Here is a 57,671-nt window from a genome sequence, read left to right as displayed (position 1 = left end):
GCCGGACTGCTGGGCGAGCGGCCGGCCCGGCTGCGGGTGGTCGGGCTGGTGGTGGCGTTCGCCGGGATCGCGCTGGCCGCCGTCGACCGGGGCGCGGGCGGCCCGGTGGGGGCGTTCGCGCTGGTGATCGGCGCGGCGGTGGCCTGGGGCCTGGCCAACGTGCTGACCCGCCGGGCCGCCCCGCCGGACGCGCTGCGCTGGATGGTGTGGGTCTCCGCGGTGCCGCCGCTGCCGCTGCTGGGGCTGTCACTGCTGGTCGAGGGCCCGGACGCGGACCTGGCCGCGCTGCGCGGGATCAGCTGGTCGGGCGTCGGGGTGGTGCTGTACGTCGGCCTGGTGTCCACGCTGTTCGCGTTCGTCGCCTGGAGCCACCTGCTGCGCCGCTACGACGCCTCGGTGGTGGCCCCGTACTCGCTGCTGGTGCCGGTGTTCGGGATGTCCTCGGCGGCGCTGCTGCTCGGCGAGCGGTTCGGCCTGCCGGCCGGGGCGGCGACGGTGCTGGTGATCGCCGGGATCGGGCTGGGGGCGGTTCCCGCTACGGGGTGGGACCGGCTTCGTAGGCTTCCTCGGCGTGCCGCAGCGCCCGCAGCAGGGCGTCCTGCTCGGCAGGGCTGACCGGGCCGAAGTACTCCTGGGCGACCTCGTGCCGGACCCGGGAGATCCGCTCCAGCGCGCCGTGCCCGTCCTCGGTGAGCACCAGCCGCACCGCGCGGCGGTCGGCCGGGTCGGGGGTGCGGGCGACCAGGCCGGCCTCCTCCAGGGCGTCGACCACGGTGGTGGCGGAGCGCGGGGCGATGTGCAGCCGCTCGGCGAGTTCGCTCAGCCGCATGGTCTCGGCGCTCTCGCAGCCGGGCGCGTGGGCGAGGGTGCGCAGGGCCCGGCCCTGGGCGGGGGTGATGCCGTACGGCTCCAGCCGCTGCATGGTCCGCCGGCGGATCCGCTTCATCGCCCGGGTGAGCGCGTCGGCGAGTTCCGCTGCGGTGTCGGCGGGGCCGGGGGAGGTCATGGGCACAGGGTAGCGGGCGGGTCGGGGCCGGTACGGAGGGTGACCGATCTCGCCTCGATAACATGTTGAGCTTGGCTCAGCAATCGAGTAGCTTAGGGCAGCCTAAGTCATCCGAGTCGTCCGAGTCATTCGTGTCCGCAGTTCGCAAGGAGTCCGTCATGGCCCGCTCCACCGCCCGCGTCAGCACCGACCGCCCCGCCCGCTACGCCAAGCAGCTCGCCGCCCACATGGGCCGCAAGGTCCCCGCCGAGTGGTCGGAGGAGACCGGCCGCGGCTCGCTCGCCTTCGGTGCCGGTCGGGCCGAGCTCACCGCCGAGGAGGGCGCGCTGCTGCTCGCCGTCGAGGGCGCCGAGGAGAGCCTCGACCAGCTGGAGGACGTGGTCGGCCGCCACCTGGTCCGCTTCGGCACCCGCGACGAGCTGGTCGTCGCCTGGCAGCGCGAGAGCGGCGCGGCCGGCACCGTCCAGCGCCTCACCGCCGAGGAGGGCTGACCGGCCCCGGCCGTGGGAGTCCTGGCGGGGCGTCAGGTGCGCGGGCGTCAGGTGCGCGGGCGTTCGGGGAGCAGGCGCGGCAGCAGCAGGTGCAGCCCGAGCAGCAGCAGACCGGCCAGGCACCAGCTGGCCAGCACGTCCAGCAGCCAGTGGAAGTCGCTCCACACCAGGCCCGCCCCCACGCCCAGGCAGACCAGCGAGGCCAGCGCGCCCACCCGCCGCCCGGCCGCCACCGACAGCACCCGGGCCAGCAGCAGCGCCGCCGTCCCGTACGCGATCGACGAGGTCGCGGTGTGCCCCGACGGGTACCAGCCCCACTGGGACCCGGCCAGCGGCACCCCGTACGGGCCCGGGCGGGCGAACCAGACCTTCGCGGGCACCACCAGCAGCGGGATCAGCACCGCGGCCGCCACCGCCACCGGCACCGGCACCCACCAGCGCGGACGCCCGCCGCGCCGGGCCAGCCAGGCCGCCAGGCCCGCGCACCCCAGCAGCACCGGGACCGCGACCGTCCCGCCGCCCAGGTCGGACAGCGCCACGCCCAGGTGGTTCAGCAGCGGCGAGCCGATCGCCCGGCGGACGTGCCGCACCCCGTCGCGCACCGCCGTGTCGACCCCCAGCAGCGGCCCGTCCACCGCTACCTGCCAGGAGACCGCGGCCAGCAGCACCGCCAGCGCCGCCGCCAGGACGGCGAAAATCGGCCGCCCCGGAGCAGGGGGGAGAGCTCCGGGGCGGCCAAGGTGATCGCCGCGCCGTGCGGCCCGGGGGGTGTGGGCGGGACGGCCGGTCGATCGTTCATGGGCGTCCGCCTCAGCGGCGGACGGGGTTGTGGGCAGTGCGTGCGGTTCGCTGTCCATCTGTGATGACAGTACGTCAAAGCCGGGTCCCGGAAGGGCGGACCGGCCAGCATCCACAGCATCTTCACCACCGGTGGAGCAACCTCCACCCGTGCGGCGGAACCCGCCGGGGCCGGCCCCGGCGGGTTCCGCGAACGACCGGGGTCAGGCGTCGGCGAAGGCCGACTCCAGGATGTCCAGGCCCTCGGTCAGCAGGTGCTCCGGGATCACCAGCGGCGGCAGGAAGCGCAGCACGTTGCCGTAGGTGCCGGCGGTCAGCACCACCAGGCCCTCCGCGTGGCACGCCTTCGCGATCGCCGCGGTCACCTCCGGGTTCGGCTCCTTGCCGCCCGGCTTCACCAGCTCCACCGCGACCATCGCGCCGCGGCCGCGGACCTCGCCGATCACGTCGTACTTCTCCTGCATGGCCCGCAGCCGGCCCAGCATGACCTCGCCGATCCGGCGCGCCTTGCCGTTCAGGTCCTCGGACTTCATGGTCTCGATCGCGCCCAGCGCGGCCGCGCAGGCCACCGGGTTGCCGCCGTAGGTGCCGCCCAGGCCGCCCGAGTGCGCCGCGTCCATGATCTCGGCCCGGCCGGTCACCGCCGCCAGCGGCAGGCCGCCGGCGATGCCCTTCGCGGTGGTGATCAGGTCCGGGACGATGCCCTCGTCCTCGCACGCGAACCACTCGCCGGTGCGGCAGAAACCGGTCTGGATCTCGTCCGCCACGAACACGATCCCGTTCGCCTTCGCGAACTCCACGATCGCCGGCAGGAAGCCCTTGGCCGGCTCGATGAAGCCGCCCTCGCCCTGGATCGGCTCGATGATGATCGCCGCGACGTTCTCCGCGCCGATCTGCTTGGTGATGACCTCGATCGCCTGCGCGGCGGCCTCGGCGGCGCAGTTCTCCGCGCCGGTCAGCCAGCGGTACGGGTACGCCACCGGGACGCGGTGGATCTCCGGCGCGAACGGGCCGAAGCCCTGCTTGTACGGCATGTTCTTCGCGGTCAGGCCCATGGTCAGGTTGGTCCGGCCGTGGTAGCCGTGGTCGAACACCACCACGGCGGTCCGCTTGGTGTAGGCGCGGGCGATCTTCACCGCGTTCTCCACCGCCTCGGCGCCCGAGTTGAACAGCGCGGTGCGCTTGTCGTGGTCGCCCGGGGTCAGCTCGTTCAGCTGCTCCGCCACCGCCACGTAGCCCTCGTACGGGGTCACCATGAAACAGGTGTGCGTGAACGCGGCCAGCTGCTCGGTCGCCCGCGCCACCACCGCGGCGGCGCTGTTGCCCACGTTCGTCACGGCGATGCCCGAACCGAAGTCGATCAGGCTGTTGCCGTCCACGTCCTCCAGCACGCCGCCGCCGGCCCGCGACACGTACACCGGCAGCGTGGTGCCCACGCCCGCCGGCACCGCGCCGAGCTTGCGCGACTGCAGCTCCTGCGACTTCGGGCCGGGGATCGCGGTGACCAGGCGGCGCTCCTGCGGGAGCGGAGTTGCAGCGCTCATCTGTCTTCTCCAAGTTCTTGACGCGGTACCCGCAGGCTACGACCGGCCCCGCGGCCCGGGCATGCGCCACTCGGTACTGCTGGGCCGCCCGAATTGTCCGACGCGGCCAGTGGCCGAAGATCGGCTGCGCGCCCGCGCACTCCACTACATTGGCCCCCGGGTGTGTCGGTGGGACGGCGATGCGGGTATGGCACCGCCGGCAACGTAGGAGGGGCCCGAAGTGGAACTGAACGACGCGAGAACCCGACACACCCATCCCCATCTCCCCCCGCCCCGCGCCCCCTTCCACCTCCCCACCTGGGCCACCGCCCCCCGCCCCGAGGCCGCCCCCGGCATCTACCGGCAGCACCACACCCCGCACGACCCGAAGGCCGCCGAACAGGCGGGGACCCCGGCGGGGCCGCTGCTGCTGCGGGCGGCGCTGAACCTGCTGGTGGCCCTCGTCCTGTGGCCGTACACGGTCGAGGCCGAGGTGTTCCTGATCCAGACGTTCGGCCTGGACACCCGCCTCCCCAGCGTGCTCATCAACTCGCTCGCCCTGGTGCTGGGGACGATCGCCGCGGTCCCGCTGATCTGGATCTTCGGTCGGATGGGCCATTGGACCGAGGTGTGGCGCCGCTGGATCGCCCCCGTGCTCTCCCGCACCGTCACCGAGGTCCCCACCGAGCCCGAGGAGGCCGCCCCCGCCGTCGACGTCTGGGCCGAGCTGCGGCCGGCCGGGGACGCGGTGCGCCGGCTGGAGGGGGAGCCGGTCGGGGACGTGGACTACGTGCGGCTGCACCAGGCGTGGCGGACGGTGGGCGGGGACCCGGTCGCGTGGCGGGAGTTCGCCGCGCAGGTGGCGGCCCGGGGCGCGGCGGCGTGCGCGCACCCGTCCGAGCAGCGGGACCTGCCGGGCGGGCGGACGGCGCGGCACGACCTGCTGGTGCGCCAGGTGCGGCTGGGCACGGCGCAGGACGTGCCGAAGAATCCGGTGACGCACCGGAACGCCGGCTTCGCGCTGGACCCGCGGGTGCTGGGCACCTCGCTGCTGGCGGTCGGCCCGGCCGGCACCGGCAAGACCGCCTCGCTGGCCCGCCCGGTCGCCGAGGCGCTGTGCCTGCAGGCGCTGGCGGGCGCGGCCTGCGCGGTGGTGGTCGGCGCGGCCGACGCGGACCTCGGGCCGGACGACTGGTACGACGTGGTGATCGCCCCCGGAGACCCGGACGCCCCGTACGGCCTGGACCTGTACGGTGCGGCGCCGCACTCGGACGAGGCGGCGGCCCGGCTGGCCGACGCGCTGCTGCCGGACGAGCTGGCGCCGCGCGCGGAGAGCGCCCGGGCCGCGATGCAGCAGGTAGTCGGGCCGTACCGGGCGGCGTGCGGCGGCTACCCGGGGGTGCGGGCGCTGCGGGCGCTGCTGGCGGGGGACGCGGAGGGCTGGGCGGAGCTCGCCGAGCGGCTGCGGAAGTCGGGGCGGTGGCCGGAGTTCGAGGCGGACCTGCAGCAGCGCGAGCGGATGCACGGCCGGGCCGACGACCCGGGCGCGCTGCTGGCGGACCGGCTCGCGCTGCTGGACCGGCCCGCGCTGGCGGCCGGGTTCTCCGGCGGCCCGGACGCCAAGCCGGCGTTCGCGATGCGCGCCCTGGAGCACCCGCTGCGGGTGCGGGTGAAGCTGCCCGAGCGCAGCCACCCGGAGGCCGCCCGGATCCTGTCGCGGCTGCTGCTGGGCCAGTTCACCCAGGCCGCCGCCGACCGCCGGGACCGCGAGCTGTTCGCCGGGATGGTGCTGGACGACGCCACCGCCGCCGTCGACGCGCAGGCGATCCGCGGCGTCCAGCGGCTGCGCGGGGCCAACGCCGGGGTGCTGCTGCTGCTGCGCACGCTGTCCGACCTGCCGGAGGCGCTGCGCGCGCCGCTGTTCGGCGCGGTCGGCAACCGGATGGCGTTCCCCGGCATCGCGCCCTGGGACGGCCGGCTGTTCTCCGAGGCGTGGGGCACCCACCTGGTCCGGGAGACCGCCGTCACGCACGTCCCGGACACCTCGGGAGGAACGGTTCGCCGGGCCGGCCGGCTGCTGCGCAAGGCGCTGTCCGGCACCACCGCGCAGACCGAGTCGGTCACCACCCGGGACGTCGAGCGGCACCGCTGGTCGCCGTCCGACCTGGCGCACGCGCTGCCGTCCGGGCACGCGGTGATCTCGCTGACCTCGGTGACGGGGGAGCAGGTGCCGCCGCTGCTGGTCGACCTGCGGCACTGAGCCCGGCCGGCCGGCCGGCCAGCCGGCCACGAGAGCATTTGGGTCACGAAAGCTACGGACCGGCGGATTCCGGCGCCCCGGCTTGTCCGGAGCGTCCATAATGGGAGGAGAACCCTCACTCGCCCGGCCGCAACGGCGCGGCCAGGTCGAACCACCGAAGGTGCCATGCCCCCCACTCTCGCCTCCGTCGTCCGGACCTCCGCGCTCCACCTGACGGTGCTGGCCGGCGCGGACCACCTGGAGCGACCCGTCCGCTGGGTCCACACCAGCGAGTTGGACGACCCCACCCCGTTCCTCGAGGGCGGCGAGCTGCTCCTCACCACCGGCATCAAGCTGGGCAGGAGCGCCGCCAAGCTGCAGGCGTACGTGCACCGGCTGGCCGACGCGGGCGTGGTCGGCCTCGGGCTGGGCGTGGGCCTCTCGCACAGCGAGGTGCCGCAGGCCCTGGTGGAGGCCGCCGCCCAGCGCGGGCTGCCGCTGCTGCGGGTGCCCGAGGCGACGCCGTTCATCGCGATCTCCAAGACCGTCTCGGCCGCGCTGGCCGCCGAGCAGTACGAGGCCGTCACCACCAGCTTCGAGGCGCAGGAGGAGCTGACCCGGGCCGCGCTCGGCAAGGACGGCACCACCGCGATCGTGCGCCGCCTGGCGGCCCGGCTGGGCGGCTGGGCCGCGCTGTACGACGGCTCCGGCGCGCTGTCCGCGGTCGCCCCGGACTGGGCCGCCCGCCGGGCCGGTCGGCTGGCCGCCGAGGTGGACCGGCTGCGCCGCCGCCCCGCCCCGTCCAGCGCCGCCCTGCAGGGCCGGGCCGGGACGATCGACACCGCCGACGAGGACTACGTGGTGGTCCAGTCGCTGGGCGCCGACCGCCGCCCGCGCGGCTTCCTCGCGGTCGGCACCGAGGACCGGATCACCCCGACCGAGCGGTACGTGCTGAACGCCGCCGTCGCGCTGCTCACCCTCACCCTGGAGCGCTCGCGCGAGCTGCGGCAGGCCGAGGAGAAGATGGGCGCCGCGCTGCTGCGGATGGTGCTGGCCGGAGAGGTCGGCACCGCCCGGCAGGTCGCCACCGGGCTGTTCGGCGGCCTGCCCGAGGGCACCGTCCGGGTGCTGGTGGCCGCCGCCGGGCCCGGCCCGGAGGCGGCGGAGGCGCTCGGCGAGCTGGGCGACCGGGCCGAGAACGCGGGCGGCAAGGTCGGCGAGAAGCTGCTGGTGGCCCGCGAGGACGGCGCGCACGGGCCGCGGCTGACGGTGCTCGCGCTGGACAACGGCTCGGCGCACCGGGCCTGCCTGGGCGCCGTCGAGGAGCACGAGGGCCTGGCGCTGGGCGTCTCCGCCCCCGCCGCGCTGGAGGACGCCGGCACCGCGCACGCCCAGGCCGAACGGGCCCTGGCGGTCGCCCAGCGCGGCGGCCGCCGCACCGTCGACCACGAGGAGGTCGGCGCCGGCTCGCTGCTGCCGCTGCTCGGCGAGGAGGCCGTCACCGCCTTCGCCGAGGGCCTGCTGCGCCCGCTGCGCGAGCACGACCGCACCGCCCGCGGCGACCTGGTCGCCTCGCTGCGCGCCTGGCTCTCCCGGCACGGCCAGTGGGACGCCGCCGCGGCCGACCTGGGCGTGCACCGGCACACGCTGCGCTACCGGATGCGGCGGGTCGAGGAGCTGCTCGGGCGCTCGCTGGACGACACCGACGTCCGGATGGAGCTGTGGCTGGCGCTGCGCTCCGGCGAGGACTGACCGGGGGCGGGCGAGGGGCGGGCGGAGCGCGGACGGGGGCGGGCGCGCACCCGGACGGCCGTGTCCGCGGCGTACTAATCGGACCTGACTTTTCGTCCCGTCCGTCCAATCGGAAACCCGCTTCCCTCCCCCTACCGTGAAGGCGACAAGTCTTCGAGGGAAGGGGCCGGTGCGACCGTGACCACCACTCATGAGTTCTGGCTGGCCGGGCGGCGGGCGAGCGGCGAGGCGGAGTTCGAGGTCCGCCACCCGCACGACGACAGTCTGGTGGCGAAGGTCAGCGTGCCGACCGACGCGCAGGTGGAGGAGGCCGTCGCGGCCGCCGCCGCCGCGGTACCGGTGTTCGCCGCGACCCCGGCGCACCAGCGGGCGGGCGCGCTGGACCACGTCGCCAAGCGGCTGGCCGAGCGCACCGAGGAGATCGCCCGCCTGATCACCGCCGAGAACGGCAAGCCGATCAAGTGGGCGCGCGGCGAGGTCGGCCGCGCGGTGTCGGTGTTCCGCTGGGCCGCCGAGGAGGCCCGCCGGACCAACGGCGAGACCCTGCGGCTGGACACCGACCCGGGCGGCACCGGCCGGTACGCGATCGTGCGGCGCTTCCCGCGCGGCGCGGTGCTCGGCATCGCCCCGTTCAACTTCCCGCTGAACCTGGTGGCGCACAAGGTCGCCCCGGCGATCGCGGTGGGCGCCCCGATCGTCCTCAAGCCCGCCCCGGCCACCCCGCTCTCCGCCCTGGTGCTGGGCGAGATCCTGGCCGAGACCGACCTGCCGGCCGGCTCCTGGAGCGTGCTGCCGGTGGAGAACGCCAAGATGCCGGCCCTGGTGCAGGACACCCGCCTGCCGGTGATCTCGTTCACCGGTTCGGACAAGGTCGGCTACCAGATCATGGACTCGGTGCCGCGCAAGCACGTCACCCTGGAGCTCGGCGGCAACGCCGCGGCCGTGGTGCTGGCCGACTGGAACTCCGAGGCGGACCTCGACTGGGCGGCGAGCCGGATCGCGCTGTTCGCCAACTACCAGGGCGGCCAGTCCTGCATCTCGGTGCAGCGGGTGATCGCCGACGCGAGCGTCTACGACCGCCTGGTGGAGAAGGTCGTCGCCAAGGTGGGCGCCCAGGTCACCGGCGACCCGTCCGACGAGGCCACCGACGTCGGCCCGCTGGTGGACCGGAAGGCCGCCGAGCGCGTCGAGTCCTGGGTGGAGGACGCGGTCGCCAAGGGCGCCAAGGTGCTCACCGGCGGCAGCCGGGACGGCGCGGCGTACGCGCCGACCGTGCTGGCGGAGCTGCCCGCGGACGCGATCCTGGCCACCGCCGAGGTGTTCGGCCCGGTGCTGTCGCTGCACCGGGTGGAGGGCACCGAGGAGGCGTTCGCCGCGGTCAACGACTCGGCGTTCGGCCTCCAGGCGGGCGTGTTCACGCACGACGTGCAGACCGCGTTCCGGGCCCACCGGGAGCTGGAGGTCGGCGGCGTGATCATCGGCGACGCGCCGTCCTACCGGGCCGACCAGATGCCGTACGGCGGCGTGAAGGACTCCGGCGTGGGCCGCGAGGGCGTGCGCTACGCGATGGACGACTTCACCTTCGAGAAGGTGCTGGTCCTCACCGGCCTCGACCTCTGAGCGGCCCCCGCGAGACCCGCCGAGCGCTCCTGCGCCCTTCCCGGGCGTCCCGACGCCCCGCCCCGCCGCCTCCCCGCGGCCCGGCGGGGCGTCCGGCCGTCCTGCCGCCGACCCGGCCCCGTCCCGGGCCGGGGCAGGGCCGGCGGCAGGACACAATGGGGGGCATGAACTCGCTCGCCCATCCGCAGTCGCGCTTCACTCCGGCCGTGCAGGACCCGGACGGCCCCCGGGAGTTGGTCATCCTGGGCTCGACCGGTTCGATCGGCACCCAGGCCATCGACGTGGTGCTCCGCAACCCCGACCGGTTCAGGGTGGTGGCCCTGTCGGCGGCCGGCGGCCGGGTCGAGCTGCTCGCCGAGCAGGCCGTCGCGCTGGGCGTGCGCACCGTGGCGGTGGCCGACCCGGCCGCCGCCGGGCCGCTGCGCGCCGCGCTGGCCGCGCGGGCCGGCGGCGCCCCGCTGCCCGAGGTGCTGGCGGGCCCGGACGCGGCGACCGAACTGGCCGCGACGGAGTGCCACTCGGTGCTGAACGGCATCACCGGCTCGATCGGCCTGGCGCCGACGCTGGCCGCGCTGCGGGCCGGCCGGGTGCTGGTGCTGGCCAACAAGGAGTCGCTGATCGTCGGCGGCCCGCTGGTGAAGGCGGTCGCCAGGCCCGGCCAGATCGTGCCGGTGGACTCCGAGCACGCCGCGCTGTTCCAGGCGCTGGCCGGCGGCACCCGCGCCGAGGTCCGCAAGCTGGTGGTGACCGCCAGCGGCGGCCCGTTCCGCGACCGCACCCGCGAGCAACTGGCGGGCGTCACCCCGGCCGAGGCGCTGGCCCACCCGACCTGGGCGATGGGCCCGGTGGTGACGATCAACTCGGCGACCCTGGTGAACAAGGGCCTGGAGGTGATCGAGGCCCACCTGCTGTACGACGTGCCCTTCGACCGGATCGAGGTGGTGGTCCATCCGCAGTCGGTCGTTCATTCGATGGTGGAGTTCACGGACGGCTCCACGCTCGCCCAGGCCAGCCCGCCGGACATGCGGATGCCGATCGCGCTGGGCCTCGGCTGGCCCGACCGGGTGCCCGACGCCGCGCCCGGCTGCGACTGGACCAAGGCCGCGACCTGGGAGTTCTTCCCGCTGGACGACGCGGCCTTCCCGGCGGTCGAGCTGGCCCGCGAGGTGGGTACGCTCGGCGGGACGGCCCCCGCGGTCTTCAACGCCGCGAACGAGGAATGTGTGGACGCTTTTCTGAACGGCGCGCTGCCCTTCACCGGAATCGTGGACACTGTGGCGAAGGTGGTCGCCGAACACGGCACCCCGGCGGCGGGAACTTCGCTCACGGTGGAGGACGTACTCCAGGCTGAGCACTGGGCCCGCGCCCGGGCCCGGGAACTGGCGGCAGGTTAGGTATGACGGAGGCGACGCGGTGGACAAGCTGATGTGGGTGCTGGGCGTCCTGATCTTCGTGGTCGGGCTGCTCTTCTCGATCGCCTGGCACGAGTTCGGCCACCTGTCCACCGCGAAGCTGTTCGGCATCCGGGTGCCGCAGTACATGGTCGGCTTCGGCCGGACCATCTGGTCGACCAGGCGCGGTGAGACGGAGTACGGCCTCAAGGCGATCCCGTTCGGCGGCTACATCCGGATGATCGGCATGTTCCCGCCCGGCGCGGACGGCCGGATAGCGAAACGCTCCTCCTCGCCCTGGCGGAGCATGATCGAGGACGCCCGGGAGGCCTCCTACGAGGAGCTCCAGCCCGGCGACGAGACCCGGCTGTTCTACACCCGCAAGCCGTGGAAGCGCGTCATCGTGATGTTCGCCGGCCCGGGCATGAACCTGATCCTGTCGCTCGGCCTGTTCCTCGCGCTCTTCATGGGCATCGGCGTGCAGCAGGCCGTGCCGACCGTGCAGGAGGTCAGCGAGTGCGTCGTCCCGGTCAGCGCCAAGACCGACGACTGCGGGCAGGGCGCCGAGAAGTCCCCGGCCAACCTGGCGGGCCTGCGGGCCGGTGACACCGTGCTCGGCTTCGGCGGCGTGCCGATCCACGACTACCCGCAGCTGCAGAACCTGATCCGGGACTCCGCGGGCAAGCAGGTCGACATCCTGGTCCGGCACCGCGACGGCGGCGAGCAGACGCTGTCCGCCGCGATCAAGACCAACACCCTGCAGGCGTACGACAAGGACAACAACCCGGTCAAGGGCCAGACCGTCACCGCCGGCTTCCTCGGCATCACCCCCGCCACCGGCGTGCACCACATGTCGCTCGGCGAGAGCACCGAGCAGATGGCGACGATGGCCCGGCACAGCGTCGAGTCGCTCACCCAGCTGCCCGGCAAGATCCCCGGCCTGTGGCACGCCGTGGTCGACGGCACCCCGCGCGACGCCGACTCGCCGATCGGCATGGTCGGCGCCGCCCGGCTCGGCGGCGACGTGTTCTCGATGGACCTGCCCGCCACCCAGCGGCTCGCCTTCTCGGTGCAGCTGCTGGCCGGCATCAACCTGATGCTGTTCCTGTTCAACATGCTCCCGCTGCTGCCGCTGGACGGCGGCCACATCGCCGGCGCGCTCTGGGAGTCGCTGCGCCGCAACCTCGCCAAGCTGCTGCGCCGCCCCGACCCCGGCCCGTTCGACGTGGCCCGGCTGATGCCGCTGGCCTACGTGGTCGCCGGCGTCTTCATCTGCTTCACCGGCCTCGTGATGGCCGCCGACATCGTCAACCCGGTGCGCATCAACTAGCGCCGCGCGCCATCCACGGCCGGGTGTGCCCCGCCACCCGGCCGTGCCGTACCGTTGGACGCCGGGCGCCCCCGCCACCGCGGTGCGCCCCGGCTCACCGACCTCTCCAGAGGAAAAACTGCGCACATGACCGCGATCTCGCTCGGTATCCCCTCCCTGCCGCTCAAGCCGCTGGCCCAGCGCCGCCACTCGCGTCAGATCATGGTCGGCAACGTGCCGGTCGGCGGCGACGCGCCGGTCTCGGTGCAGTCGATGACCACCACGCTCACCTCCGACGTCAACGCGACCCTCCAGCAGATCGCCCAGCTGACCGCCTCGGGCTGCCAGATCGTCCGGGTCGCCGTCCCCTCGCAGGACGACGCCGACGCGCTGCCGATCATCGCGAGGAAGTCGCAGATCCCGGTGATCGCCGACATCCACTTCCAGCCGAAGTACGTGTTCGCCGCGATCGACGCCGGCTGCGCCGCCGTCCGCGTCAACCCCGGCAACATCAAGGCGTTCGACGACAAGGTCGGCGAGATCGCCAAGGCCGCCAAGGACGCCGGCGTGCCGATCCGGATCGGCGTCAACGCCGGTTCGCTCGACAAGCGCCTGCTGGAGAAGTACGGCCGGGCCACCCCCGAGGCGCTGGTGGAGTCCGCGCTCTGGGAGTGCTCGCTGTTCGAGGAGCACGACTTCCGCGACATCAAGATCTCGGTCAAGCACAACGACCCGGTCGTGATGATCAACGCCTACCGGCAGCTCGCCGCCGCCTGCGACTACCCGCTGCACCTGGGCGTCACCGAGGCCGGCCCCGCCTTCCAGGGCACCATCAAGTCCGCGGTGGCGTTCGGCGCGCTGCTGGCCGAGGGCATCGGCGACACCATCCGGGTCTCGCTCTCCGCCCCGCCGGCCGAGGAGATCAAGGTCGGCATCCAGATCCTGGAGTCGCTGAACCTCCGTCAGCGCGGCCTGGAGATCGTCTCCTGCCCGTCCTGCGGCCGCGCCCAGGTCGACGTCTACAAGCTCGCCGAGGAGGTCACCGCCGGCCTGGAGGGCATGGAGGTGCCGCTGCGGGTCGCCGTCATGGGCTGCGTCGTCAACGGCCCCGGCGAGGCCCGCGAGGCCGACCTCGGCGTCGCCTCCGGCAACGGCAAGGGCCAGATCTTCGTCAAGGGCGAGGTGATCAAGACCGTCCCCGAGTCGAAGATCGTCGAGACCCTGATCGAGGAGGCCATGAAGCTGGCCGAGCAGATGCAGGAGGAGGGCGTGGAATCCGGCGCCCCCGTCGTCGTGGCCGCCGAGTGACGGTCTGAAGCCCCCCGGCGGGGCCGCCCGGCAGGGGCGGTCCCGCCCGTTCGAGAGGTGCCACCCGTGCTCGACCGAGGTGTGATGCTGCCCGGCCCGTTCCAGGCCGCCCGGGCGCTCGCCGCCACCCGCGTGCTGGAGGCCCCCGACCTCGACGAGGCGCTGGAGATCCTGCACCGCGACCCCGTCGCCAACGCCTTCGTCGCCACCCGGGTGGAGGCCGTCGGCCTCGACCCCTGGCGGCTCGGCGGCGAGATGTGGGGCTGGCACGACGCCGACGGCCGGCTCGACGCGCTCTGCTACGCCGGTGCCAACCTCGTCCCGGTCAGCGCCGGGCCCGAGGCCGTCCGGGCCTTCGCCGAACGGGCCCGCCGGCAGGGCCGCCGCTGCTCCTCCATCGTCGGCCCCGCCGAGGCCACCGCGACCCTCTGGGCGCTGCTGGAGCGCTCCTGGGGCCCGGCCCGCGACGTCCGCGCCCACCAGCCGCTGATGGCCACCTCCACGCCCGTCACCGAGGTCGAACCCGACCCGCTGGTGCGCCGGGTCGAACGCGCCGAGATCGAGGCGCTGATGCCCGCCTGCGTGGCCATGTTCACCGAGGAGGTCGGCATCTCCCCGCTGGCCGGCGACGGCGGGCTGCTCTACCAGGCCCGGGTCGCCGAACTGGTCTCCACCGGACGCTCGTTCGCCCGGTTCGACCAGGACGGCAAGGTGGTCTTCAAGGCCGAGATCGGCGCCGTCACCCTCGGCGCCTGCCAGATCCAGGGCGTCTGGGTGGCCCCCGAGCACCGCGGCAGGCGGCTCTCCGAGACCGGCATGGCCGCCGTCGTCAACACCGCCCTCGCCGAGGTCGCCCCCGTCGTCTCGCTGTACGTCAACGACTTCAACATCCGCGCCCGCGCCGCCTACCGCCGGGTCGGCTTCCGCGAGGTCGGCGCGTTCATGAGCGTGCTGTTCTGACCCGGCCGGGCCGGCCGGCCCGCGGTCAGGGGCGCGCCGGGTCGCGCAGCGGCAGGTGCGCGCCCATCACCGCGTACGGGCGGACGGTGTTCGGGAAGCGCACCGCCGGCGCCAAGTCCCGGTAGCCCAGCGAGCGGTAGAGCCGGCGCGCCGGGGTCTCCGCGTCGATCGCCGACAGGATCGACCGGTCCAGCCCCGAGTGCCCGCACAGCGTGCGGATCAGCCGGGTGCCCAGGCCCAGCCCCTGGAACTCCGGCAGCACGTGCAGCTCCGTCACCGCGAACACCCCGTCCAGCCAGTCCTCGTGGCCGCGCGCCGCCAGGTACGGCTCGATCACCGTCGACCACCAGTGCTCGCGCCGGTTCGGCATCCCGTACCCGAACCCGACCAGCCGCCCCCGCGCCATCGCCCCCAGCGCCACCACCCCCGGCTGCAGCGCGTGCCGCCCCACGATCGGCAGCCGGACCGCGACCTCGTGCGGCCCGAGCCCGAACGCGACCGCCTGGACCTCCAGCACGGCAGGCGCCCACGCCGCCAGGTCGATGGCCTCGATCGTCACCCCGGTGAGCTGCTCCATGAAGCGGGACGTTACTACCTGCCGTCCCGGGCGGCGCCACGCCCCGGCCTCAGAGCCAGGACGCGAACTCCAGATGGAGTTCGGCCGCCGCGGTGTCGTCCGCGGCCAGCGCCTCCAGGGCGGTGTCCGCCGCCCGCAGCAGGGTCCAGGCCCGGACCCGGTCGGCGGGGAGCTCCACCGCCTCCGCGAGCCGGGCGAGCCGGCGGCGGGCCGCGCCGCGCGGGCCCGGGGAGGCGGCCAGGGTGTCCAGCCGCTCCAGCACCAGGCCCGCCAGGTCGTAGGCCCGGTCGCCGACCAGGGGGCGCGGGGCCACGGCCAGCCACGGGGCGCGGTCCGCGGCCAGCACCCGGCCGTGCTGGAACTCCCCGTGCAGCAGCCACCCTTCGGCGTCCGCCGCCAGCGCGACCGCCTCCAGGGCCTCGTCCAGCAGCGGTCCGGCGTCCGCGGCGAGCGGCAGCGCGCGCCGGGCGGCGACGCGCTCGGCGAGCCCTCGCGCGTGCTCCGCCAGGGTCGGGAAGCCGTGGCCGGCCGCGGCCGGCACCCACAGGCGGCGCAGCAGGCTGGTGGCCTCCAGCATCGCCTGGGCCTCGGCGAGCGAGCGCAGCGGGATCTCCCCGTGCAGCCGTTCCAGCAGCAGGGCGCCGTCCGCCTCGGCCAGCAGCAGCACCGCGCCCCGCCCGGCCCACGCCCGCAGCGCGGCGGCCTCGCCGGGCGACCGGGAGACCTTCACCGCCACCGGCGCCAGGTCGCCGGCCCGGTGCGCGTACAGCACCACGCTGCCCCGGCCGCCCGGCTCCACCACCCGCTCGGGCACCAGGTCCCAGTCCGCCAGCCGCCGCGCGAGCAGCCCGGGCAGCTCCGCCAGCCACGTCCGGGCCGCGGGGCTCCCCTCCGCCCGCACCGACTCGACCAGACGCTCGGGGACGCTGAACCGCGCAGCTTGTGCCATGGGAGCGATTATCCGGGGCGGGGCCGGCGCCCGGGGTCAGGCCGCTTCCGCCAGGCCCGGGAGGGCGGGCAGGTCGGCGCCCCAGTGGGCGGCGCGCAGGGCGCACTCGCGCAGGGCGGCGGCGGCCCGCTCGCGCAGGGCGGCGGTGGCGGCGAGGTCGGCGTAGGCGGCGGTCAGCTGGGTCTCCAGGTAGGCGGCCAACCGGGCGGCGGTGGCGGCGTCCTTGACCTGGAAGGGCAGGCGGTAGCCGGGGGCGGCGGCGGTGGGGGAGGCGCCGCCGGCGGTGAGGACGCGCTGCCAGGTGTCGCGGCGGGCCTGGTGCGCGCCGTACGTGGTGCGGGCGTCCTCGCGCTGGGGCCCGGCCGGGAGGAACGCGCCGACCACGCCGTAGCCGTAGACGGCGGCGTGCTCGGCGGCGAGGGCCGCCTGCAGGGCGGCGGCGTCGGCGGCCGGGAGCGCGACGGGGGAGGCGGAGGCGGAGGCGGCGGGGGAGCCGGAGGGCGCGGGAGCGGCGGCGGGGGCGGCGGGGTCGCCGAGGGCGGCCGCGTGGGCCGCGTCGGAGGCGGCGACCGAGGCGAGGGTCCGGGCCAGCTCCGGGGAGGCGGCGGCCAGGTCGGCCAGGCGCAGCGCGGCGGTCCGCTGCTCGGCGGCGGCCAGGTCGGCGGAGGTCCGGGCGGTCGCGCTCGCGCTCGCGGCGGGGGAACCGGCGGGGGAACCGGCGGGCGAGGCGGCGGAGGAGACCGGGCCCGAGGGGGAGGGGGAGGCGGGGGCCGAGGGCAGCGGTCCGGCCAGCGCCTCGCGGTGCCGGGTGAGGTCCTCGCGCAGGTCGGCGAGCCGGTCGGCGTCGGCCGGTCCGGTGGCGAGGACGGCGTCGTAGTCGGCCAGCAGGGCGTCGGTGGCGGCGAGTTGGCGCAGCCGCAGCGGCCGGTCCGGGTCCGCGGCGGCGGGCTTCGGCGGGGCCGGGCGGTCGCCGGTGCAGCCGCAGAGCAACTGGAGCCCGCCGAGCGCCCCGAGGGCCAGCAGGGTCCGCCGTGTGGGTGCGGGCATCGGTGCTCCAGCCGGGTCGGTGGGGGCCCTGTGCCCCCCGTCGGGAGAATCTTTACCGGAGCCGCACCGGCCCCGTACGGAGCTTGGACGGTATCCGACCGCTGTGAGCTTGCTCGCAGGGGGTGCGGGCCGTCCGGGTCGGAATCGGCGGTTCGGGGGTTGACCCGATAGGCTTCGCGATGAGTTAGCACCTTCGACAACAGCAGACGCGGCCGAGGAGTCACCCGGATGAGCACCACCCCCACTGACCGGCTGCGCGCGTTGTTGGAGCCGCTGGCGGCCGAGGCCGGGTTGGACCTGGAAGAGGTCAGGGTGACCCAGGCCGGCAGCCGCCGCCAGGTGCAGGTCGACGTGGACGCCGACGGCGGCGTCGACCTCGACGCGATCGCCGAGTTCTCCCGCCTGGTGAGCCAGGCGCTGGACGCCTCCGACCTGATGGGCGAGGCCCCGTACCTGCTGGAGGTCGGTTCGCCGGGCGCCGAGCGCCCGCTGGACGCGCCGCGGCACTGGCGCCGGGCGACCGGCCGGCTGGCCGCGGTCAAGCTGGTGGACGGCGCGGAGCTGACCGCGCGGGTGCTGGAGAGCGACGAGGACGGCGCGCTGGTCGAGGTGCAGCCGGTCAAGGGGCGCGGCCGCCCCAAGGAGCGCCGACTGGAGTTCGCGGAGATCGCGCGGGCCCGGGTGCAGGTCGAGTTCAACCGCAAGGACGAGGAACTGCTCGACGCCGCCGCCGACATCGCGGACGTGGACGAAGAGGAAGAGGAGGCGTAGTCGTGGACATCGACATGAGTGCCCTGCGCGGGCTGGTCACCGAGAAGGGCGTGCCGTTCGACCTGCTGGTCGAGTCGATCGAGTCGGCCCTCCTCATCGCGTACCACCGCACCGAGGGCTCGCGCCGCCGGGCGCGGGTGGAGCTGAACCGCAAGACCGGCCACGTGACGGTCTGGGCGCTGGAGGACGCGTCCGAGCTGGAGGAGGGCGTCGAGCCGAAGGAGTTCGACGACACCCCGTCGGGCTTCGGCCGGATCGCCGCGTCCACCGCCAAGCAGGTCATCCTGCAGCGGCTGCGGGACGCCGCCGACGACCAGACCTTCGGCGAGTACGCGGGCAAGGAGGGCGACATCGTCACCGGTGTCGTCCAGCAGGGCAACGACCCGAAGAGCGTGCTGGTCGACATCGGCAAGCTGGAGGCCATCCTGCCGCCGCAGGAGCAGGTCCCGGGCGAGGACTACCGGCACGGCACCCGGCTGAAGTGCTACGTGGTGGGCGTGCGGCGCGGTGTCCGCGGCCCGTCGGTGACGCTCTCGCGCACCCACCCGAACCTGGTGAAGCGGCTGTTCGCGCTGGAGGTCCCGGAGATCGCGGACGGCTCGGTGGAGATCGCCGCGATCGCCCGCGAGGCCGGCCACCGCACCAAGATCGCGGTCTGGTCGCGCCGGCAGGGCCTGAACGCCAAGGGCGCCTGCATCGGCCCGAACGGCATGCGGGTGCGCACCGTGATGTCCGAGCTGCACGGCGAGAAGATCGACATCGTCGACTGGTCGGAGGACCCGGCGGAGATGGTCGCCGCCGCGCTGTCGCCCGCGCGGGTGACGAAGGTGGAGATCGTCGACCTGGCCCAGCGCTCCGCCCGGGTGATCGTGCCGGACTACCAGCTGTCGCTGGCGATCGGCAAGGAGGGGCAGAACGCCCGGCTGGCCGCCCGTCTCACCGGCTGGCGGATCGACATCCGTCCGGACACCGAGGCCCCCGCCGGGGAATCGGCAGCCCGCTAACAACGTTGTCAGGTGCCTCCGGAGATCTACTCGGCGGCGGTGAGTCCCTTCGGAGGGGTAGACTTGAACGTGTCTGGCCGGACGCATGTCCGGGCATGCCCTGAGCGCACCTGCGTGGGCTGCCGCAAGCGCGCGGCCAAGCACGAGCTGCTGCGTGTCGTGGCGGGCGAGGGCGACTGCGTCCCCGATCCCCGCGGCACACTGCCGGGCCGGGGTGCGTATCTGCACCCCGACCCGAACTGCCTCGACCTCGCGGTCCGCCGCCGGGCGTTCCCCAGGGCCCTCCGGGTCCAGGGCGCGCTCGACCCCGGCGCCCTGCGGGAGCACGTCGGGGCGGAAGCCAGTCCGGCCGATCGGCAGTCGGCCCACTGACGGGCCCCGCGCCCGGCAACACGCACCAGCGCACGGCACGTGGCACGTCGCCGTGCACCCCAGTCAGGTACCTCGCGAGATGGAAGTAGGTCGAGATTGCGATGAGCACTCGATGAGTACGCGATGAGTACGCCCATGAAGTAACAGCAGTCCGGCGGACGAATACCCCGGACGCATAGACAGGAGCGAAGTGGCTAAGGTCCGGGTATACGAACTCGCCAAGGAGCTTGGCTTGGAGAGCAAGGCCGTCATGGCCAAGCTCACCGAGCTGGGCGAGTTCGTGCGTTCGGCGTCCTCGACGATCGAGGCGCCGGTCGTGCGTAAGCTGACTGACGCTTTGGGAGCGACCCCGCCGTCCGGCGGCGCGTCCTCCGCGAAGCCTGGCCCGCGGAAGCCCGCGGCGCCCCAACCGACCGGCAGCGCCGGTTCCGCGGCACCCAAGCCGGGTGGCGCCCCCACCCCCGGCCCGCGTCCCACCGTGACGCCGGGCCCCCGTCCCACCCCCGCGACCCCCGCGCCCGCGGCGGGTCCGTCCGCGCCGAAGCCGGCCGGGGCCCCCGCCCCGGGTCCGCGCCCGGCGACGCCCGCCCCGGCCGCTCCGGCGCCGGCGGCGGAGTTCTCCTCCCCGGCCCCGGCCGGCGAGGCTCCGGCGCGTCCGGCCGCCCCGCGGCCGGCCCCGGCGAACCCCGCGGCCCGTCCGGGTCCGCGGCCGTCCGGCCCGCGGCCGGGCAACAACCCCTTCACCTCGGGCGGCGCGTCGGGCATGGCCCGTCCGGCCGCTCCGCGTCCGGGCGGTGCGCCGTCCGGTGAGCGCGGCCCCCGTCCCGGTGGCGAGCGCGGTCCCCGTCCGGCCGGTGCGCCGGGTGGCGAGCGCGGTCCCCGTCCCGGTGGCGAGCGCGGTCCCCGTCCGGGCGGTGCCCCGGGTGCCGGCGCTCCGCGTCCGGGCGGTGCGCCGTCCGGTGAGCGCGGTCCCCGTCCCGGTGGCGCCCCGCGTCCCGGTGGCCCGGGTGCCGGTGCCCCCCGTCCCGACGGCATGCCGCGTCCGGCCGCTCCGCGTCCGGGCGGTGCGCCCAGCCCGTCCGGGATGCCCCGTCCGAACCCCGGCATGATGCCGCAGCGTCCGGGCCCGCGCCCGGGTCCGGGTGCCGGTGCGCGTCCGGGTGGCCCCGGTGCGCGTCCGGGTGCTCCGGGCGGTGCCCGTCCCGGCTTCCAGGGCCGTCCGGCCGGTCCGGGCTCGCGTCCGGCCGGTGGCGGCTTCGGCGGCCCCCGTCCGGGTGGCGGCGCCGGTGGCGGCGGCGGCTTCGGTGGCGGCGGTGCCCGTCCCGGCGGCTTCGGCGGTCGTCCCGGTGGCCCGGGTGCCCGCGGTGGCACGCAGGGCGCGTTCGGTCGCGGCCCCGGTGGCCGTCCGGCCCGCGGCCGGAAGTCGAAGCGCGCGAAGCGCCAGGAGTACGAGGCCATGCAGGCCCCGTCCGTCGGCGGCGTGATGCTGCCGCGCGGCAACGGCTCGACCGTTCGCCTCTCGCGCGGCGCTTCGCTGACGGACTTCGCGGAGAAGATCAACGCCAACCCGGCGGCGCTCGTCTCGGTGATGTTCAACCTCGGTGAGATGGTCACCGCCACCCAGTCGGTCTCCGACGCCACGCTGCAGCTGCTGGCCGACGAGATGGGCTTCGTGCTGGAGATCGTCAGCCGGGACGACGAGGACCGCGAGCTGCTGGAGTCGTTCGACATCGACTTCGGCGTCGACGAGGGCGACGAGGAGCAGCTGGCTCCGCGTCCGCCGGTGGTCACCGTCATGGGTCACGTCGACCACGGCAAGACCCGCCTGCTCGACGCGATCCGCAAGACCAACGTGGTCGCGGGCGAGGCCGGCGGCATCACCCAGCACATCGGTGCCTACCAGGTGGCGACCGAGGTGAACGGCGAGGAGCGCCGGATCACCTTCCTCGACACCCCGGGTCACGAGGCGTTCTCCGCCATGCGTGCCCGTGGTGCCAAGTCCACCGACATCGCGATCCTGGTGGTCGCGGCCAACGACGGCGTCATGCCGCAGACGGTCGAGGCGTTGAACCACGCCAAGGCCGCCGGCGTACCGATCGTGGTCGCGGTCAACAAGATCGACGTCGAGGGCGCGGACCCGACCAAGGTCCGCGGCCAGCTCACCGAGTTCGGCCTGGTGGCCGAGGAGTACGGCGGCGACACCATGTTCGTCGACATCTCCGCCCGCCAGGGCCTCAACATCGAGGAGCTGCTGGAGGCCGTGGTCCTGACCGCGGACGCCTCCCTCGACCTGCGCGCCAACCCGGAGCAGGACGCCCAGGGCATCGCGATCGAGGCCCACCTGGACAAGGGCCGCGGCGCCATGGCGACGCTGCTCATCCAGCGCGGCACCCTGCGGGTCGGCGACTCGATCGTGGTCGGCGACTCCTACGGCCGCGTCCGCGCGATGCTGGACGAGAACGGCAACAGCCTCTCCGAGGCCGGCCCGTCCCGTCCGGTCATGCTGCTCGGTCTGACCTCGGTGCCCCGCGCCGGCGACAGCTTCATCGTCGTCGACGAGGACCGCACCGCCCGCCAGATCGCCGAGAAGCGCTCCGCCCGCGACCGCAACGCCTCGATGGCCCAGCGCCGCGTCCGCGTCTCGCTGGAGGGCTTCGAGGCCGCGCTGGCCGCCGGCAACATCGAGAAGCTCAACCTCATCATCAAGGGTGACGTCTCCGGTTCCGTCGAAGCCCTCGAGGACGCGCTCGTCAAGCTGGACGTGGGCGAGGAGGTCGAGCTCCGGATCCTGCACCGCGGTGTGGGTGCCATCACCGAGTCCGACGTGGACCTGGCGATGGGCTCGGACGCCATCATCATCGGCTTCAACGTGCGCGCCGAGGGGCGTGCCCGTACCGCGGCCGAGCGCGAGGGCGTCGACATCCGGTACTACTCGGTCATCTACCAGGCGATCGAGGAGATCGAGGCCGCGCTCAAGGGCCTGCTCAAGCCCGAGTACGAGGAGGTGCGCCTCGGCTCCGCGGAGATCCGCGAGGTGTTCCGCTCCTCCAAGTTCGGCAACATCGCCGGTGTCCTCGTCCGCGAGGGCATCATCCGCCGCAACACCAAGGCGCGCCTGCTGCGCGACGGCAAGGTCGTGGCGGAGAACCTCAACATCGAGGGCCTGCGCCGCTTCAAGGACGACGCGACCGAGGTCCGCGAGGGCTTCGAGGCCGGTGTCACCCTGGGCTCGTTCAACGACATCAAGATCGAGGATGTCATCGAGACCTACGAGATGCGGGAGAAGCCGCGCTCGTAACGGGTACCGGGCCGGGGTCGGCCGGCGGGTGCGTTAACCCGTCGACCGGCCCCGGCCGTGCTTGTTAGGGTCGGGCTGTCGGAACTCCTTCGAGGCTCCCAGGCCGGCCCAGGCCTGTCCCCCATGTTCGTAGGAACACTCACCTTCGACCTGCTCCTCGGCGACGTGCACTCGCTCAAGGAGAAGCGGTCGATCGTGCGGCCCATCGTGGCCGAACTGCGGCGCAAGTACAGCGTGTGCGCCGCGGAGGTAGGAGACCAGGACCTGCACCGCAGGGCCGAGATCGGCTGTGCGGTGGTGTCCGGCGACGCCGGGTACGTCAGCGAGGTCCTGGACAGCTGTGAGCGGCTCGTCGCCGGCCGCCCCGAGGTGGTGCTGCTCTCCGTGCGGAGGCGCCACCACCACGACGACGACGAATGACCTGCGGGCGTCACCACCGTCACACCCGCACAGGACCGAGAGCGCCCACAAGGCTGGGCGCGGGCGGGTACGTTGGGGAGAGGGCCCCACCGGGTGAGGTCATGACCCGGGGTACGCGCCTACTGCACGAGGAGGCAACGTGACCGACACCGCTAGGGCGCGCAAGCTCGCCGACCGCATCCAGGTGGTCGTGGCGGAGACCCTGCAGCGCCGGATCAAGGATCCGCGCCTGGGGTACGTCACCATCACCGACGCCCGGGTCACCGGGGACCTGCGCGAGGCCACCGTCTTCTACACCGTCTACGGTGACGAGGCCGAGCGGGAGTCCAGCGCGGCCGCGCTGGAGAGCGCCAAGGGCATCCTGCGCTCCGAGGTCGGCAAGCAGACCGGGGTGCGGTTCACCCCGACCCTGACCTTCGTCGCCGACGCCCTGCCCGACAACGCGCGCAACATCGACGACCTGCTGGACAAGGCCCGGCTCTCCGACGCCGCCGTCCGCACCGCCGCCGCCGGAGCCGTGTACGCGGGCGAGGCCGACCCCTACAAGTCGGCCCGCGACGACGACGAGGACGAGTGACCATGGCCGGGAAGCCGGCCGAGTCCGGCACCGCGAGGGCGGTCTCCACCACACAGGTGGAGACCGCCCTCGCGGTGCTTCCGGGCCCTCGCAGCGAGTCATCGTCCGAATCCGGGGCGGAGACGGCCCCGGCCGCCGCCGACGGCCGGTTCGAGGCGCAGTGGCAGCGGGCCCTGGAACTGATCGCGGACAGCGACGAGATCGACCTGGTCTGCCACATCTGCCCGGACGGCGACGCGCTGGGCTCGGCGCTGGCCGCCGCGCTGGCGCTGCGCGGCCTGGGCAAGCGGGTGCGGGTCTCGTTCGGCGACGACCCGCAGGTCATCCCGGAGTCGCTGTCCTTCCTGCCCGGGCAGGAGCTGATCGTCCCCGCCGCCGCGGTGCCCGCCGCGCCCGCGCTGGTGCTGGCCTTCGACGCCGCCTCCGAGGAGCGGCTCGGCCTGCTGCGCGAGAAGGCGTTCGCGGCGGGCGCGCTGGTGGTGTTCGACCACCACGCCTCCAACCCCGGCTTCGGCACCGTCCGGCTGATCGACCCGGCCGCGGCCGCCACCGCCGTCCTGGTGGACGAGCTGCTGCGGCGGCTGCGGGTGCCGCTCGACCAATCCATCGCGACCTGCCTGTACACCGGCATCGCCACCGACACCGGCTCGTTCAAGTACCGGGCCACCACGCCCGCCACCCACGAGATGGCCGGGCGGATGCTGGCCACCGGCATCCGGCAGGACCTGATCTCCCGCCAGCTCTGGGACACCACCTCCTTCGGGTACCTCAAGGTGCTCGCCGGGGCGCTGGAGCGGGCCGCGTTCGAGCCCGAGGAGGCCGGCGGGCACGGGCTGGTGTGGACCTGGGTGCCGTACCAGGACCTGGCGCTGTTCGGCGTCACCGTGGAGGAGATCGAGGGCCTGATCGACGTGCTGCGCAAGCCCGCCGAGGCGGACGTCGCGCTGGTGCTCAAGCAGGACCCGGACGGCACGCTGCGCGGCTCCTGCCGCTCCCGGGGCGCGGTCGACGTGGCGGCGGTGTGCGCCCGGCTGGGCGGCGGCGGGCACGTGTACGCGGCCGGGTTCAGCGCGCGGGAGGCCGTGGAGGTCGTCGTGGAGCGGTTCCGGGCGGCGCTGGCCCAGGTGGCGGCGGAGCCGGGGCCGGCCGCGGCGCCGTAGCCGGGACGTTCTCGTCCGGGCGTCCAGACCCGGGTGCCCCGACCCGGGCGTCCGGCCTGCGGGCGGCGTCCGGGGGCTCCGGCGCGCGTTAGGCTCGTGCGGTTCGGTGCTCGGGCCGGGCGGGCCGCGGGAGCGGTCGCGCCGGAATGCGCGCAGGGATGCGGGCCGGATTTCGAAATGATGATGAAGCGATGAAGCGTAAAGGCACGGGCCCCGACGGGCTGGTGATCGTCGACAAGCCGGAGGGCATCACCTCGCACGGCGTGGTCGCCAAGCTGCGGTGGCTGGCCGGGACCCGCAAGGTCGGGCACGCGGGCACCCTCGACCCGATGGCCACCGGCGTGCTGGTGATCGGCGTGGAGCGGGCCACCCGGCTGCTCGGGCACCTGATGCTCACCGCCAAGACCTACGAGGCCACGATCCGGCTCGGGCAGACCACGGTCACCGACGACCGGGAGGGCGAGGTCACCGCGTCCGCCGCCGCGGACGGCGTCACCCGCGAGGCGGTCGACGCCGAGGTCGCGAAGCTCACCGGCGAGATCATGCAGGTCCCGTCCAAGGTCAGCGCGATCAAGATCGACGGGAAGCGCTCGTACGCCCGGGTCCGCGAGGGCGAGGACTTCGAGCTCGCCGCCCGCCCCACCACGGTGCACGCCTTCACGGTGCACGAGGCGCGCGCCGCCGTCGCCGAGGACGGCACGCCGGTGCTCGACCTCGACGTCACGGTCGACTGCTCCTCCGGGACGTACATCCGGGCGCTGGCCCGGGACCTGGGCGCGGCGCTCGGCGTCGGCGGACACCTGACCGCGCTGCGGCGCACCAGGGTCGGGCCGTACGCGGTCGAGTCGGCGCGCACCCTGGAGCAGCTGGAGGAGAAGCTGGAGGTGCTGCCGATCGCCGAGGCCGCGGCCGCCGCCTTCCCGCGCTGGGACGTGGACGCCGAGCAGGCCCGGCTGCTCTCCAACGGCATGCGGCTGGACGCCCCCGGGCTGGGCGCGGCCGGGCCGGTCGCGGTCTTCGACCCGGACGGGCGGTTCCTGGCGCTGATCGAGGAGAGCGGCGGCAAGGCCAAGCCGGTGGCGGTGTTCGTCGGCTGAGCGGCACGCTCCGGCAGCGGCCCCGGCGGGACGCGTCCCGCCGGGGCCGCCGCCGTTCTCAGCGCAGCGGCAGGCGCCAGTCGTTGCTGCGCAGGAAGCGGCCCGAGCCCCGCGGGTACTCGAAGGCGCACGGGCCGGCGCAGGTGAGGCCCAGCCGGGCGCAGAGCGCGTTGGACGGGGCGTTGTCGACGGCCGGGAAGGCGTGCAGCACACCCGGGGCGGCCGGGTCGGCGGCGACCAGCGCGCGCAGCGCGCCGAGCAGCGTGCGGCCGGCCGCGCGCGCGATGCCGCGCCCCTGGAACTCGGGCAGCACGTTCCAGCCGGCCTCGTGCACCTCGGCGCCCTGCCAGTCGCGCCGGTGGCGGGCGATCGAGCCGGCCGGGGCGCCGTCGGCCAGCACGGCGTACATCAGGCCGCCCCGGGACGGCAGTTCGAGGTAGCGGCGGTGGCGCAGGAGCAGCTGCTCCTCGTCCTCCGGGCCGCCGACGTGGCGGCGCATCTGCGGGGTGTTGACGCGGCGCAGCAGGTCGAGGTCGGAGTCGGACCAGGGGGTCAGGCGGACGTCCATGCCGGGCAGGGTGGCTCCCGGGGCGGGCGGGGCGCCAGCGGTTTTCCGGTTGCGGGGTCCGAAACGCGATGAGTGGCGCGGGCAAGTGGGCGGCGGGAGTCGGCAGTTGGCGGCGGGTGGGAGCGGGCCGGGTGGTCCGGGGCGGGGTGCGCGCCGGGCGGGGCGGTGGGGGGCGCGCGGAGTGAAGCGGTGTGGTGAGAGGGGCGTGCGGGGTGCCGTGGGGCTGGTGGGGGGCAGGCTCACCCGCGGTGTGCACGGCGGCCGGGCCCCGGCTCCGTGCGGGGCCGGGCGCGGCCCGGCCCGGAGGACCGGCGGGAGGACTGGCGGGATGGGCGAGGGTGCGGGCGCCGGCTTCGCGGGGGATCCGGCACGGGCGCTGCTGCGGATCAGGGACCAGCAGGGCCGGCTGTGCGGCCTCGGCTTCGTCGCCGACCGGCACGGCACCGTGGTCACCGCGCACGAGGCGGTGGCCGGAGTGCCCCGGCTGGTGCTGCACACCCCCGGCGGGCAGTCCCGGGTGCTCGGCCCGGAGAGCGTCGACCTGCTGCCCGGCCACGGCCTGGCCCTGCTGCGCACCGCCGCGGTCGGCGGCCTGCCCGGCCCCGCGCTGCCGATCGGCCGCACCGCCGTCACCGGCCCCGTCGCGGTGCCGCACCAGCGCTGGGAGGACGGCGCGCCCGCGCTGGCCCGCGGCGGCCCGATCGGCCGGGAGAGCGGCCGCTGCGGCGACGGCGGGCTGGTGCGCACCGTCCCCGGCGTGCTGGTGCTCGACCTCCCGGTCACCCCGCCCGCCGGGTCGCCGGTGCTCGACCCGGAGACCGGCGCGGTGCTCGCCGTGGTCGCCCCCCGGGTGCGCGCCGTCGCCGGGCCCGGCGTGGCGGCCGTCCCGCTGGCGGCCGGCCCCGGCCCCGAGGACTCCCCGCTCGGCCGACTGCTGGCCCGCAACGGCGCCGACGCCCCCGCCTTCGGCCGGGCGCTCAACCTGGGCGGGGCGCTGCGCCTGACCGAGGCCCAGCTGGAGGCCGCCGCCGCCGGGCCCGGGCGGATCGCCGAACTCGCCGCCGACCGGGTCGACCGCCCCGACGGCCTCAGCGGCGAGGAACCGCAGGACGTCCTCACCGTGCTGCTCGGCGAGAGCGGCAGCGGCCGCAGCACCGAACTGGCGGCACTGGCGGTGCGCCGGGCCGGCGCCGCGCAGCCGCTGCCCACGCTCTGGCTGCGCGGCGCCGACCTGGCCGCCGGGGACCGCACCCTCGGCGACCCGCTGCGCCGCCGACTCGCTCTGGCCGCAAGGGAGTTCGGCGTACCGGAGGTCGACCCGGGGGAGCTGGCCGCGCTGTGCGCCGACGCCGGACGGCCGCTGCTGGTGGTGCTCGACGGCCCCGAGGAGGCACCGCTCGCCCTCTCCGCGCGCTGGCTGACGGCCGGGCTGGAGTGGCTGCGCGCGCACCGCGCCCGGGCCCTGGTCGCCTGCCGGCCCGACGGCTGGGAACAGCTCGGCCCCTGGCGCTCCACCGCCCGGGCGCTGTGGCTCGGCCCGCTCACCGACGACGCCGCGTCCCGGGCCGGCCGCCGCTACGGCCTGCCCGGGACGTTCCTCGCCCCGGCCGAGCGCGGCCACCCGCTGGCCCTGCGGCTGGCCGGCGAACTGCGCGGCGCGGGCGTGCACGGCCCGGTCGGCAGCCGGGCCGAACTCTTCGACGGCTGGCTCGACCTGGCCTGCCTCGCCGTCGCCCGCCGGGTCGCCCGCACCCCCGGCGGCCCGCGCCGCCACCGGCGCGGCAGCCCGGCCGCACCCGGCGAGGACGCCCGGCAGGTCCGGCGGCTCGCGGCCGTCGCGGCCGGACGGCTGCACGAGGCCGCCCGCCTGATGCTCGGCGCGGGGGACGGGGCGCTGCCCGCCGCGGACTTCGCCCGGCTGTTCCCGGACGCGGGCGGATGGGCCCGGGCCGTCCGCGAGGAGCGGCTGCTGGTGCCCGCGGGCGCGGGCTACCGGGCGGGCCACGAGGAGTGGGGGGAGTGGCTCCAGAGCCTGCACCTCGACCTGGACGCGGCGCTGCGGCTGCTGCTGGAGGAGCCGGAGGAGCGGGACGGGCCGGAGGAGGGGGACGCGGCCGGGGCCGGGGCCGGGGCCGGGGTGGACGGTGCCGACCTCGACGCCGGGGGCGCTGGCGGCGGCGGGGGCGGCGGGGGCGGCGGGGGCGGCGCGGGGCGGGCACCGGGCAGCGGTGGGACGCTTCGCGCGCCCGCCGTCGGGGCCTCCGGCGGCGGCGAGCAGCGGGCCCGGGCGGACGCCGTGCCCACGCCCGCCGCCCCTACCTCCGCCGCCCCTACCTCCGCCGTCCTCGCGTCCGCCGTCCCCCGGGCCGTCGGCGAGGTCCGGGGCGGGGTGGGCCGGGGCCGGGTCGGGGTGGTGGCGGGAGCGCTGCGCCGGGTGGGGCAGGTGCGGGGCGCGGCGGTGCTGGACGGGTGGCTGCGCCGGGTGCGGGCGGCGCTGGAGCGGGCGGAGCGGGGCGGGGAGGCGGACTGGTGGGCGGCCCGGCTGCTGGTGGCGGGGATCGCGGCGAGCCCGGAGCCGTCCGCGCACCGGGAGTTGCTGGAGCTGCTGGCCGAACGGGCCGGCCGGGACGAGCGGTTCGGCTCCGCGTTCTGGACCGGGCTGCCGCTGTCGGTGGTCGAACGGGTCGCGCTGCTGGGCCGGCTGGCCGGGGACCCGGGCCGGGCGGAGGTGGCCCGGACGGCCGCCGCCGAGCTGCTGACGGCCGATCCGCGCGGCGTGCTGCCGCTGCTGTGCGCCTGGTACGGGCGGACCTCCAGGGGCGCCGAGCGCACCGAGCGCACCGGGGAGGTTGAACGCACCGAACGCACCGGGGAGGCCGAACGCACCGAACGCACCGAACGCGCCGCCGCGCTGGCCGACGAGCTGCTGTACGAGCACCGGGCGCTGGCGCTGGACGAGTTGACCGAGGCCCTGGTGGCCACCGCGCACCCGCGGGCGGACGCGCTGCTGGGCCGACTGGCCGAGCGGGAGCCGTCCGCGCTGTGCCGGGCGGTCGACCGCTGGAGCCACGACCCGCGCCCCGAGCGGCACGTCGCGGCGGCCGTGCACGCGCTGCGCACCGCCCCGCACGCGGGCGGCTCGGGCGCGCAGCTGCTGCGGCTGGCGGCCCGGACGCTGCTCGCCCGGGAGGACGAACCCGCCCTGCACGGCGCGGCGTTGGCGCTGCTGGTGCGCGACCCGGCGCATCGGGCCGAGCACCTGCCGGCCGTGCTGGCCGGGTACCGGGCGGGCGATCCGTTCCTGACCGCGGAGGTGCTGGCCGGGCTGCTGGCGGAGCACCCGGCGCCGGTGCTGGCGGCGGTGCGCGAGCGGCTGCGGGTGCCGGGCGCCCGGGCGGGGGAGGGCCTGCGGGTGCTGGCCGGGGCGGCCGACCCGGCGGTGGCGCGCTCCGGCCTGCTGCTGGCCGCCGAGTTGCTGCGGGAGGACCCGGAGCGGGCCGAGGAGGTCGCCCGGCACCTGGACGCGGCCCTGGACGCCGGGTGGGACGGCCGTCCGCTGCTGGACGCGGTGCTGGCGGCCGGTCCGGCGGTGCGGGCCCGGTTCGCGCCGGTGCTGGCGGCGCCCGGCGGCGGGCGGGAGGAGCTGCTGGACGCCCTGCTGGCCGTCGAGCGGGACGGGCGGGTGCTGGCGGCGGTGGTGGAGGCGCTGGCGGCCCGGCACGCCGGGCACCCGGAGCGGCGGGTGCGCGAGCTGCTGCTGCTGGTCGCCGAGCGGTGGCCGGGCGCGGACGCCGCCCTGGTGCGCTGTGCGGGCCGCTGGGCGGGTTTCGCGCGGCTGCTGGCGTCCTGGCCCGAGGACGCCCCGCCGCCGCCCCTGGGGCCCCGGCTGGCCCGGCTGCGGGCCCTCGCCGCGTCCGGCCGGGACCCGCAGTACGCCGCCGCCGAGGCCGAGCGGCAGGTCGACCGCCCCGGCGGTCGTCTGACCGGTCACACCAAGGGCCTTCCGGTACCTGGGCAGGGCCGGGCGCATGGCACGCTATAGGGGTTCGGTTTCGGTCTTTCGCGTGCACGGCCCGTGCACCCCGTAGGAACAAGGAGCGGTCAGGTGCAGCGCTGGCACGGCCTGGAGGAGATCCCCGGGGACTGGGGGCGCAGCGTCGTCACCATCGGATCGTTCGACGGGGTCCACCGCGGACACCAGTTGATCATCAACCGGGTGGTGGAGCTGGCCGGCGAGCTGGGCGCGCGGTCGGTCGTGGTCACCTTCGACCCGCACCCCAGCGAGGTGGTCCGCCCCGGCACCCACCCGCCGCTGCTGGCGCCGCAGCCGCGCCGGGCCGAGCTGGTCGAGCAGTTGGGCGTGGACGCCGTCCTGGTGCTGCCGTTCACCGCCGAGTTCTCCCAGGAGTCCCCGGAGTACTTCGTGCGGTCGGTGCTGGTCGAGGCGCTGCACGCGAAGGCGGTCGTCGAGGGCCCCAACTTCCGCTTCGGGCACCGCGCGGCGGGGAACGTCGAGCTGCTGGCCGAGCTCGGCCGGGCCGACGACTTCACCGTCGAGGTGGTCGACCTCCAGGTGCGCGGCGCGGCGGGCGACGGCGAGCCGTTCTCGTCCAGCCTCTGCCGCCGGCTGGTCGCGGCCGGCGACATGACCGGCGTCGCCGAGATCCTCGGCCGCCCGCACCGGGTCGAGGGCGAGGTGGTCCGCGGCGCCCAGCGCGGGCGCGAACTCGGCTACCCCACCGCCAACGTGGACACCGTCCCGCACTCGGCGATCCCCGCCGACGGCGTGTACGCGGGCTGGCTGACCGCCGACGGCGAGACCATGCCCGCCGCGATCTCGGTCGGCACCAACCCGACCTTCGACGGCACCGCCCGCACCGTCGAGGCGTACGCCATCGACCGGGTCGGCCTCGACCTGTACGGGCAGCACGTGGCCGTCGACTTCCTGGCCTGGCTGCGCGGCATGGAGAAGTTCGACTCCGTCGACGCCCTGCTGGAGCGGATGGCCGAGGACGTCAAGCGGGCCCGCGAGCTCACCGAGCGCCCCTGAGCGGACGTCAGGAGCCCCCGCGGACGGGTCGTCCGCGGGGGCTCCGGCGCGTGCGGGCCCGGCCCGGGTGCGCGGGCGGGCTCAGCCCTGGTGGGGCGGCGGGTAGCCGTACCCGTGCGGCGGCGGGTAGCCGTAGCCGGGCTGCGGGGGCTGCTGCTGCGGCTGGCCCTGCGGCGGGTAGCCGCCCTGCTGCGGGTAGGGCTGGCCGGGCGGCTGCTGCCACGGCTGGCCCTGCTGCGGGTAGCCCCCCTGCTGCGGGTACGGCTGGGGGTAGGGCTGCTGCTGCGGGTAGCCGCCCTGCGGCGGGTACTGCTGCTGGCCCTGCCAGCCCGCCTGCTGCTGGGAGCGGGCGATGTCCTCGCCGACCAGCGCCGCCAGCTCGAAGTAGGCGTCCCGGACCTTGGGCCGCATCATCTGCAGGTTGACCTCGGCGCCGGCCGCCAGGCTCTCGTCGAACGGCACCACCACGACGCCGCGGCAGCGGGTCTGGAAGTGCGCCACGATGTCCTCGACCTTGATCATCTTGCTGGTCTCGCGCACCCCGGAGACCACCGTGATCGAGCGCTGCACCAGGTCCGCGTAGCCGTGCGCGGACAGCCAGTCCAGTGTGGTCGAGGCGCTGGAGGCGCCGTCCACGCTGGGCGTGGCCACCACGATCAGCTGGTCCGCCAGGTCCAGCACGCCGCGCATCGCCGAGTACAGCAGGCCGGTGCCGGAGTCGGTCAGGATGATCGGGTAGTGCTGCCCGAGCACCTGGATCACCTGGCGGTAGTCCGAGTCGTCGAAGGTGGTGGAGACCGCCGGGTCCACGTCGTTGGCGACGATCTCCAGGCCCGAGTTCGGGTCCTGCGAGGTGTACTGGCGGATGTCCATGTAGCTGCGGATGTTCGGGATCGCCGTCACCAGGTCGCGGATGGTCGCCCCGGTCTGCCGCTTGATGCGGCGGCCCAGGGTGCCCGCGTCCGGGTTGGCGTCGATCGCGATGACCTTGTCCTGCCGCTCGCTGGCCAGGGTCGCGCCCAGCGAGGTGGTGGTCGTGGTCTTGCCGACACCGCCCTTGAGGCTGATCACCGCGATCCGGTAGCAGGTCATCACCGGGTGCCGGATCAGCTCCAGCTTCTGCTGCTTGCCGGCCTGCGCCGACTTGCCGCCGAACTGGAACCGGGACTGCTTCTGCACCTTCGGCTGGCCGCGCAGCAGCCGGTCCGAGGACAGCTCCACCGCCGCCGTGTACCCGAGCGCCGCACCGTGCGCCGCGGCCTGCCCGCCTCCCTGCTGGAACTGCGCCGGAGCCGGCGGCGCGACCCCCGGACCCTGCTGCGGGTACGGCTGCGGCCCGCCCTGCCCCGCCTGCGGCCAGCCACCCGCCCGCGGGTCGACCGGCGGCTGCTGCTGCCACGGCTGGCCCTGCTGCGGGTACGGCGGCTGCTGCGCCTGCGGCGGCTGCGGCTGGGGCCACGGCTGGCCCTGCTGGGGGTAGGGCTGCTGCGGCTGCTGCACCTGCGGCGGGTACGGCTGCTGCTGCTGGACGGGCGGCTGCTGGACGGGCGGCGGCTGCGGCGCCGGCTGCTGCTGCACCGGCGGCTGCGGCTGCTCCGGCTGCGCCGCCACCGGCGGAGCCGCGTCCGGCACCGGGGCCGGCGCGGCCTGGGCGTGCGGACCGGCCTCCGGCTGCGCCGCGACCTGCACCTGCGGGTCCGGCTGGGGAGCCGGCTGCGGCGCCGGCTGCTGCTGCACCGGCGGCTGCGGCTGCTCCGGCTGCGCCGCCACCGGCGGCTGGACGGCCTGCTGCTGGACGGGCGGCTGCGGGGCCGGCTGCGGCTGCACCGGCGCCGGGCCGGGCACCTGCGGCGGCGGGTCCTGCTGCTGCACCGGTGGTGGCTGGACCAGCGGCGGCTGGGCCGCTGGCGGCACCTGCTGCTGGACGGGCGGCTGCTGGGCGGGCTGCGGCTGCGGCGCCGCGGTCGGAGCACCCGGCGCGGCGCTCTGGGTGTACCAGGACGGAGCGGTGTAGTCCGGGGCGTCGGACCAGTCATCGTCGTCCTCGGCCGCGTTGTCGCCGACGTAGACGCCGTCCCGATCGCTGCTCACTGGGGCTCCCTCGTTCTCGCCGAAGCTGCTTCGGCGGTTGCCGTCGGGCAACAAGACTAGGCCGTGCACGGGGCCGCTTTGAAGGCGGTGCCCGACCTGACGGCGGATCCGCCCGGCCCGGCCGGCCGGCCCGCCCCGGGGCCGCGGGAGCCGCCCCGGAGCGCGCCGACCGGCCGGTGGGCGGTCAGTCCATGCGGCGGGGACCGCCCAGCACCTGGGTCTCGGCCTCGCCCTGGTTGGTCATCACGTACTGGCGCCGCATCCGGGTCGCCCACAGCGTCACGTTGTCCGGCAGCGTCGGCAGCGCGCTGACGTCACCGGGGGCCAGCGACAGCAGCCGGCCCAGCAGATCGGCCTCCTGCGGCGAGACCCGCTGCAGGCCGACCAGGTCGGCGGCGTTCAGCACCCGGCTCGCGTTCGGGCCCAGGTACGGCAGCACGGTCAGCGTGGTCTGCCAGGGCGTCGCCGACAGCCGGCTCCGGTTGGGCCGCGCGCCCAGGTCGCGGACCACCAGAACGGGGGACGCCACCGACGCGCCCTGCGCGCCCAGCCGGCCCACCTGGTGGATCGTCACGCACGGCTGCCCGCCGCCCGCCGCCTGCGCCATCGGCGCCCACGCCTGCGGACGGCCGGTCTCCACCGCGATCCGGGCCCCGGTCGCGGCCGCCCGCAGCGCGATCAGCTGCGCCGTCCACATGCCGCCGACCAGCACCACGTCGAACGCGGACGGGCGGAACAGCCCGATCACCGCGGGCTGCTGCTGGTGGTCCAGGCCGATCACCACGCCGTCGTCACCGACCGGGAAGGCCACCGCCGCCAGGTCCTCGACCGTCAGCACGTGCTTCTCCCGGCGCGGGCCGCGCAGGCCGTAACCGGGGCGCACCCGCACCGGCCGCTGCTCGACCGGCTGCGGGGCCTGGCCGGAGTAGGTCTGGTAGGCCATCAGGACGTCCCTCCCAGGGGCAGCGTGGCGAGCAGGCCGGGGGCGTGCTCCAGGTCGAGGCGGGTCAGCGAGGCGCCGTTGTGCTGCGCCCGGGACTCCGCCTGGCGGCCCATCTGGTCGAGCCTGGCCTCGTTGTGCTCGGTCAGCCGCAGGTGGCCGCTGAGCGCCACCGCACCGCCCATCGCGCGGGTCGCGGTGACCGAGAAGGTCGAGGCGAACGCGGGGGTGCTGGTCAGCTGGTTGATCAGGTCGGGGGCGGTCACCCGGCCGCCGCCGATGCCCGGGCGGGACAGCACCGGCCACTTGGAGATCCAGTACGTGGCGTGCCAGCGGTCGTCGATCCGGCAGTACTTCGACGACTCCTGGGCCCGGCGCACGCCGACCCCGCCGCCGCCGGAGCCCTGCCGGCCCGCCACCGCCACCGGGTTGGCGCACACCGAGATGGCCAGCGCGGCGATCAGCTCCCGCTCGTCCAGCACGGTCGCGATGAACCCGGCGCTGTTCAGCCGCCCGGCCAGCTGGTCGGTGACGCGCTGCAGCGTCTTGCGGGCGCCCTCCTCGCCGCCGCCCCGGGCCAGCACGGCGGTGGCCGCGCGCTCCGGGTCGAGCTTGAGCGCGACCCAGGTCAGGCGCAGCGCCGGGGTGCTGACCCCGCCGGGGGTCTGCTGGTAGGCGCGGGCGGCCAGCGAGTGCTCGGGCAGGTGCGGCGCGGGGGCGGGCTGGGTGTGCTGGACCAACTGCACCGACTCCAGGCCGATGTCGTCGACCTGGAGGATCGAGCAGATCAGGTCCAGCGGCACCGAGGAGGTGGCCCGGCCGGGGCGCAGCGGCTGGTCCTTGGACTGCACCAGCAGCACCGAGGTGAAGAACGTGCCGTCGCCGACCATGCCGGTCTCGCGGCGCAGCGGACGGCCGTCGCCGAGGTCGGTCTCGATCGCGTGGGTGCAGGTCTTGAGCGCCGGGTCGAGCTCCATCACCGGGGCGATCGCCGGGTCGGTGCCGGGCGGCGGGACGTTGTACTTCGCCTCCTTGCGGCGGGCGTTGTACGCCGAGCGGACGCTCACCGCCTCACCGGTGGTCCGGCCGCGCAGCCGCAGCAGCGCGATCGCGACCAGGACCAGCGCGGGCACCGCGAAGATCCCGGCCATCATCGTGTTGATCGACCAGCCGACCGCCACCAGGGCGGCGGCGACCTCCAGTTGGACGATCTGCTTGAGTTCCAGCCGGCGGCCCAGCAGCCCGGGCCTGGGCAGCAGCCGCAGGCCCACCGGGCCGACCGCGGCCGGGGCGGGCGGTGCGTTGCGGGCCCGGCGTCCGCCCGGGGCGTCCGGCCGCCGGTCCTGCGGAGTGGAGCGTCGTCGTGCTGGAGCGGACTGGCTTGGCATCCCCCGAATTGCCCTCTCTGCTTCAGATGTCCCGTCAGATCCCCCTGCGGGCCCGGACGAGTCTCGGGCGGGGGCCGGGTCGGCGGCCCGGATGGCGGACCGTCGGAGCCTACCCGTTACCGTACTCACCGTCTGCTGCCGCATCGTAGAGGAGTGGCCCCGGGGGCCGCCCGCCGGGTGGCAGACTCACGGACAGCACAAGCGCGTTGACACCCGCGCGGCGGGTCACACAGGGGAGACGGGGACGAGCATGGCATCACGCCGGGACGAGCTGAACGCCTACACCTTCGCCCGGAAGCGGATGGTGGGGGCCTTCCTGCAGCCGGGCGGTGGCGGCAACGACGAGGACGCGCCGCGCCCGCTCCGGGCGGTGCTGCCGAGCTTCGTGGTCGCCGCGGTGGTCGTCGCCGGCTTCGGCATGTGGGGCGTGCTCAAGCCCGCCGCGCCGCCGAACTGGGACAACGGGAAGTACATCCTCCAGGGCAAGTCCTCCACCACCCGCTACGTGATCCTGAACGACGGGAAGGACAAGGCACCCACCCTGCACCAGGTGCTGAACATGTCCTCGGCCCGCCTGGTGCTGCCCGCGGGCGCCACCGTGCTGTCCGTCGCCGACGACGTGCTGGACAAGTACCCGAGCCGCGGCGCCACCATCGGCATCCCCTACGCGCCCGACAAGCTGCCCAGCAAGGACGACGCGGGCAGGCAGAAGCTCTGGTCGGTCTGCGACACCCAGGGCAAGGACAAGACCCAGTCGAGCGTCGGCCAGTCGGTGTTCGTCGCCGCCGGCGACGAGGAGAAGAAGCTCAAGGAGCCGGCCCTGGTGCTCAACGAGGAGCAGGTGCTGTTCGTCCAGCAGCCGCCGGTGGACGCCAAGACCGACGGCTCGCTCTACCTGGTGGACTCCACCGGGATGAAGCACGCGATCGGCACGTACAACCAGACGCCGGAGCAGGTCAACTCCCTGAAGCTGGCCCTGTTCGGCCAGTCCCCCCTGCCGCAGCAGGTCACCCAGGCCTGGCTGGACACCCTGGGCAACGGCTCCCCGGTGCAGTTCCCGGTCATCCCCGGGATGGGCGACAAGGGCGCGGCCGGCTCCTCCCGCCTCGACATGTCCGACCCGAAGCAGAAGCGGATCGGCCACCTGCTGTCCTTCCAGGACGCCTTCTACGTGGTCGGCGCCGATCAGCTCTACCAGATCACCCCGTTCCAGTACCAGTTGATGCGGAACGACCCCGCCGTGGCGATGGCGTACGGTGCCGGGACCGACGAGGTCAAGGCCGAGCCGATCAACGCGAGCGACATCAACAAGCTCCAGCCCAAGATCGACAGCCACCTGATGACCGAGCACCCGGACATGCCCGCCCACGAGGTGAAGGCCGTCAACACCGGGGAGAAGCCCCGCACGGTGGTCTGCTCGACCTACGCCGGGGCCGAGGCGGACGGCCGGATCAAGCGCACGGTCTGGGCGGACGTCAAGTACCCGGCGTCCGTCACCACGGACTCGCTCAGCGCCCACGTGACGGCCGGGCACGGCCTGCTGTACCGCGCCGTGGACGGCGACACGCTCGACACGAACGGCCAGGCCAGCTCCGGCAGCTACTTCCTGATCACCGACGCGGGCCTGCGCTACTCGCTGCCCGCCAGCACCGCCGCCCCCGCGGCCGACGGCTCCTCCGCCGTGCCAGCCGCCCCGGCCGCCAAGTCGGACACCAACGAGGCCCAGGCCCGGCTCGACTACAAGGACGTCGTGCCGACCCAGGTCCCGGCCGCCTGGTCCAAGCTCGTCCCGGCCGGTCCGGTGCTCGACACCATGGCCGCGGTTCAGCCGCAGAACGCCTGACGGGGCGTCAACGCGGGTAGCGCGATCCAGTGTCATGGTCTGGTAACTACCCGCTACCCGGTGTTGGGCGGAGGGCAGTTGGCCGTTACAGTGCTTCAGAGCACCACACAAGTGGTGCCCGTACGGGCGTTCGCCACAGGGGCGTCCGGACGTAGTCTGTCTCATGGGGGACGGTGGATCATGGCAGGTCAGTTCACGACGACCGCGGAGGAAATGACCGCCTTCGCGAACCGCATCGGTGAGGTCAACCAGCAGGTCCAGGGCGAGATCGGTCGCCTCAACAACCTGGTCTCCGAGATCGCCTCGGGCTGGAAGGGCGCGGCCGCGTCCGCCTACCAGCAGATGCAGTCGCAGTTCAACGAGGACGCCAACGCGCTCAACCGGATCCTCGACGAGATCCGTCAGGCCATCGAGGCGACCACCAAGGCCTACTCGATGACCGAAGAGGAGCAGCGCGCTGCGGTCGGTGGCATCGGCTGACGCCGGTAGCTCAGTAACCACCACCACACTGCGTCTCCGCGGAGGCGCGCCGTGAATCCATCGAAGGGGAGAGATCAATGTCCGGCATTCTCGTCAATTTCCAGACCATCCAGAACGCCAGCTCCGAGGTCCGGCAGACCGCTTCGCGCATCCAGAACCAGCTGGACGACCTGAAGTCGGGCGTCCAGCGCATCGCCTCCAGCTGGGAGGGCGCCGCCCAGCAGGGCTACCAGGCCCGCCAGGCCGAGTGGGACGCCAAGGCCGCCGACCTGCAGGAGGTCCTCGGTCGGATCGCCGCCGCGCTGGACAACGCCGCGCAGAGCTACCAGCAGACCGAGAACGCGAACGCGGGCATCTGGGGCTGACCGTCTGCCGACGGCACGGGGGAACCGGCACGGCGAGTGCTTGACACGGGCGGGCGTCCTCAGGGGCGCCCGCCCTTCGTGTGCCGCACGGGGCGGGGCACGACCGGAACGGGTGGAACGCAGTGAGGGGTGGAGCAGAGGTGTCGTCAGGATCGTTGCGCCGAACGGGTGCGGTGCTGCTGGTGCTGGGCGCGATCGGCCCGATGGCGATCGGCCCCGCCTGGGCCGGACCGGCTCCGGCGGGCGGTGACACCCGCGGACAGCTGCGGCTCGCCGGGTCCGGCGACTGCGACTTCCCGATCAACGACGACGTCGCGGCCAAGCCGTGGTCGCTGCAGCGGGTGTTCCTCGACGAGCTGTGGGGCACGGACAAGGCGCGGGCGAGCGCGTCGCCGTCCGGCCAGGGCGTCTTCCCGAACCAGACCGGCAACGGCATCAAGGTCGCCGTCATCGACACCGGGGTGGACGACAGGAACCCGCAGCTGAAGGGCAAGGTCGACGCGGGGCCCGACCTGCTCACCGACACGCTGCGGAAGAAGGGCAAGCAGCTCCCCGCCACCAACTCCAGCACCGAGGACAACGTCGGCCACGGCACCAAGGTGGCCGGCATCATCGCGGCCGCCCCGGTGCAGGGCATCGGCTTCGTCGGCCTGGCCAAGGACGCCCGGATCTACGCGATCCGGCAGAACGACGCCGAGGGCAACGGCGACGTCTCCAGCCTGATCGACGCGGTCGACAAGGCGATCGAGGCGAAGGTCGACGTCATCAACATCTCGCAGGACGTCCGGGTCCAGATCGACCCGAACAAGTCCGAGAACCAGGACCGGTTCGACAACGACCAGGCGCTCAGGGCCGCCATGGAGCGGGCCGACAAGGCCGGCATCGTGGTGGTCGCCTCCTCGGGCAACGACGGCGTCGAGGGCCCGACCTTCCCGGCCGCCTACCCGACGGTGCTGTCCGTGGGCGCCTCCGACCGGAACAACGAGCGGGCCCCGTTCTCCCAGTACGGCGACTTCGTCAAGGTGGCCGCGCCCGGCGTCGACATGCTCTCCACGGTGCCCGGCCACGGCCAGTGCACCGACAACGGCACCAGCTTCTCCGCCCCGTACGTCTCCGGTCTGGCCGCCATCCTCAAGAGCCTGCACCACGACTGGAACCCGATGCAGATCCGCACCGTGATCGAGCAGACCGCGCAGCGCACCGAGCGGGGCCCCAACAAGTACATCGGCTGGGGCGTGGTCGACCCGGTGAAGGCCGTCGAGTACGCCAAGGTGCCCGGCCCGAGCGCGTCGCCCAGCATGGACCCGAAGGTCAAGCTCGACAACGTCGCGCTGCAGCCGCAGCCGCTCGGGCTGGAGGAGACCCAGGCCGACCGGGACCGCCGCACCGGCACCTTCGTGCTCGGCATCGGCGCCCTGGTGGTGGCGGGCCTGGCCGGCGGCGCGATCGTCACCCGGGACCTCAACCGGCGCCGCGGGCGGCACGGCTGATCCGCCGGAGCCGTTCCGTTCGAGCCGATCCGCCGGAGCGTGCGGGGCGGGCAGGACGCGCAGGACGCACCAGGGGCCGGTCCCGGAAAAGGGGCCGGCCCCGTCCGGTCTCGGGGACCGGGCGGGGCCGACGGGAGCGGGTCCGCGGGGGTCAGACGCGCTCGTCCTCGGGGAGGGTGATCACCCAGCGGGTCTCCGGGCGGGGGCGGAGGTAGAGCGCCCAGTAGAGGCCGGCCGCGGCGGTGATGCCGAGCGTCCACCACAGCGCGGTGTGGTCGAGCTGGGTCAGGACGTACGCCAGGGCGACGATCACCAGGACCGGCAGCGCGGGCCACAGCGGCTGGCGCCAGGCCGCGGCGTCCTTGTGGTGGGCGCGGCGGGAGAACAGCGCGCCGACGGCGACCAGCAGGTAGAGCGCGGCGACCGCGACGCCGGTGATGTTGGTCAGCAGGTCCTGGCCGACGAAGCAGAGCGCGGCGCCGGGAATGCCGACCGCCAGGGTGGAGATCCACGGGGCGCTGAACTTGTTGAGGCTGCCGAAGGCCCGGTTCACCGGCTCCGGCCAGGCCTTGTCGCGGCCGGAGGCGAACAGCACCCGGGAGTTCTGGATGACCATCACGATGCCGGCGTTGATGATCGCCAGCGCGATGCACAGGCTGATGAAGGTGCCGACGCCGCTGTTGCTCCAGCCGATCACCAGAGAGGAGACGTCGCCCTCGCTGAGCGCCTTCAGGTCGGGGGCGCCCAGGGTGATCGCGGCGACCGGGATCACGATGACGGCGGTCGACAGGCCCAGCGTCCACAGCACGGTGCGGGCGACGTTCTTGCGCGGGTTCTCCAGCTCCTCGGAGAGGTAGATCGCGGTGGAGAAGCCCTGGGTGACGAAGAGCGCGGTGCCCATCGCGGCCAGGATCGCGGCGAAGCCCACCCCGCTGGTGGCGCCGGTGGTGGCGTCGGCGACGGAGCCGTGCAGCAGGCTGCCCACGCCGCGCTCGGAGTGGCCGAAGCCGAGGAAGGCGACCACGGCGCAGGCGATGACCTCCAGCACCAGGAAGACGCCGGTGATCCAGGCGTTGGCCCGCAGGTCCACCAGACCGGCCACGGTGGCGGCCAGCATCACCGCGGCGCCGGCCCACTTGGGGTCGAGGTGGATGATCGGTTCCAGGTAGTCGGCGGTGCCCATGGCGATGATCGAGGGCACGATCATCACCACGATCAGTGACTGGACGAACACCAGCCAGCCGGTGAACTTGCCGGCCAGGGTGCCGACCATGGCGTACTCGCCGCCCGCGGAGGGCACCAGGGTGCCGAGCTCGGAGTAGCAGAACGCCACCGCGACGCAGATGACCGTGCCGATCACGATCGACATCAGGGTGAAGGTGCCCAGCGACGCGAAGAGGTCCGGGACGATCACGAAGAGTGAGGATGCCGGTGTCACGCAGGAGAGCGTGAGCAGGGTGCCGCCCACGACGCCGAGCGATCGGGCGAGCTTCTTGGGGCTGCCCGCGGTGTCCTCCGCGACGGGGGAGGCTACCTGCGGGGGAAGCGTGTCGGTCATGGGGCATCCGATCCACTGAGCGGCGGTGTGGGGGTCGGGAGCGCTATCGCCTCCGAAGCACGTTCTCGCGGTCTGGTTCTGCTTCGCTCCCGGTTCGCCAGGTTGCCTGGGCGAGTTGGCCCAGTCAACGCGGGATCGGCTGCGGATTCCGTTGTCGTAAGGCCGTTCTGCCTGCGGAACGCAGCTCCGGAGCGCGCGGGACGTATGTTTCCGTAGTGTCAACTCCGGTGAACCGCGCTTGAATCGAAGGTGAAGTGAGCTGGGTAACGCCCGATTCCAAGGCGCTCCACCGTGCCGTGCTGCTGGGCCGAAAACCGCCCCCGACCGGCCCGGAGGGGTGCGGGAACCGAAGGAAAACCGCGAAAAACGGAAGATAACGTTATGACACCGTTCCGGGGCGAGAGTGCCGAAAGGGCCGGACCCCTTCCGGAGTCCGGCCCTTTCGGTCACCGTGCGTGAACGGCGTCCCGACTAGATCTGCGTCGGCAGCCAGCCGGTCTGCACCGTCTGGCCCGCCTGGATCCGGCGGGAGACGAACACGCCGCGGCCCGGCGGCTGCGGCTGCGGCTTGACCGTGCCCAGCAGCGCGCCCTCGCCCTTGTCGCCGGAGAGCAGCAGGCCCTGGCCGCCCAGCTCGCGCATCCGCTGCATCACCGGCTCGAACAGCGAGCGGCCGGCGCCGCCCGCGTTGCGGGCGATGATCAGGCGCAGGCCGATGTCGCGCGCGAACGGCAGGAACTCCGCCAGCGGCGCCATCGGGTTGCCCGACTGGGTGGCGACCAGCTCGTAGTCGTCCACGATCACGAACATGTCCTTGCCGCTGTACCAGCTGCGGTTGCGCAGCTGCTCCGGCGTGACGTCCGGGCCGGGCAGCCGGCGCCCGCAGGCCCCGCGCAGCATCTCCACGATCGCCGACATGGCGGGCGCGGCGGCCGCGTACTCCACCAGGTACTCCGGCGGCACCACGCCGAGCAGCGAGCGGCGGAAGTCGCCGACCACGATGCCCGCCTGGTCCGGGGTGTACCGCTCGGTGATCTGCTTGATCAGCATCCGCAGCATCGCCGACTTGCCGGACTCGCTCTCGCCGAAGACGACGAACAGCGGGTCGGTCTCGAAGTTGACGAACACCGGCGCCAGCTCGACCTCGTCGACGCCGAACGCGACGCCCAGCTCCGGGTGCTCGAAGCCCTTGGGCAGCGAGTGCCCGTCCAGCACCGGCGGCAGCATGCGCACCTGCGGGGCCCGCGGGCCGGTCCAGGCCGCGTTGACCTGGGCGACCAGGTCGGCCACGCCGTCCACCAGGTTCGCGACCTCGCTGGAGCCGTCGATCCGCGGCAGGCCGGAGAGGAAGTGCAGCTGGTCGGCGGTCAGGCCGCGGCCGGGGATGGCCGGGACGTTCGCGGCGACCTTGCGGCCGATCTCGGACTCCATCGAGTCGCCGAGCTTGAGCTCGACCCGGTTCTGCAGCTGGTCCTTCAGCGCCGGGCGGACCTCGGCGTAGCGGGCCGCGGTGATCACCACGTGCACGCCGTAGCCGAGACCGCGCTGCACGATGTCGGCGATGACCGGCTCCAGGACCTCGAACTCCTGCTTGAAGGTCAGCCAGCCGTCGATGAACAGGAACACGTCGCCGAACTGCTCGTCGGGCAGCTGCCCGGCGGCCCGGCGGGACCGGTAGGTGGCGATGGTGTCGATGCCGGTGGAGCGGAACAGCTCCTCCCGGCGGTTGAGCACGCCGTGCACCTCGCTGATCATGCGGCGGACCTTCTCGACGTCCAGCCGGCCCGCGACGCCGCCGACGTGCGGCAGGTCGGCCAGCGAGCCGAAGCCGCCGCCGCCGAAGTCGAGCAGGTAGAACTGCGCCTCGACCGGCGTGTGGGTGACCGAGAAGCCGGCCACGATGGTGCGCACCATGGTGGACTTGCCCGAGCGCGGACCGCCCACGACCATGCCGTGGCCGGCGGCGCCGGAGTAGTCCAGGTACATCACGTCGCGGCGCTGGTCGCGCGGCTTGTCGACGATGCCGACCGGGACGACCAGGTTGCCCTGGCGGACGGCCGCCGGGGTCAGGCCGCGGTCCGGGCTGACCTGCAGCGGCTCCAGCAGGCTGTCCACCGACGGCGACTCGTCCAGCGGCGGCAGCCACACCTGGTGGGCCGGCGGGCCCTGGCCGATCATCCGCTGCACGAACACGTCGAGCATGGTGTCCAGCAGCGCCTCGTCGGTCTCCTCCTCCTCGGGGAGCTCGGGCAGCACCTCCACCTCGGGCTCGACCACCTCGACCTCGGCGGCGGTGAACAGCACCGGCTGGGCGGTGACCACCTGCCCGCCGACCGCGCGCTGGGCGCCCGGCGCCCGGTACTTGCCGGAGACGTACGCGGCGCGGAAGCGCTCCATCACGTCGGAGCCGAACTTGAGGTAGCCCACGCCGGGGATCGGCGGCAGGTGGTAGGCGTCCGGCACGCCGATCGCGGCCCGCGACTCGGCGGCCGAGAAGGTGCGCAGGCCCAGCCGGTAGGAGAGGAAGGTGTCCAGGCCGCGGAGCTTGCCCTCCTCCAGCCGCTGCGAGGCCAGCAGCATGTGCATGCCGAGCGAGCGGCCGATCCGGCCGATCTGGATGAACAGCTCGATGAAGTCCGGCTTGGCGGTGAGGAGTTCGGAGAACTCGTCGATGATCATCAGCAGCGAGGGCAGCGGGTCGAGCGGCGCTCCCGCCGCGCGGGCCCGCTCGTACTCGTTGATGTTCGCGTAGTTGCCCGCCGCGCGCAGCAGCTCCTGGCGGCGGTTCATCTCGCCCTCGATCGCGTCGCGCATGCGGTCGATCAGGGTCGCTTCGCCCTCGAGGTTGGTGATCACGGCCGCGGTGTGCGGCATCTCCGACATGCCGGCGAAGGTCGCACCGCCCTTGAAGTCCGCGAGGACCAGGTTCAGCACCTCGGAGGAGTGGGTGACCGCCAGCGCCAGCACGATGGTGCGCAGCACCTCGGACTTGCCGGAACCGGTCGCGCCGACGCACATGCCGTGCGGGCCCATGCCCTCCAGCGAGGCTTCCTTGATGTCCAGCCAGACGTACTCGCCGTTGCTGCCGACGCCCAGCGGGACGCGCAGCTTCTCGCGCATCGGCTTGGGACGCCAGTGCCGGGTCGGGTCGAAGGAGCCCGGGTCGCCGGTGTGCATCATCTCGGTGAAGTCCATCGACACCAGCGACGGGTCGCTGTCGTCGCCGCCCGCCGAGGCCCGGAACGGCGCCAACTGCCGCGCCAGCGCCTCCGACTGCCAGGCCGACAGGGTGTCCGGCTTGCCCGGGTAGCTCGCCCCGGAGGCCGCCTCCAGCAGCAGCTCGTCCTTGCCGACGGTGATCACCAGGTGGCCGTTCGGCTCGTCCAGGTCGCCCGGGACGACCTCGATCACGGTGACGCCCTGGACGCCCTCCGGACCGGCGATCACCGAGTCGACCGGCACCGAGGCGCCGTCCATGATGACCACCAGGTGCGGCTGGTCCGGGGACGGCGTGCTGTCCCGGGAGAAGCCCTTGCGGCCGGCCAGCTCGTTGGCCAGCAGCTCCTCCAGCTCGCCCAGCCCGGAGGCGATCAGGCGGCGCGAGCCGGCCCCGTCGCTCTCCTTGCGGTGCTGGGTGTGCGGCAGCCACTTCGCCCACTCCCACTCCTCCACCGCGCCGGGCGCGGCGGCCACCCCGATCATCAGGTCCTCGGGGGAGTGCAGGGTCGCCAGCTGGGCCACCATCGCCCGCACGTTGCCGTACACCGAGTCCGGGTCGCCGCACACCGTGATGTGGTAGAACGCCCGCAGCGAGACCGCCAGCGGCAGGTCCTGGAGGGTGCCGTGGGTCTTGATGAAGGTGCCCATCGCCTCCGCGGCGAGCGGCTCCAGCTCGTCCATCGGCGCGGTCTGCGGCGCCACCAGCGGCGTCGACAGCTGGAGCGGACCCAGGCCGACCCGGATCTGCGCGAAGTCGGTGTCCGTCGGCCGGCGCTCCCACAGCCGGCGGCCCTCGGCCACCACCGACCACAGCTGGTCCGGCTCCGGGTGGGTGAACAGCAGCGCGCCGCGCTGACGCTCGGCCGTGCGGCGCACCTCGCGCCGCTTCTGCTGCAGGTACTTCAGGTAGTCGCGGCGCTCGTCCGAGGTGGCCGCGCTGCCGCCCTTGCGGGCCCGGACGATCTGCGCCACCGCCATCGCGGCGGTGGAGGCGATCATCAGGACGCCCATCATCTTCATCGGGCCCTGGCCGCCCTGGAACAGGAAGGCCGCGCTGCCGCCCATGCCGAGCATCGGCATCAGCGTCATCAACCAGTCCTCGCCGCCGCCGCGCGGCAGCTCGGGCGGCGGAACCAGCTCGACCGGCTCCTCCGACACCGCGGGCGGGAACGCCCGCGGCGGGCGCTTCACCGTCACCGTACTCATGCGCCCACCCCGCAAGCGCTCGGCGCGCGCTTCGCACGCGCGCGCTCCTCGACGAGGAACTCGCTCCGCTCGTTCATACCGTCACCCCGTCCCGGGCGGCAGCCGCAGCGCGCGACCCGCCGTTCTCAACGGCGCGCCCTCCCAGGGCACTTGACAGGGGGCACCCCCATCGCTCGCTCACAATCCGCCCTCACGCATCTGGATACGTACGGTGAGGGCGCCCCGTGTGATGACGCCGCCCCCGCTCCGCCGAACCGCAGGCGCGCGGGGCTGCCGCGTCTTCGACCGCCGCCCCCGTACGCCGTGCGCAGGGGCCGATCCTACTGCGCACGCCAAGCGGTTCGTCCACGGGGTCGCACCGGTTCCCGCACGGCCCTGACCACCCGTCAGCCGCGCCGCCCGGCCCGACCGGCGCGGAACCGCGCCGCACCCGGCGTACACCGCCCTTCCCGCGGAGGGTAAGGTGTCGCCGCGCCAACTCTCGTTCGGACCGTGACAGTTCCGGAGCCGTTGCGACGAGTGGTCAGCAGCCTTGCCGACACAGCCAACGAGGGGGAGAGGGCCGGTGAGCAACAACGCAACGACCGGTTTCTGCCGGGTCACCGTAGTGGCGCCCGACAGCCGGATCGACGTCGCCCTGCCGGAGGACGTCCCGCTCGCGGACATCTATCCGGAAGTGCTCAGGCTCTCCGGACAGACCCAGGTGGACGGAACGCCGACCGGCTTCCACCTGGTCCGGCGGGACGGCACCGTGCTGGACAGCGGACTGCCGCTCGCGGCCCAACAGGTCCGCGACGGCGACCTGCTGAGCCTGCGGCCGTTCGCCGAATCACTGCCGCCGGCCGTCTACGACGACGTCGCGGACGCCATCGCCTCCGCGGTCGAGGCCGACCGCCGGTTCTGGAGCCCCGACCTGATGCGGGCCTTCGGCCTGATCGCGGGCACCGTGCTGCTGGCGCTGCTGGCCTTCGCGCTCTGGTTCTCCGACCTGCGGCACAACATGTTCGGCCTGCCCGGCATCCTGTCCGGCGTCACCGCGATCGTCCTGGTGACCTTCGCCGGCGTGCGCGCCCGGGTCTACGCCGACCACACCGCCGCACTGGCCCTCGGCCTCGGCGCGCTGCCGCACGCCATGCTGGCCGGCTCCGGCATCATCGACGTCCCCGGCGCCGGCGACGGCCCCGGCCGGCTCCAGTTCCTGGTCGGCTGCGTCACCGTGCTGGTGGTCTCCGTCCTGCTGGTCGGCCTGCTCCCGGAGAAGGACTCGGTGTTCGTCGCCGCCGCCTTCCTGGCCGCCGCCGGCACCCTGGCCACCTTCGCCGCGGTCCTGATGTCCGGCACCGCGGTCACCGACATCGCCGCCGTCACCGGCGTCGCCGCGGTCGCCGTGATCGGCTTCCTGCCCGCGCTCTCGGCCCGCTTCGCCCGCCTGCCCGTCGGCTTCAGCGCCCCCGGCCAGACCCGCACCCGCGGCACCGCGTACGGCGAGGAGGCCAACAGCGCCGAGACCGTCCAGTACGAGCGGATCGCCGCCCAGGCCCGCCGCGGCCACGAGGTGCTGGTCGGCCTGGTCGGCGGCGCCTCCGCCACCATCGTCGGCGCCTGCACGGTGCTCGGCTTCAGCGACCGCACCTGGGCCGAGCTGCTGGCCCTGGCCATCGGCGTCTCCACCATGCTGCGGGCCCGGCTGTTCCGCTACACCGCGCAGGTCTTCGCGCTCACCATCTCCGGCCTGGTCGCGCTCTCCCTGCTGATCCTCGGCCTCGCCCTGCACACCCCGGTGCACCTGCTGCTCACCCAGCTGACCACCGGCTCCACCGGCGGCACCGACCTGCGCACCGTCTGGCTGGCCGCGTCCATCGCGGCGGGCGCGGCGGTGATGACCGCCATCGCGCTGATCGTCCCGCGCTCGGGGGTGTCCCCGTTCTGGGGCCGCATCCTGGACATGGTCGACAGCCTGATGCTGCTCTCGCTCGTCCCGCTCGCCCTCGCCGTGCTCAACGTCTACAACGTGGTGCGCGGCGCGACCAGCTGAGCCGGACTGCTAGGGTTTAGTGGACCGAGTCTTGTCAGGTCCTGTGCTTCCTACCAGGACCGCTCGGACACACCGAAGGAGATGCCCGTGGCCCTCGCCGCTGACGTCAAGAAGCAGATCATCGCCGAGTTCGGCCAGAAGGAGGGCGACACCGGCTCCCCCGAGGTGCAGGTGGCCATGCTCTCCCGCCGGATCTCGGACCTGACCGAGCACCTCAAGTTCCACAAGCACGACCACCACTCGCGCCGCGGCCTGCTGATCCTGGTCGGCCAGCGCCGCCGCCTGCTGCAGTACCTGGCCAAGAAGGACATCGAGCGCTTCCGTACCCTGGTGGACCGCCTCGGCATCCGCCGCGGTGCCGCCGGCGGCGCCCGCTGACACCGCTCGTAGGGGCGGCTCCCCTCTCCGGGGGAGCCGCCCTTCGGCGCATTCCGCGCCACCCCGCGACCACGCCCCGCGACGAACCCGTCCGCGTAAAGCCGCGCTCGGTAGGGTGTGAATTTGTAAGGTAAAGGGCATGCCCGCCCTTGCGGGCCGGAACAAGGCTTCAAACGGAAGCCGCCCGCACCCCGCAGGAGCGTCCACACGCCGACCGCCGCACGCCGAGAGGCGCCGGTCCTCGGTAGTGGCCGCCGGGAACCCCGCGAGAGGGTCCGACCCGGTGGCTTCGATCGAAGACCGGCCCAGTTGCCCGGGCCACGGCAGGCAAGCGCAGGGGCGCTCCTGGGGAGACGTACAAAAGAGGAGATCTTCCAGGTGGAAGAGAACGTTTTCTACGCCGAAGCCGTCATCGACAACGGCAGCTTCGGTACCCGCACCATCCGCTTCGAGACCGGCCGCCTGGCCCGCCAGGCCGCCGGCTCCGCCGTGGCCTACCTGGACGACGACACCATGGTGCTGTCGGCCACCAGCGCCTCGAAGCAGCCCAAGGAGCACTTCGACTTCTTCCCGCTGACGGTCGACGTCGAGGAGCGGATGTACGCCGCCGGGCGCATCCCCGGCTCGTTCTTCCGTCGCGAGGGCCGCCCCTCCGAGGACGCGATCCTCACCTGTCGCCTGATCGACCGCCCGCTGCGCCCGTCCTTCGTCAAGGGCCTGCGCAACGAGATCCAGGTCGTCGTGACGGTCATGGCGCTCAACCCCGACCACCTGTACGACGTGGTGGCCATCAACGCGGCCTCCGCCTCCACCCAGCTGGCCGGCCTGCCGTTCTCCGGCCCGATCGGCGGCGTCCGCGTCGCGCTGATCAACGGCCAGTGGGTGGCCTTCCCGACCCACTCCGAGCTGGAGTCGGCCGTCTTCGACATGGTCGTCGCCGGCCGCGCCCTGCCCGACGGCGACGTCGCGATCATGATGGTCGAGGCCGAGGCCACCGACAAGACCATCAAGCTGGTCGAGGGCGGTGCCGAGGCCCCCACCGAGGAGGTCGTCGCCGCCGGCCTGGAGGCCGCGAAGCCGTTCATCAAGGTGCTGTGCGCCGCGCAGTCCCAGCTCGCCAAGCAGGCCGCCAAGCCGACCGGCGAGTTCCCGCGCTTCCTGGAGTACCAGGACGACGTGCTGGCCGCGCTGACCTCCGCCGTCAAGGACGAGCTCGCCAAGGCGCTCACCATCGCCGGCAAGCAGGAGCGCCAGAACGAGCTGGACCGGATCAAGGGCGTCGCCGCCGACAAGCTGCTCCCGGAGTTCGAGGGCCGCGAGAAGGAGATCAGCGCCGCCTACAACGCGCTGACCAAGAAGATCGTCCGCGAGCGCGTCATCAAGGACAAGGTCCGCATCGACGGCCGCGGCGTCACCGACATCCGCACCCTGGCCGCCGAGGTCGAGGCCATCCCGCGGGTGCACGGCTCGGCCCTGTTCGAGCGCGGCGAGACCCAGATCCTGGGCGTCACCACGCTGAACATGCTGCGCATGGAGCAGCAGCTCGACACGCTCTCCCCGGAGACCCGTCGCCGCTACATGCACAACTACAACTTCCCGCCGTACTCGGTCGGCGAGACCGGCCGGGTGGGCTCGCCCAAGCGCCGCGAGATCGGCCACGGCGCCCTCGCCGAGCGCGCGATCCTCCCGGTCCTGCCGTCCCGCGAGGAGTTCCCCTACGCGATCCGCCAGGTCTCCGAGGCGCTCGGCTCCAACGGCTCCACCTCGATGGGCTCGGTCTGCGCCTCCACCATGTCGCTGCTGAACGCCGGTGTGCCGCTCAAGGCCCCGGTCGCCGGCATCGCGATGGGCCTGATCTCCCAGGAGATCGAGGGCGAGACCCACTACGTGACCCTCACCGACATCCTCGGTGCCGAGGACGCGTACGGCGACATGGACTTCAAGGTCGCCGGCACCCGCAACTTCATCACCGCCCTCCAGCTCGACACCAAGCTCGACGGCATCCCGGCCTCCGTGCTGGCCGCCGCGCTGAAGCAGGCCAAGGACGCCCGCCTGCACATCCTCGACGTCATGAACGAGGCCATCGACGCGCCCGACGAGATGTCCCCGAACGCGCCGCGGATCATCACCATCAAGATCCCGGTGGACAAGATCGGCGAGGTCATCGGCCCCAAGGGCAAGATGATCAACCAGATCCAGGAGGACACCGGCGCGGACATCACCATCGAGGACGACGGCACCATCTACATCGGTGCGGTCGACGGCCCCTCGGCGGAAGCGGCCCGCTCGACGATCAACCAGATCGCCAACCCGACCATGCCGGAGGTCGGCGAGCGCTACCTGGGCACCGTGGTGAAGACCACCACCTTCGGCGCCTTCGTCTCGCTCATGCCGGGCAAGGACGGCCTGCTGCACATCTCGCAGATCCGCAAGCTGGCCGGCGGCAAGCGCGTCGAGAACGTCGAGGACGTGCTCGCCGTCGGTGCCAAGGTGCAGGTCGAGATCGCCGAGATCGACCCGCGCGGCAAGCTCTCGCTGATCCCGGTCATCGAGGGCGAGGAGGGCGGCGAGGCCGCCGCCTCCGAGTGACCTCCCGGTAGCACCCCGCGGCCCGCACGCCCCCACCGGCGCGTGCGGGCCGCACCCTGTTCGTGAAGTCCTGTTCGTGCAGCAGCAGTTGGAAGGAACACCCGTGGCCCAGGCCTCGGCGGCGAAGCAGCGCCCCGGAACCACCCGGACCCTGCTCAAGGGCACCGACGGCGCGGGCACCGTCCGCCGTACGGTGCTCCCCGGCGGCCTGCGGGTCGTCACCGAGACCCTCCCGACGGTGCGCAGCGCCACCTTCGGCATCTGGGTCGGCGTCGGCTCCCGCGACGAGACCCCGGTCCTCAACGGCGCCACCCACTACCTCGAGCACCTGCTCTTCAAGGGCACCGCCCGGCGCGACGCGCTGGAGATCTCCGCCGCGCTCGACGCGGTCGGCGGCGAGATGAACGCCTTCACCGCCAAGGAGAACACCTGCTACTACGCGCGGGTCCTGGACACCGACCTGCCGCTCGCCATCGACGTGGTCTGCGACATGCTGACCGGCTCGCTGATCCGCCCCGAGGACGTGGAGTCCGAGCGCGGCGTCATCCTCGAGGAGATGGCGATGGCCGAGGACGACCCGGGCGACGTGGTGCACGACCTGTTCGCCAAGGTGATCTTCGGCGAGTCCCCGCTCGGCCGCCCCATCCTGGGCACCCAGGAGACCGTCACCGCGCTCACCCGCGACCAGATCGCCGGCTTCTACCGGCGCCGCTACAAGCCGGAGAACCTGGTGGTCGCCGCGGCCGGCCACCTCGACCACGCCGAGGTGGTCAAGCTGGTCGAGCGGGCCTTCGCACCCGTCCTGGCCAAGTCCAAGGGCCACCCCGCCGAGGTCCGCCGCGGCGTCAAGGCCGTCCGCACCGCGGGCCGGGCCGCCGTCCTCAACCGCCCCACCGAGCAGGCCCACCTGGTCCTCGGCGTCCCCGGCGTGCCGCGCCACGACGAGCGCCGCTGGGCGATCGGCGTGCTCAACGCGGCCCTCGGCGGCGGCATGAGCTCCCGGCTGTTCCAGGAGGTCCGGGAGAAGCGCGGCCTGGCCTACTCCGTCTACTCCTACTCCTCCTCGTACGCCGACACCGGCCTGTTCGGCATCTACGCCGGCTGCCAGCCCAAGCGGGTCGAGGAGGTGCTGAGGATCTGCCGCGCCGAACTCGCCCGGGTGGTCGACGAGGGCATCACCGAGGAGGAGCTGCGCCGCGCCATCGGCCAGATCTCCGGCTCCACCGTGCTCGGCATGGAGGACACCGGCTCGCTGATGAACCGGATCGGCAAGGCCGAACTCTCCTACGGCCACCACCTGTCGGTGGACGAGATGCTGGCGAAGATCGCCGCGGTGACCCTGGACGACGTGCACGCCGTCGCCCGTGATGTGCTGGGGGCGCACCGCCCCTCGCTCGCCCTGATCGGCCCGATCAACGACCGGCGGGCGGCCAAGCTCGCCGACCTGCTGGTCTGACCGACCGGCCTGAGAGGATGACTGACATGACGCTGCGCGTCGCCGTGATCGGCGCCGGGGGCCGGATCGGCTCCGAGGCCGTCAAGGCCGTCGAGGCCGCCGAGGACATGGAGCTGGTGGCCGCGCTGGGCCGCGGCTCCGACCTGACCGAACTCACCGCGTCCCGGGCCGACGTCGCCGTCGAACTCACCCACCCCGACGCGGTGATGGGCAACCTCGACTACTGCCTGCACCACGGCATCCACGTGGTCACCGGCACCACCGGCTGGAACGACGTCAGGCTCGCCGAGGTCGAGGGCTGGCTCGCCGCGAACCCGGCCGTCGGCCTGCTGATCGCCCCGAACTTCTCCATCGGCGCGATCCTCGGGATGAAGTTCGCGCAGACCGCCGCCCGGTACTTCGAGTCCGTCGAGGTGCTCGAACTGCACCACGACCGCAAGGCCGACGCCCCCTCCGGCACCGCCACCCGCACCGCCCAGCTGATCGCCGCCGCCCGCGCCGAGGCCGGCCTGCCCCCGCAGCACGACCCCACCACCCACGGCCTGCCCGGCGCCCGCGGCGCCGACGTGGACGGCGTCCCGGTGCACGCGGTGCGGCTGCGCGGCCTACTGGCCCACCAGCAGGTGATGCTCGGCGGCGAGGGCGAGACCCTGACCCTCCGGCACGACTCGACGCACCACAGCAGCTTCATGCCCGGCATCCTGCTCGGTGCCCGGAAGATCGCCGACCACCCGGGCCTCACCTTCGGCCTGGAACACTTCCTGGACCTGTGACATGACCTCCCGCACCGGCTTCTTCGTCCTCTCCGGCGTCCTGCTGCTGGTCAGCCTGGTCTGCGTCGGCGAGGGCGTCCAACTGGTCGCCACCGGAAAGCCGCTGGGCATCGGCATCGGCCTCTGCGCCTTCGTCATCCCGGTGATCGGCATCTGGTTCCTCGCCCAGACCGTCCGCTTCGGCCGGGCCAGCGAGCGGCTCGCCCGCGAGCTGGAGGCCGAGGGCGGCCTGCCGGTCGACGAGCTCCGGCGCACCGGCGGCGGCCGGATCGACCGGGCCTCCGCCGACGCGGTGTTCACCCGCCGCAAGGCCGAGGCCGAGGCCGACCCGGCGGACTGGCGCAACTTCTTCCGCCTCGCCGTCGCCTACGCGGACGCGGGCGACGTGCCGCGCGCCCGCAAGGCGATGCAGCACGCCATCAAGCTGCACGACGCCCACGGTGCCGGGGCCCCGGCCGCCCGACCGTAGACTGAACCGGTCCCCCCTCCAGACTCCCCAGGACGTTCTCCATGCGCGCAGTCGAACCCCAGGTCCACCTCATCGCCCGCCCCGAACTCGACTACGACGAGGTCGCCGCCTACCTCCAGGACGTCGGCGGCGAGAGCTGGCTGGAGCGGGTCGACCGCGGCGACCTGGACGACGCCCAGAACCTGGCCGAGTTCGCCGGCCGGATCTGCTACCGCTCGTGGAAGCCCGGCCTCAACCCGAACGTCACCAAGGTCCGCACCGACCAGGACGCCTACCTCAAGAACATCCTGGCCAGCGCGCACGGCTCGGTGCTGGAGCACGTCTCCTTCACCTTCGTCCTGCACAACGTCAGCCGGGTGGTCACCCACGAGCTGGTCCGCCACCGGGCCGGCGTCGCGGTCTCCCAGGAGTCGCTGCGCTTCGTCCGCCTCGACGACATCCCGTTCTGGTTCCCCGAGTGGGCCCGCCAGGACGAGGCGCTGATGGCCCGGGCCACCGGCCTGATGAAGGAGATCGAGGAGTTCCAGCACTGGATGGCCGACCACTTCGGGCTGGACGAGGAGGGCGTGCCCTTCCACGAGAAGAAGGAGAAGACCTCCTTCATGCGCCGCTTCGCCCCCGAGGGCCTGGCCACCGGCCTGGTCTGGACGGCCAACGTCCGCACCCTGCGGCACGTGATCGAGAACCGCACCGCGCCGGGCGCCGAGGAGGAGATCCGGCTGCTGTTCGGCAAGATCGGCGAGCTGATGGTCAAGGAGGCCCCGTCGCTGTTCGGCGACTACACCGTCGAGGACGGCGCCTGGGTGCCGGGCTGGCGCAAGGTCTGACGGGCCGTCGGCGCACCGGCCCGGCCGCCCTCACCCGTGCGGCCTGCGGCCGGCGGCGGCGGTGCGCCCGCTGACCTGCGCCGACGGGCAGATGGGCGGACTGTCCGGCATGTCTGGATTGCGGCTTTCTCGGCCGCTCCATACGCTCAGGACACGGATTCCGGTGCTGCGTGAACCCCCGAGCGCGCAGCACCGGAATCCCATGTCCGGCCCGGGTTCCGCCGCCCAGACCACCGCCCCGCACTGTCCAAACCCTGGACCTGCGTGGCTACCGACCACCGCCCTACGAGTAGCTTTGGACCCATGGCTCCGACCTCCACACCGCAGACGCCCTTCGGCCGGGTCCTGACCGCGATGGTCACCCCGTTCACCCCCGAAGGGGACCTCGACCTCGACGGCGCCCAGCGCCTCGCCGCCCACCTGGTGGACTCCGGGAACGACGGCCTGGTCCTCAACGGCACCACCGGCGAGTCGCCCACCACCACCGACGCGGAGAAGTCCCGCCTGGTGCGGGCCGTGGTCGAGGCGGTCGGGGACCGCGCCCACGTCATCACCGGCGTCGGCACCAACGACACCCGGCACAGCGTGGAGCTCGCCCGCCAGGCCCTGGAGGCCGGCGCGCACGGCCTGCTCGCCGTCACCCCGTACTACAGCAAGCCCCCGCAGGAGGGCCTGTACCGGCACACCGTCGCCATCGCCGACGCCACCGACCTGCCGGTCATGCTGTACGACATCCCCGGCCGCTCCGGCGTCCCGCTCGACCTGGACACCCTGGTCCGGCTCGGCGAGCACCCCCGGATCGTCGCCAACAAGGACGCCAAGGGCGACGTCGCCGCGGCCTCCTGGGCCGTCGCCCGCGCCGACCTCGCCTGGTACTCCGGCGACGACAACCTGACCCTGCCGCTGCTCTCGGTCGGAGCCGTCGGCGTGGTCAGCGTGGTCGGCCACGTCGTCGCCGCCGAGATGCGTGCCATGATCGAGGCGTTCACGGCCGGCGACACCGCCAAGGCGCTCGCCGTCCACCAGTCCCTGCTCCCGGTCTTCAGCGGAATGTTCCGCACCCAGGGAGTGATCCTCGCCAAGGCGGCGTTGAACCTTCAGGGACACCCGGCCGGCCCGCTCCGGCTGCCCCTGGTCCCCGCCACGGACGCGGAGACCGCCCGGTTGAAGGAGGATCTCGCCGCCGGCGGGGTACACCTGTAACCAACAACAGACGTGCGCGTCCCCGGCTCGCCGGACCCACCCGGGTCCGCCGCTGGACCGGGACCGAAGGCGCGCGGCACTCGGCAGTCAGGTAACCACGATGGACGCGCGCCATATGCCACCGGGGGAGGAACCCCCCGGGCATGTGGCGTGCGTCGTGAGGAGAGTCTTTTGAGCCACCCGCACCCCGAACTCGGCGCGCCGCCCGCACTCAAGGAAGGCGCCCTCCGCATCACCCCGCTCGGCGGCCTCGGCGAGATCGGCCGCAACATGACGGTCCTCGAGTACGGCGACCGCATCCTGATCGTCGACTGCGGCGTCCTCTTCCCCGAGGACGAGCAGCCCGGCGTCGACCTGATCCTCCCCGACTTCAGCTACATCCGGGACCGCCTCGACAAGGTCGACGGCATCATCCTGACCCACGGCCACGAGGACCACATCGGCGCCGTGCCCTACCTGCTCCGGGAGAACCCGGACATCCCGCTGATCGGCTCGAAGCTCACCCTCGCCCTGATCGAGGCCAAGCTCGCCGAGCACCGCATCCACCCCTACGTCCTGGAGGTCGTGGAGGGTGACCGCGAGCGGATCGGCCCCTTCGACTGCCAGTTCATCGCGGTCAACCACTCCATCCCGGACGCCCTCGCCGTCGCCGTCCGCACCCCCGCGGGCATGGTGGTCGCCACCGGCGACTTCAAGATGGACCAGCTCCCGCTGGACGGCCGGCTGACCGACCTCCCGGCCTTCGCCAAGCTGGCCGAGGAGGGCATGGACCTGCTGCTGGTGGACTCCACCAACGCCGAGGTCCCCGGCTTCATCCCGCACGAGCGCGACATCTCCGCAGCCCTGCGCAACGTCTTCGCCAACGCGGACAAGCGCATCATCGTCGCCTCCTTCGCCAGCCACGTGCACCGCATCCAGCAGGTGCTGGACGCCGCGCACGAGTACAAGCGCAAGGTCGCCTTCGTCGGCCGCTCGATGGTCCGCAACATGGGCATCGCCCGCGAGCTCGGCTACCTGAAGGTTCCCGGCAACCTGCTCGTCGACGTCAAGACACTCGACGACCTCCCCGACAAGGAGGTGGTGCTGATCTGCACCGGCTCCCAGGGCGAGCCGATGGCCGCGCTCTCCCGGATGGCCAACCGCGACCACCAGATCCGCATCGTCGAGGGCGACACCGTCGTCCTCGCCTCCTCGCTGATCCCCGGCAACGAGAACGCCGTCTACCGCGTCATCAACGGCCTCACCCGCTGGGGCGCCAAGGTCGTCCACAAGGGCAACGCCAAGGTGCACGTCTCCGGCCACGCCTCGGCCGGCGAGCTCCTGTACTTCTTCAACATCTGCAAGCCCAAGAACCTGATGCCCGTCCACGGCGAATGGCGCCACCTGCGCGCCGCCGCCGATCTGGGCATCGCCACCGGCATCCCGCGCAACCGCGTGGTCATCGCCGAGGACGGCGTCTGCGTCGACCTGGAGAAGGGCGTCGCCCGGATCGTCGGCAAGGTCCAGGCCGGCTACGTCTACGTGGACGGCTCCTCGGTCGGCGACATCACCGAAGCCTCGCTCAAGGACCGCCGCATCCTCGGCGAGGAGGGCTTCATCTCGGTCTTCGTGGTGGTCGACTCCGCCAACGGCAAGATCGTCAGCGGCCCGACCATCCAGGCCCGCGGCTCCGGCATCGAGGACAACGCGTTCACCTCGATCGCCTCCAAGCTGGAGGAGGCCCTGACCCGCTCCGCCGGCGAGGGCGTCCTGGAGGTCCGCCAGATCCAGCAGCTGGTCCGCCGGACCGTCGGCAAGTGGGTCGCGGACAACTACCGCCGCCGCCCGATGATCCTCCCGGTCGTCGTCGAGGTCTGAGCCACGGCCTGATTTGACCTGGGGCAGCCCGGTGCGTAATGTTCTCCGGGTTGCCCCACGGTCGTGCGGCTTCGCTCCGGATTCGAATTCGTTCGAATCGGGGCGGGGAAAACAGGCCGAGAAACTCTGGTAGAGTTCGGGAGCGCCGAAAGGCGAAAGCGAATCGGATCGAATGAAACTCCGGAAAACGGAGCGGAAAACGTCTGATAAGCTGGGA

General features: G+C 73.9%; 45 protein-coding genes (1 of these 45 running past the window's edge). 33 read left to right on the top strand and 12 right to left on the bottom strand.

What is annotated here, in order from left to right; translation table 11 throughout:
• Positions 1–615, top strand: the 3' portion of a protein-coding gene (locus ACIP60_RS36675) for an EamA family transporter (RefSeq protein ID WP_400693481.1). The gene continues 312 nt to the left of window position 1, outside the view; only the last 615 of its 927 coding nucleotides appear in the window; its start codon lies beyond the left edge, outside the window; its stop codon occupies positions 613–615.
• Here ACIP60_RS36675 and ACIP60_RS36670 read toward each other — a convergent pair.
• Positions 536–1,006 carry a MarR family winged helix-turn-helix transcriptional regulator gene (locus ACIP60_RS36670; RefSeq protein WP_100840471.1) on the bottom strand — a complete coding sequence of 157 codons (471 nt, stop codon included), beginning with the start codon at positions 1,004–1,006 and terminating at the stop codon, positions 536–538. The two genes, ACIP60_RS36675 and ACIP60_RS36670, sit on opposite strands and share 80 nt — an antisense overlap.
• A gap of 158 nt (positions 1,007–1,164) precedes the next feature.
• Between ACIP60_RS36670 and ACIP60_RS36665 the strand changes: the two genes are divergently transcribed.
• A complete protein-coding gene (locus ACIP60_RS36665) occupies positions 1,165–1,497 on the top strand; it encodes a DUF2218 domain-containing protein (RefSeq protein WP_400693450.1) in 333 nt (110 codons plus the stop codon).
• Positions 1,498–1,544: 47 nt separating this feature from the next.
• Here ACIP60_RS36665 and ACIP60_RS36660 read toward each other — a convergent pair whose 3' ends face one another.
• Together ACIP60_RS36660 and gabT are read right to left on the bottom strand one after the other, a co-directional pair.
• Positions 1,545–2,165 (bottom strand): phosphatase PAP2 family protein, encoded by a 621-nt coding sequence (locus tag ACIP60_RS36660; RefSeq protein ID WP_400693448.1) that lies wholly within the window; start codon positions 2,163–2,165, stop codon positions 1,545–1,547.
• 333 nt (positions 2,166–2,498) lie between these two features.
• Complete coding sequence (gene gabT, locus ACIP60_RS36655) at positions 2,499–3,839, bottom strand: 4-aminobutyrate--2-oxoglutarate transaminase (RefSeq protein ID WP_400693445.1); 1,341 nt, start codon at positions 3,837–3,839, stop codon at positions 2,499–2,501.
• A 220-nt stretch (positions 3,840–4,059) separates the two neighbouring features.
• On the opposite strand from gabT, the gene ACIP60_RS36650 reads away from it, so the two are divergent.
• The 7 genes from ACIP60_RS36650 to ACIP60_RS36620 all read left to right on the top strand — a co-directional run bounded on the left by ACIP60_RS36650 (position 4,060) and on the right by ACIP60_RS36620 (position 14,397).
• Positions 4,060–6,078 carry an ATP-binding protein gene (locus ACIP60_RS36650; protein WP_400693442.1) on the top strand — a complete coding sequence of 673 codons (2,019 nt, stop codon included), beginning with the start codon at positions 4,060–4,062 and terminating at the stop codon, positions 6,076–6,078.
• Between the two features lie 165 nt (positions 6,079–6,243).
• The gene (locus ACIP60_RS36645; RefSeq protein ID WP_400693440.1) at positions 6,244–7,809 is read left to right on the top strand and encodes a PucR family transcriptional regulator; all 1,566 of its coding nucleotides are present in this window, start codon (positions 6,244–6,246) and stop codon (positions 7,807–7,809) included.
• 177 nt (positions 7,810–7,986) lie between these two features.
• The gene (locus ACIP60_RS36640; protein WP_400693437.1) at positions 7,987–9,429 is read left to right on the top strand and encodes an aldehyde dehydrogenase family protein; all 1,443 of its coding nucleotides are present in this window, start codon (positions 7,987–7,989) and stop codon (positions 9,427–9,429) included.
• A gap of 155 nt (positions 9,430–9,584) precedes the next feature.
• Positions 9,585–10,823, top strand: coding sequence for a 1-deoxy-D-xylulose-5-phosphate reductoisomerase (dxr, locus tag ACIP60_RS36635; protein ID WP_400693435.1), 1,239 nt, complete (start codon positions 9,585–9,587; stop codon positions 10,821–10,823).
• Positions 10,824–10,842: 19 nt separating this feature from the next.
• Entirely contained in the window at positions 10,843–12,150 is a 1,308-nt protein-coding gene (locus ACIP60_RS36630; protein WP_400693432.1) for a M50 family metallopeptidase, read from the top strand.
• A gap of 126 nt (positions 12,151–12,276) precedes the next feature.
• Positions 12,277–13,437 (top strand): flavodoxin-dependent (E)-4-hydroxy-3-methylbut-2-enyl-diphosphate synthase, encoded by a 1,161-nt coding sequence (ispG, locus tag ACIP60_RS36625; RefSeq protein WP_033253947.1) that lies wholly within the window; start codon positions 12,277–12,279, stop codon positions 13,435–13,437.
• 84 nt (positions 13,438–13,521) lie between these two features.
• A complete protein-coding gene (locus ACIP60_RS36620; protein ID WP_400693478.1) occupies positions 13,522–14,397 on the top strand; it encodes a GNAT family N-acetyltransferase in 876 nt (291 codons plus the stop codon).
• Positions 14,398–14,422: 25 nt separating this feature from the next.
• Here the strand turns inward: ACIP60_RS36620 and ACIP60_RS36615 are convergent, their stop codons facing one another.
• The 3 genes from ACIP60_RS36615 to ACIP60_RS36605 are packed head-to-tail and all read right to left on the bottom strand — an operon-like array spanning position 14,423 to position 16,970.
• A complete protein-coding gene (locus ACIP60_RS36615; protein WP_100840461.1) occupies positions 14,423–14,974 on the bottom strand; it encodes a GNAT family N-acetyltransferase in 552 nt (183 codons plus the stop codon).
• Between the two features lie 49 nt (positions 14,975–15,023).
• A complete protein-coding gene (locus tag ACIP60_RS36610; RefSeq protein ID WP_400693428.1) occupies positions 15,024–15,923 on the bottom strand; it encodes an aminoglycoside phosphotransferase family protein in 900 nt (299 codons plus the stop codon).
• 36 nt (positions 15,924–15,959) lie between these two features.
• Positions 15,960–16,970, bottom strand: a complete 1,011-nt coding sequence (locus ACIP60_RS36605) for a DUF4439 domain-containing protein (RefSeq protein ID WP_400693425.1) — start codon at positions 16,968–16,970, stop codon at positions 15,960–15,962.
• 228 nt (positions 16,971–17,198) lie between these two features.
• On the opposite strand from ACIP60_RS36605, the gene rimP reads away from it, so the two are divergent.
• The 8 genes from rimP (at position 17,199) to truB (ending at position 25,669) form a co-directional block, all read left to right on the top strand.
• Positions 17,199–17,741: a ribosome maturation factor RimP gene (rimP, locus tag ACIP60_RS36600; protein ID WP_400693422.1), complete on the top strand. Its 543-nt coding sequence runs from the start codon at positions 17,199–17,201 to the stop codon at positions 17,739–17,741.
• Between the two features lie 2 nt (positions 17,742–17,743).
• On the top strand, positions 17,744–18,745 hold the full coding sequence (nusA, locus tag ACIP60_RS36595) for a transcription termination factor NusA (protein WP_100840458.1): 1,002 nt from the start codon (positions 17,744–17,746) through the stop codon (positions 18,743–18,745).
• Positions 18,746–18,814: 69 nt separating this feature from the next.
• Positions 18,815–19,117 (top strand): YlxR family protein, encoded by a 303-nt coding sequence (locus ACIP60_RS36590; RefSeq protein ID WP_400693418.1) that lies wholly within the window; start codon positions 18,815–18,817, stop codon positions 19,115–19,117.
• A 190-nt stretch (positions 19,118–19,307) separates the two neighbouring features.
• Complete coding sequence (gene infB, locus ACIP60_RS36585; RefSeq protein WP_400693415.1) at positions 19,308–22,415, top strand: translation initiation factor IF-2; 3,108 nt, start codon at positions 19,308–19,310, stop codon at positions 22,413–22,415.
• Between the two features lie 123 nt (positions 22,416–22,538).
• Positions 22,539–22,835: a DUF503 domain-containing protein gene (locus ACIP60_RS36580; protein WP_400693411.1), complete on the top strand. Its 297-nt coding sequence runs from the start codon at positions 22,539–22,541 to the stop codon at positions 22,833–22,835.
• A 139-nt stretch (positions 22,836–22,974) separates the two neighbouring features.
• Entirely contained in the window at positions 22,975–23,412 is a 438-nt protein-coding gene (gene rbfA, locus ACIP60_RS36575) for a 30S ribosome-binding factor RbfA (RefSeq protein ID WP_100840455.1), read from the top strand.
• Between the two features lie 2 nt (positions 23,413–23,414).
• Positions 23,415–24,572, top strand: a complete 1,158-nt coding sequence (locus ACIP60_RS36570; RefSeq protein ID WP_400693408.1) for a bifunctional oligoribonuclease/PAP phosphatase NrnA — start codon at positions 23,415–23,417, stop codon at positions 24,570–24,572.
• 191 nt (positions 24,573–24,763) lie between these two features.
• Complete coding sequence (truB, locus tag ACIP60_RS36565) at positions 24,764–25,669, top strand: tRNA pseudouridine(55) synthase TruB (protein WP_400693406.1); 906 nt, start codon at positions 24,764–24,766, stop codon at positions 25,667–25,669.
• Between the two features lie 58 nt (positions 25,670–25,727).
• On the opposite strand, the gene ACIP60_RS36560 is transcribed toward truB, so the two are convergent.
• Positions 25,728–26,237, bottom strand: a complete 510-nt coding sequence (locus ACIP60_RS36560) for a GNAT family N-acetyltransferase (protein ID WP_400693403.1) — start codon at positions 26,235–26,237, stop codon at positions 25,728–25,730.
• Between the two features lie 328 nt (positions 26,238–26,565).
• On the opposite strand from ACIP60_RS36560, the gene ACIP60_RS36555 reads away from it, so the two are divergent.
• Together ACIP60_RS36555 and ACIP60_RS36550 are read left to right on the top strand one after the other, a co-directional pair.
• Entirely contained in the window at positions 26,566–30,279 is a 3,714-nt protein-coding gene (locus ACIP60_RS36555) for a serine protease (RefSeq protein WP_400693400.1), read from the top strand.
• Positions 30,280–30,342: 63 nt separating this feature from the next.
• Entirely contained in the window at positions 30,343–31,287 is a 945-nt protein-coding gene (locus tag ACIP60_RS36550; RefSeq protein ID WP_100840450.1) for a bifunctional riboflavin kinase/FAD synthetase, read from the top strand.
• A gap of 81 nt (positions 31,288–31,368) precedes the next feature.
• Here ACIP60_RS36550 and ACIP60_RS36545 read toward each other — a convergent pair whose 3' ends face one another.
• Positions 31,369–32,508: a MinD/ParA family protein gene (locus ACIP60_RS36545; protein ID WP_400693396.1), complete on the bottom strand. Its 1,140-nt coding sequence runs from the start codon at positions 32,506–32,508 to the stop codon at positions 31,369–31,371.
• A 27-nt stretch (positions 32,509–32,535) separates the two neighbouring features.
• Between ACIP60_RS36545 and ACIP60_RS36540 the strand changes: the two genes are divergently transcribed.
• Positions 32,536–33,438: a hypothetical protein gene (locus ACIP60_RS36540; RefSeq protein ID WP_400693394.1), complete on the top strand. Its 903-nt coding sequence runs from the start codon at positions 32,536–32,538 to the stop codon at positions 33,436–33,438.
• A 124-nt stretch (positions 33,439–33,562) separates the two neighbouring features.
• Here ACIP60_RS36540 and ACIP60_RS36535 read toward each other — a convergent pair whose 3' ends face one another.
• Both ACIP60_RS36535 and eccE read right to left on the bottom strand, forming a co-directional pair.
• Complete coding sequence (locus ACIP60_RS36535) at positions 33,563–34,321, bottom strand: hypothetical protein (RefSeq protein ID WP_100840448.1); 759 nt, start codon at positions 34,319–34,321, stop codon at positions 33,563–33,565.
• A complete protein-coding gene (gene eccE, locus ACIP60_RS36530; RefSeq protein ID WP_400693391.1) occupies positions 34,321–35,706 on the bottom strand; it encodes a type VII secretion protein EccE in 1,386 nt (461 codons plus the stop codon). Before eccE ends, ACIP60_RS36535 begins: the two co-directional genes overlap by 1 nt.
• 250 nt (positions 35,707–35,956) lie before the next feature.
• On the opposite strand from eccE, the gene eccB reads away from it, so the two are divergent.
• The 4 genes from eccB (at position 35,957) to mycP (ending at position 39,884) form a co-directional block, all read left to right on the top strand.
• The gene (gene eccB / locus ACIP60_RS36525; RefSeq protein ID WP_400693389.1) at positions 35,957–37,549 is read left to right on the top strand and encodes a type VII secretion protein EccB; all 1,593 of its coding nucleotides are present in this window, start codon (positions 35,957–35,959) and stop codon (positions 37,547–37,549) included.
• A 180-nt stretch (positions 37,550–37,729) separates the two neighbouring features.
• Complete coding sequence (locus tag ACIP60_RS36520) at positions 37,730–38,029, top strand: WXG100 family type VII secretion target (RefSeq protein ID WP_030462703.1); 300 nt, start codon at positions 37,730–37,732, stop codon at positions 38,027–38,029.
• A gap of 77 nt (positions 38,030–38,106) precedes the next feature.
• A complete protein-coding gene (locus ACIP60_RS36515; protein WP_100840445.1) occupies positions 38,107–38,394 on the top strand; it encodes a WXG100 family type VII secretion target in 288 nt (95 codons plus the stop codon).
• A 155-nt stretch (positions 38,395–38,549) separates the two neighbouring features.
• The gene (gene mycP / locus ACIP60_RS36510; RefSeq protein WP_400693384.1) at positions 38,550–39,884 is read left to right on the top strand and encodes a type VII secretion-associated serine protease mycosin; all 1,335 of its coding nucleotides are present in this window, start codon (positions 38,550–38,552) and stop codon (positions 39,882–39,884) included.
• 151 nt (positions 39,885–40,035) lie between these two features.
• Here mycP and ACIP60_RS36505 read toward each other — a convergent pair whose 3' ends face one another.
• A complete protein-coding gene (locus ACIP60_RS36505) occupies positions 40,036–41,442 on the bottom strand; it encodes an APC family permease (protein WP_400693382.1) in 1,407 nt (468 codons plus the stop codon).
• A 471-nt stretch (positions 41,443–41,913) separates the two neighbouring features.
• Complete coding sequence (gene eccCa / locus ACIP60_RS36500) at positions 41,914–45,867, bottom strand: type VII secretion protein EccCa (RefSeq protein ID WP_400693378.1); 3,954 nt, start codon at positions 45,865–45,867, stop codon at positions 41,914–41,916.
• 565 nt (positions 45,868–46,432) lie between these two features.
• On the opposite strand from eccCa, the gene eccD reads away from it, so the two are divergent.
• From eccD to ACIP60_RS36455, 9 genes are all read left to right on the top strand, one after another.
• Complete coding sequence (gene eccD / locus ACIP60_RS36495) at positions 46,433–47,902, top strand: type VII secretion integral membrane protein EccD (RefSeq protein ID WP_400693376.1); 1,470 nt, start codon at positions 46,433–46,435, stop codon at positions 47,900–47,902.
• An 87-nt stretch (positions 47,903–47,989) separates the two neighbouring features.
• Positions 47,990–48,280: a 30S ribosomal protein S15 gene (rpsO, locus tag ACIP60_RS36490; protein ID WP_030462697.1), complete on the top strand. Its 291-nt coding sequence runs from the start codon at positions 47,990–47,992 to the stop codon at positions 48,278–48,280.
• Between the two features lie 378 nt (positions 48,281–48,658).
• Positions 48,659–50,869: a polyribonucleotide nucleotidyltransferase gene (locus ACIP60_RS36485; RefSeq protein ID WP_100840441.1), complete on the top strand. Its 2,211-nt coding sequence runs from the start codon at positions 48,659–48,661 to the stop codon at positions 50,867–50,869.
• A 103-nt stretch (positions 50,870–50,972) separates the two neighbouring features.
• Entirely contained in the window at positions 50,973–52,325 is a 1,353-nt protein-coding gene (locus ACIP60_RS36480) for a M16 family metallopeptidase (RefSeq protein ID WP_400693371.1), read from the top strand.
• A 26-nt stretch (positions 52,326–52,351) separates the two neighbouring features.
• A complete protein-coding gene (gene dapB / locus ACIP60_RS36475) occupies positions 52,352–53,098 on the top strand; it encodes a 4-hydroxy-tetrahydrodipicolinate reductase (protein WP_400693368.1) in 747 nt (248 codons plus the stop codon).
• Position 53,099: 1 nt separating this feature from the next.
• On the top strand, positions 53,100–53,567 hold the full coding sequence (locus ACIP60_RS36470; protein WP_400693365.1) for a hypothetical protein: 468 nt from the start codon (positions 53,100–53,102) through the stop codon (positions 53,565–53,567).
• A 41-nt stretch (positions 53,568–53,608) separates the two neighbouring features.
• Positions 53,609–54,394, top strand: coding sequence for an FAD-dependent thymidylate synthase (gene thyX, locus ACIP60_RS36465; RefSeq protein ID WP_282202683.1), 786 nt, complete (start codon positions 53,609–53,611; stop codon positions 54,392–54,394).
• 303 nt (positions 54,395–54,697) lie between these two features.
• Entirely contained in the window at positions 54,698–55,597 is a 900-nt protein-coding gene (gene dapA / locus ACIP60_RS36460; protein ID WP_100840436.1) for a 4-hydroxy-tetrahydrodipicolinate synthase, read from the top strand.
• Between the two features lie 171 nt (positions 55,598–55,768).
• Positions 55,769–57,454 (top strand): ribonuclease J, encoded by a 1,686-nt coding sequence (locus ACIP60_RS36455; RefSeq protein WP_100840435.1) that lies wholly within the window; start codon positions 55,769–55,771, stop codon positions 57,452–57,454.
• Positions 57,455–57,671: the final 217 nt, after the last annotated feature.

It is taken from the genome of Kitasatospora sp. NPDC088783 (assembly GCF_044750705.1).
GTDB lineage: Bacteria > Actinomycetota > Actinomycetes > Streptomycetales > Streptomycetaceae > Kitasatospora > Kitasatospora fiedleri.
Note: the sequence above shows the minus strand (reverse complement) of the source record. Positions and strands in the feature narration are given on the sequence as shown.

What these genes read in the sequence shown, in the direction of transcription:
- ACIP60_RS36670 (WP_100840471.1), bottom strand. Translation starts at nt 1,006, where the DNA reads ATGACCTCCCCCGGCCCCGCCGACACCGCAGCGGAACTCGCCGACGCG.
- ACIP60_RS36665 (WP_400693450.1), top strand. Translation starts at nt 1,165, where the DNA reads ATGGCCCGCTCCACCGCCCGCGTCAGCACCGACCGCCCCGCCCGCTAC.
- gabT (WP_400693445.1), bottom strand. Translation starts at nt 3,839, where the DNA reads ATGAGCGCTGCAACTCCGCTCCCGCAGGAGCGCCGCCTGGTCACCGCG.
- ACIP60_RS36645 (WP_400693440.1), top strand. Translation starts at nt 6,244, where the DNA reads ATGCCCCCCACTCTCGCCTCCGTCGTCCGGACCTCCGCGCTCCACCTG.
- dxr (WP_400693435.1), top strand. Translation starts at nt 9,585, where the DNA reads ATGGGGGGCATGAACTCGCTCGCCCATCCGCAGTCGCGCTTCACTCCG.
- ispG (WP_033253947.1), top strand. Translation starts at nt 12,277, where the DNA reads ATGACCGCGATCTCGCTCGGTATCCCCTCCCTGCCGCTCAAGCCGCTG.
- ACIP60_RS36620 (WP_400693478.1), top strand. Translation starts at nt 13,522, where the DNA reads ATGCTGCCCGGCCCGTTCCAGGCCGCCCGGGCGCTCGCCGCCACCCGC.
- ACIP60_RS36615 (WP_100840461.1), bottom strand. Translation starts at nt 14,974, where the DNA reads ATGGAGCAGCTCACCGGGGTGACGATCGAGGCCATCGACCTGGCGGCG.
- ACIP60_RS36610 (WP_400693428.1), bottom strand. Translation starts at nt 15,923, where the DNA reads ATGGCACAAGCTGCGCGGTTCAGCGTCCCCGAGCGTCTGGTCGAGTCG.
- ACIP60_RS36605 (WP_400693425.1), bottom strand. Translation starts at nt 16,970, where the DNA reads ATGCCCGCACCCACACGGCGGACCCTGCTGGCCCTCGGGGCGCTCGGC.
- rimP (WP_400693422.1), top strand. Translation starts at nt 17,199, where the DNA reads ATGAGCACCACCCCCACTGACCGGCTGCGCGCGTTGTTGGAGCCGCTG.
- ACIP60_RS36580 (WP_400693411.1), top strand. Translation starts at nt 22,539, where the DNA reads ATGTTCGTAGGAACACTCACCTTCGACCTGCTCCTCGGCGACGTGCAC.
- ACIP60_RS36570 (WP_400693408.1), top strand. Translation starts at nt 23,415, where the DNA reads ATGGCCGGGAAGCCGGCCGAGTCCGGCACCGCGAGGGCGGTCTCCACC.
- truB (WP_400693406.1), top strand. Translation starts at nt 24,764, where the DNA reads ATGAAGCGTAAAGGCACGGGCCCCGACGGGCTGGTGATCGTCGACAAG.
- ACIP60_RS36560 (WP_400693403.1), bottom strand. Translation starts at nt 26,237, where the DNA reads ATGGACGTCCGCCTGACCCCCTGGTCCGACTCCGACCTCGACCTGCTG.
- ACIP60_RS36555 (WP_400693400.1), top strand. Translation starts at nt 26,566, where the DNA reads ATGGGCGAGGGTGCGGGCGCCGGCTTCGCGGGGGATCCGGCACGGGCG.
- ACIP60_RS36535 (WP_100840448.1), bottom strand. Translation starts at nt 34,321, where the DNA reads ATGGCCTACCAGACCTACTCCGGCCAGGCCCCGCAGCCGGTCGAGCAG.
- eccE (WP_400693391.1), bottom strand. Translation starts at nt 35,706, where the DNA reads ATGCCAAGCCAGTCCGCTCCAGCACGACGACGCTCCACTCCGCAGGAC.
- eccB (WP_400693389.1), top strand. Translation starts at nt 35,957, where the DNA reads ATGGCATCACGCCGGGACGAGCTGAACGCCTACACCTTCGCCCGGAAG.
- ACIP60_RS36520 (WP_030462703.1), top strand. Translation starts at nt 37,730, where the DNA reads ATGGCAGGTCAGTTCACGACGACCGCGGAGGAAATGACCGCCTTCGCG.
- ACIP60_RS36515 (WP_100840445.1), top strand. Translation starts at nt 38,107, where the DNA reads ATGTCCGGCATTCTCGTCAATTTCCAGACCATCCAGAACGCCAGCTCC.
- ACIP60_RS36505 (WP_400693382.1), bottom strand. Translation starts at nt 41,442, where the DNA reads ATGACCGACACGCTTCCCCCGCAGGTAGCCTCCCCCGTCGCGGAGGAC.
- eccCa (WP_400693378.1), bottom strand. Translation starts at nt 45,867, where the DNA reads ATGAGTACGGTGACGGTGAAGCGCCCGCCGCGGGCGTTCCCGCCCGCG.
- dapB (WP_400693368.1), top strand. Translation starts at nt 52,352, where the DNA reads ATGACGCTGCGCGTCGCCGTGATCGGCGCCGGGGGCCGGATCGGCTCC.
- ACIP60_RS36470 (WP_400693365.1), top strand. Translation starts at nt 53,100, where the DNA reads ATGACCTCCCGCACCGGCTTCTTCGTCCTCTCCGGCGTCCTGCTGCTG.
- thyX (WP_282202683.1), top strand. Translation starts at nt 53,609, where the DNA reads ATGCGCGCAGTCGAACCCCAGGTCCACCTCATCGCCCGCCCCGAACTC.
- dapA (WP_100840436.1), top strand. Translation starts at nt 54,698, where the DNA reads ATGGCTCCGACCTCCACACCGCAGACGCCCTTCGGCCGGGTCCTGACC.